The organism is Streptomyces sp. NPDC054757 (assembly GCF_053612185.1).
The window spans coordinates 1-40665 of the sequence record NZ_JBSHBW010000049.1 but is presented as its reverse complement, the minus strand read 5'-3'; the positions used below and the strand labels follow the sequence as shown (position 1 = coordinate 40665).

Genomic DNA, 40665 nt, shown 5'->3' with positions numbered 1-40665 from the left:
GACCTCCGCCCCCGCCCGGCGAGCCCCGCCCGTCACCGGCCCGGCCCCGGCGCCCAGCCGCTCGCGTACCGCACGCACCACCCCCGGCAGCACGTCCAGAAACCGGTCGACCTCCGCCTCCGTCACCCCGAGCGGCAGCGAGACGCGCACATTCCCCTCCGAGAGCACCCCCATCGCCCGCAGCACATGACTGGGCGTCAGCGTGCTGCTGGTGCAGGACGAACCGGACGACACGGAGAAACCGGCCAAATCCAGCTCGTGCAGCAGAGTCTCCCCATCGACATAGAGACAGGAGAACGTCACGAGATGCGGCAGCCGCCGCCCCGGATCGCCCACCACCTCGACATCCGTCACCCGTTCGCCCACCGAGGCCCTGATCCGGTCCACCAGCGCGCGCAGCCGTACCGACTCGGCGGCGGCCCCGGCCCGCACCGCCCGCAGCGATGCCGCGGCGGCCACGATCGCCGGTACGTTCTGGAACCCGGCGGCGCGCCCGGACTCCCGCTCGTCCGCCGGTCCTTGGGGGACGAACCTCACACCCTTCCGTACGGCGAGCAGCCCCACCCCGGCCGGCCCGCCCCACTTGTGGGCGCTGGCGGCAAGCAGCGACCAGTCACCGGCGACCGGCCCCCAGCCCAGCGACTGGGCCGCGTCCACCAGGAGCGGTACCCCGGCGGCCCGGCACGCGCCGGCGACCTCGGCGACCGGCTGCTCGGTGCCGGTCTCGTGGTTGGCGGACTGCAGACAGGCCAGCGCGGTCCCCGGGGTCAGCGCCGCCGCGTACACCCCGGGATCCACGGCGCCGGTCCGCCCGACCGCCACCTCGGTCACCGAACCGCCCGCCGCCTCGTGGGCCGCCGCCGAATGGAGCACCGAAGAGTGTTCGACCGCCGACACCACCAGGTGACCGCCGACACGCCGACGGCCGGAAAGTGCTCCGGCAATTCCGGAGTGGACCGCCCGAGTGCCCGAAGAGGTGAATACGAGCTCGTCCGGGCGGCACCCGACCGCCTCCGCCGCCGCCTCCCGGGCCGCGTCGAGCAGCAGCCGCGCCCGCCGGCCCTCCCGGTACAGCCGGGCCGGATCGGCCCAGCCCTCGTCGAGGGAGGCTTGCAGGGCCTGACGTGCGACGGGGTGCAGGGGTGCGGAGGACGCGGTATCGAAGTAGGACACGGCGCCACGCTAGCCGCCGGTCGCCGGGGGCCCGGCCCGCCCGGTCGGGGGAGGGAGCGTCAGATCCCTGCCGGAAGCCGGGATTCCACCCCTTCGGGGTGTCCGACGGCGCGTTGGGCACCCTCCCCGCGCGGCCCCAAATGGCCTCCAGTAGGGTTTGGTCCGCATAAACATCCAAACCCCTGCCCGAGCAGGACCGGCGACCGGCCTCGATGCGGCCGCAACCGGCCGCGCGGGCGAGACTCTCGGGAAGGCGCTACGTGAGTCCCAACGGCTCCGACCGCTCGTCGCGGCGCCCGATGCGGCGGAAGCTGCCGCAGGTGCTGACTGCGGGCCTGATCCTTGTGACCGCCACCGGTTGCTCGTACAAGGATTTCCCCCGCCTTGGTATGCCCACCCCGGTAACGGAAGAGGCACCTCGGATCCTCTCCCTCTGGCAGGGCTCGTGGGCGGCAGCGCTCGCCACGGGCGTGCTGGTGTGGGGGCTGATCATCTGGAGTGTCATCTTCCACCGGCGTAGCCGGACCAAGGTGGAGGTACCTGCTCAGACCCGGTACAACATGCCGATCGAGGCGTTGTACACCGTGGTCCCTCTCATCATCGTCTCGGTGCTCTTCTACTTCACCGCACGCGATGAGTCGAAGCTCCTCAGCCTCTCGGCGAAGCCCGCCCACACGATCAACGTGGTCGGCTTCCAGTGGAGCTGGGGCTTCAACTACGTGGAGGACGTGGACGGCAACCCCTCCACGGGCAACGCGGCGAAGACCACAGAGCTGTCCGATATCCCGGACCGCTTCACCAAGCAGTTCCCCAAGGGAGCCGAAGGCGTCTACGACGTCGGCACGCCGGCCTCCCGGAACCCGCAGACCGGCAACCCGGGGCCGACCCTCTGGCTGCCCAAGGGCGAGAAGGTCCGCTTCGTTCTCACTTCGCGCGACGTCATCCACGACTTCTGGGTGGTGCCGTTCCTCATGAAGATGGACGTTGTCCCGGGCCACACCAACTCCTTCGAGGTGACCCCCAACCAGGAGGGCACCTTCCTGGGCAAGTGCGCTGAGCTGTGCGGCGTAGACCACTCCCGGATGCTCTTCAACGTGAAGGTCGTCTCCCCGGAGCGCTACAAGCAGCACCTCAAGGACCTGGCGGCCAAGCACCAGAACGGCTACATCCCCGCCGGGATCGCGCAGACTGGCCACGCCAAGAACGCGGAGACGAACAACCTGTGAGCATCCTCAACGAACCTCAGGGTGCCGCCGCAGCAGACGACTCCTACGAGAGCGAGCTGCCGGTACGGCGCAAAGAGCCGGGAAACATCGTCATCAAGTGGATGACCACCACTGACCACAAGACGATCGGCACGATGTATCTGGTCACATCGTTCGCCTTCTTCTGCATCGGCGGTGTGCTGGCGCTCGTCATGCGCGCCGAGCTGGCCCGTCCGGGTACGCAGATCGTGTCGAACGAGCAGTTCAACCAGGCGTTCACGATGCACGGCACGATCATGCTGCTGATGTTCGCGACGCCGCTCTTCGCCGGATTCGCGAACTGGATCATGCCGCTGCAGATCGGGGCGCCCGATGTGGCGTTCCCGCGGCTGAACATGTTCGCGTACTGGCTGTACCTCTTCGGCTCGCTCATCGCGGTCGGTGGCTTCATCACCCCGCAGGGCGCGGCCGACTTCGGCTGGTTCGCCTACTCCCCGCTGTCGGACGCCGTCCGGTCGCCGGGTGTCGGCGCCGACATGTGGATCATGGGTCTGGCCTTCTCGGGCTTCGGCACGATCCTCGGCTCGGTCAACTTCATCACCACGATCATCTGCATGCGCGCCCCCGGCATGACGATGTTCCGTATGCCGATCTTCGTGTGGAACGTCCTGCTGACCGGTGTACTGGTCCTGCTGGCCTTCCCGGTCCTCGCCGCCGCACTCTTCGCGCTGGAGGCGGACCGCAAGTTCGGCGCCCATGTATTCGATGCGTCAAATGGCGGCGCGCTCCTATGGCAACACCTCTTCTGGTTCTTCGGCCATCCAGAGGTGTACATCATCGCGCTGCCATTCTTCGGAATTATTTCCGAAGTGATTCCAGTGTTCTCCAGAAAGCCGATGTTCGGATACATCGGCCTGGTCGCGGCGACGATTTCCATCGCCGGTCTCTCCGTGACGGTGTGGGCGCACCACATGTACGTCACGGGCGGTGTGCTCCTGCCGTTCTTCTCCTTCATGACCTTCCTGATCGCGGTGCCGACCGGTGTGAAGTTCTTCAACTGGATCGGCACGATGTGGAAGGGGTCGCTGTCCTTCGAGACACCGATGCTCTGGGCCGTCGGCTTCCTGATCACCTTCACCTTCGGTGGTCTGACCGGCGTCATCCTGGCCTCGCCCCCGATGGACTTCCACGTCTCCGACTCGTACTTCGTCGTCGCGCACTTCCACTACGTCATCTTCGGCACCGTGGTCTTCGCGATGTTCTCCGGATTCCACTTCTGGTGGCCGAAGTTCACGGGCAAGATGCTGGACGAGCGGCTCGGCAAGATCACCTTCTGGACGCTGTTCGTGGGCTTCCACGGCACGTTCCTGGTGCAGCACTGGCTGGGTGTCGAGGGCATGCCGCGCCGTTACGCGGACTACCTCGCCGCCGACGGCTTCACCACGCTGAACACCATCTCGACCATCAGCTCCTTCCTGCTGGGCCTGTCGATCCTGCCGTTCTTCTACAACGTCTGGAAGACCGCCAAGTACGGCAAGAAGATCGAGGTCGACGACCCGTGGGGCTACGGCCGTTCGCTCGAATGGGCGACGTCGTGCCCGCCGCCGCGGCACAACTTCACGACCCTCCCGAGGATCCGTTCCGAATCCCCGGCGTTCGACCTGCACCACCCGGAGATCGCGGCGCTCGACCAGCTCGAGAACCACGGCTCCGGTGAGAAGGTCCTGTCCGGCGGCAAGGAGGCGGGCAAGTGAAGGTCCAAGGCAAGATGTTCATCTGGCTGGCCGTCTTCATCCTCGCCGTGGCGGTCGTCTACGGCGTGTGGTCGAAGGAGGCAGCCGGAACGACGGCCCTCTTCATGGCCTTCGGGCTGAGCATCATGATCGGCTTCTACCTGGCCTTCACGGCCAGGCGGATCGACGCCGGCGCGATGGACAACAAGGAGGCCGACGTCGCGGACGACGCCGGTGAGGTGGGCTTCTTCGCCCCGCACAGCTGGCAGCCGATCTCGCTGGCCGTCGGCGGCGCGCTCGCCTTCCTGGCCATCGCCATGGGCTGGTGGCTGCTGTACTTCTCGGCACCGCTCGTCGTGGTCGGCCTCTGGGGCTGGGTCTTCGAGTTCTACCGCGGAGAGAACCAGAACCAGTAGGGGCCACGCCCCCACAGCTGGACCGAACGGGGAGGCCCGGACGCCGATCAGGTGTCCGGGCCTCCTCATTTGCAGTCATCCGGCGTGCCGTTACCAGGTGATCTTCTTAACGTGTGCATATGAGCCATGCACCTCGAATCCGTACGGTCCTGAGCTGCACGCTGCTGGTCGTGTCCCTTGGGGCCGCGGCGACCGCGTGCGGCAGTTCCGGCAGCAACCCACTCTCCGCCTCGCCGTTCGACGCGGCCGGTTCGATCTCCTTCAACGGCCCCAAGAACAACGGCAAGGCCGACCCCGACAAGCCCCTCGAAGTCACCTCCAAGGATGACGACGGCCGCATCACCGATGTGACGGCCACCGACAGCACAGGACGCCAGCTGGCGGGCGAACTCTCCGCCGACGGCACCAGATGGCACAGCACCGCTCCGCTGGCCGCAGGGGCGCACTACACGGTCAGGGTCGCCACCGAGGACGACGACGGCGCCCCCGGCAACCGGTCGATGTCCTTCGACACCGCCCCCGCATCCCACCGGCTGAACGTCACCTTCGGCCCCAAGGCGGGCGAGTACGGAGTCGGCCAGCCCGTCACCGCCCAGCTCAGCGCGCCCGTCAAGGACAAGGCCGCCAGGGCCCAGGTCGAACGCGCCCTGAAGGTCGACTCGGTGCCCTCCGTCGAAGGCGCCTGGTACTGGGTGAACAGCAAGACGCTGCACTACCGCCCGAAGGAGTACTGGCCCGCGCACGCCGTCATCAACGTGCACAGCAACCTCAACGGCATAAAGGTGAGCGACAAGCTCTACGGCGGCGCGGCCAAGCCGCTCAAGCTGAAGACCGGGGACCGACTGGAGGCGATAACCGACGCCTCCGCCCACGAGATGACGGTCAAGCGCGACGGCCAGGTGATCAACACCATCCCGGTGACCACCGGCAAGCCGGGCTTCGAGACCCGCAACGGCGTCAAGGTCGTGCTGGGCAAGACGTACTTCGTCCGTATGACCAGCTCCAGCATCGGGATAGCCGCCGGCAGCTCCGACTCGTACGACCTGCCGGTCTACTACGCGACACAGGTCACACTCAGCGGTGAGTACGTGCACGCCGCACCCTGGTCCGAGGGGTCGCAGGGCTCCGCCAACACCAGCCACGGCTGCACCGGTATGAGCACCGGCAACGCCGAGTGGTTCTTCAACCACGTGCGCCAGGGCGACATAGTCAAGGTCGTCGGCAGCGACGGCAACATGATGACGCCGTTCGACAACGGCTACGGCGACTGGAACGTGTCCTGGGCCAAGTGGGCCAAGGGCAGCGCCCTGACGAACGGCAAGCAGAACACCGGGACACCCGCGCAGACGGCCCGGCTGAGGCCCGCCGCGCTCTGACCCGCCCGACGGCGCCGCCGTCTCCGCGGGGGAGGAGCCGGGTCCCCGGTCAGGACCCCGCGGAGACGGCGCCGGCCGAGAGCCGGTCGCGCACCAGGGCGGCCAGTGCGTCCGCGAACTCCACCGGCTCCACCGGCAGGGTCACCGCGGCGTCCGCACGGCTCCAGGTGGCCAGCCAGGCATCCTGCGGGCGGCCGATCAGCAGCAGCACGGGCGGGCAGTGGAAGACCTCGTCCTTGATCTGCCGGCACACACCCATGCCCCCGGCGGGGACCGACTCGCCGTCCAGTACGCAGACGTCGACCCCGCCCCTGTCCAGGGCGCCGAGGACCGCGTCGAGCGTCGCGCACTCCAGGTACTGCACCGGCGGCACGTCCGAGGCCGGCCTGCGGCCCGCCGCGAGCCGTACCTGCTCCCGGGTGTTCGCGTCGTCGCTGTAGACCAGGACCGTGGCGCTCGGCTGCATTGTTCCTCCGTGACGGCTGTGACGGCTGTGTCCTCGGGGCGGCGGGACCCCCGGAGGGCCCGCAGGGGCCCGTGGGGGCGGGACCCTGGCGCGGATGCTACTCCGTCCGACACCCCGTCAACACCGTTATGGCCTGCCTCGTGATGGGCCGTTCGGGCTGGACACGAGCCGCTGACACACCGAACGGCACCCCCCAGGGTGAGGGCGGGATAAGCGACCGACATAATGTCGGTCGTGGCGACAGCAACGACAGTAGAAACCGGGCACGCGCACCCGTCGGTCAATCGGCCGAACCTCACCAGCGTCGGAACCATCATCTGGTTGAGTTCCGAGCTGATGTTCTTCGCGGCCCTCTTCGCGATGTACTTCACCCTGCGATCGGTGACGGGTCCCGAGCACTGGAAGGATATGGCGTCCTCGCTGAACGTTCCTTTCTCGGCGACGAACACCACGATCCTTGTGCTCTCCTCTCTCACGTGCCAGCTCGGCGTCTTCGCCGCCGAGCGCGGCGACGTGAAGAAGTTGCGCTCGTGGTTCTCGATCACGTTCGTGATGGGTGCGATCTTCATCGGAGGCCAGATCTTCGAGTACACCAGCCTGGTGAAGGAGGACGGGCTTTCGCTCTCCTCCGACCCGTACGGCTCGGTGTTCTACCTGACCACCGGCTTCCACGGCTTGCATGTGACAGGCGGCCTGATCGCCTTCCTGTTCGTACTCGGCAGGACATACGCGGCCAAGAGATTCACGCACCAGCAGGCCACCGCAGCCATCGTCGTGTCCTATTACTGGCACTTCGTCGATGTCGTGTGGATCGGCCTCTTCGCGACGATCTACCTGATCAAGTAATCGGGCCCGACGCCCCACTCATCCAGCAAGCACCGACGCAGAAGATCCTGACACCGGGGTAATCCGTGAAAAAGCTCTCCGCACGACGACGCCACCCGTTGGCGGCGGTCGTCGTCCTACTCCTCGCGCTGGCGGCCACCGGGGGGCTGTACGCCGCGTTCGCTCCCGCGGGCAAGGCGCAGGCCGACGACACCTCCCAGTCCCTCGCCATCAGCGAGGGCAAGAAGCTGTTCTCCGTGGGCTGCGCAAGCTGCCACGGAATGGGCGGCCAGGGATCGTCCGACGGTCCCAGCCTGGTCGGCGTCGGCTCAGCCGCCGTGGACTTCCAGGTCGGCACCGGCCGGATGCCCGCCCAGCAGCCCGGCGCGCAGGTGCCGAAGAAGAAGGTCATCTACTCGCAGGGGCAGATCGACCAGCTCGCCGCGTACGTGGCGTCCCTCGGTGCCGGACCCATCGCGCCGACCTCGAAGCAGTACAGCGACAAGGGTGCCGACACCGCAGCCGGTGGCGACCTCTTCCGTACCAACTGCGCCCAGTGCCACAACTTCACCGGCGAGGGTGGTGCTCTGACGCACGGCAAGTTCGCCCCGAGCCTCGAAGGCGTGAGCCCCAAGCACATCTACGAGGCCATGCAGACCGGCCCGCAGTCGATGCCGAACTTCCCCGACACCACGATGCCGGAGAAGCAGAAGCAGAACATCATCGCGTACATCAAGACCGTCAACGGCGACAACTCCGCCAGCGAGGGCGGCCTCAAGCTGGGCGGCCTCGGTCCGGTCAGTGAGGGTCTGTTCGGCTGGATCTTCGGACTCGGTGCGCTGATCGCAGTTGCCATCTGGGTCGCGGCCCACACCGCTAAGGCCAAGAAGTCATGAGTAGCCAAGAGAATTCCGAAGAGAACCTGCCGAGCGAGCAGGAGACCGCCCACGGTGCGGTGAAGACCGCGGACGACCCGTTCGCGGACCCGGGACTGCCGGCCCACAAGCCGCGTATCCAGGACATCGACGAGCGGGCCGCCAAGCGTTCCGAGCGCGTGGTCGCCTTCCTGTTCACGCTGTCGATGCTGGCGACGATCGGGTTCATCGCGTCCTATGTGATCTTCCCCGTCGACAAGATCATTTTCGTCTTCCCGTTCGGGCACGTGAGCGCGCTCAACTTCGCCCTGGGGCTGACCCTGGGCGTGGCGCTCTTCACGATCGGCGCCGGCGCGGTCCACTGGGCCCGCACGCTGATGTCGGACGTCGAGATGCCGGCCGACCGCCACCCGATCGAGGCCCCGGCCGAGGTCAAGGCGCAGGTCCTGGCCGACTTCGCGGCAGGTGCCGCCGAGTCCGGCTTCGGCCGCCGCAAGCTGATCCGCACCACGCTGTTCGGCGCCATGGCCATGGTGCCGCTCGCCGGTGTGATGCTCCTGCGCGACCTGGGTCCGCTGCCGGAGAAGAAGCTCCGCAAGACGCTGTGGGCGCGCGGCAAGGTGCTCATCAACATGAACACCAACCAGCCGCTGCGTCCCGAGGACGTGGCCGTCGGTTCGCTGACGTTCGCGATGCCGCAGGGCCTCTCGGAGTCCGACGAGGACTTCCAGACGCAGATCGCCAAGGCCGCCCTGATGATCGTCCGTATCCAGCCGGACAACATCAAGGACAAGAAGGAACGCGAGTGGGCCCACGACGGCATCGTCGCGTTCTCCAAGATCTGCACCCACGTCGGCTGCCCGATCAGCCTGTACGAGCAGCAGACGCACCACGTGCTCTGCCCGTGCCACCAGTCCACCTTCGACCTGTCCGACGGCGCCCGCGTCATCTTCGGCCCGGCCGGCCACCCGCTTCCGCAGCTGCGGATCGGTGTGAACGGCGAGGGTAACCTCGAAGCGCTCGGCGACTTCGCAGAGCCCGTCGGTCCTGCCTTCTGGGAGCGCGGATGAGCACCGTGACGGATACACAGCGCAAGGCGCCCGCCGGCGAGCGGGTGGCCGACTGGGCGGATGGCCGGCTCGGCATCTACGGCCTGGCCAAGACCAACATGCGCAAGATCTTCCCGGACCACTGGTCCTTCATGCTCGGGGAGATCTGCCTCTACAGCTTCATCATCATCATCCTCACGGGTGTCTATCTGACGCTGTTCTTCCACCCGAGCATGAACGAGGTCGTCTACGACGGCCCGTACGTGCCGCTCCAGGGCATCCACATGTCCGAGGCGTACGCCTCGACGGTGAACATCAGCCTGGAGGTCCGCGGCGGTCTGCTCATCCGGCAGATCCACCACTGGGCGGCCCTGGTCTTCCTGGCCGGCATGCTGGTGCACATGATGCGCGTGTTCTTCACGGGCGCCTTCCGCAAGCCGCGCGAGATCAACTGGCTCTTCGGCTTCCTGCTGCTGGTGCTCGGGATGTTCACCGGCTTCACCGGCTACTCCCTCCCGGACGACCTGCTCTCCGGTACGGGTGTGCGGTTCATGGAGGGCGTCATGCTCTCCATCCCGATCGTCGGCTCGTACCTGTCGATGTTCCTGTACGGCGGTGAGTTCCCCGGCGGCGACTTCGTCTCCCGGTTCTACTCGGTCCACGTCCTGCTGCTGCCGGGCATCATGCTCGGTCTGCTGGTCGGCCACCTGATCCTGGTCTTCTATCACAAGCACACGCAGTTCGCGGGTCCCGGCAAGACCAACAAGAACGTCGTCGGCATGCCGCTGCTGCCGGTCTACATGGCCAAGGCCGGAGGCTTCTTCTTCCTGGTCTTCGGTGTCATCGCGGCCATGGCGGCGATCGCCTCGATCAACCCGATCTGGGAGATCGGCCCGTACCGCCCGGACCAGGTGTCGACCGGCGCCCAGCCCGACTGGTACATGGGATTCTCCGAAGGTCTCGTCCGCATCATGCCGGGCTGGGAGATCAACGCCTGGGGTCACACCCTCGTCCTGGGTGTGTTCATCCCGATCGTGGTCTTCCCGCTGGTCCTGGTCGGTATCGGCGTCTACCCGTTCATCGAGTCCTGGATCACCGGGGACAAGCGCGAGCACCACATCCTGGACCGCCCGCGCAACGCCCCGACGCGTACGGGTCTCGGCGTCGCCTGGATCACGCTCTACCTGATCCTGCTCGTCGGCGGCGGCAACGACCTCTGGGCCACGCACTTCGATCTGTCGATCAACGCGATCACCTGGTTCGTCCGGATCGGGATGTTCGTCGGACCGGTCATCGCGTTCATCGTCACCAAGCGCTGGTGCCTCGGCCTGCAGCGCCGTGACCGCGAGAAGGTGCTGCACGGGCGCGAGTCCGGTGTCATCAAGCGCCTGCCGCACGGTGAGTTCATCGAGGTCCACGAGCCGCTCGCCCCCGCGCAGCTGCACACCCTGACCGCGCACGAGCAGTACCAGCCGCTCGAAATCGGCCCCGAGGTCGACGAGAACGGTGTCGCGCGCAAGGTCTCCCGTCTGACCCGTGTCCGCGCCAAGCTCAGCAAGGGCTACTACGGCGAGCACAGCCAGATCGAGAAGCCCACCGCCGACGAGTACAAGGAGATCACCAGCGGCCACGGTCACCACTGATCACCTGACCGACTGAGAAGTCGCCACAGCGGGAGCCCCGTCCATTCGATGGACGGGGCTCTTCGCGCTCCCCGGAGCTGGATAAGCTGGGGCCTGTCGTCAAAGTGCCGCCTGCCGCGCGACGCCTGGCACGCACGCTCGCGGCGTTGCCGGAATGCCCTAGTAGCTCCGCTACGAGAACATTCCGGCGCCTTGCGATCGCACGCACCAGACGCCGCGCGGCCGCCCTTCGGGCAACGACGGCACTCTGACGACAGGCCCCAGGCCTTACCCCTGTTCGACGGTGGACCCCAGGAGTGGACCATGAGCGTTGTGACCCCGGTCGGCGGCGACAGCGTGGCGGCACCCTCCTGGCCGGGTGTCCTCGACTCCCTGCTCCGCGGCGTCGACCAGAGCGCGGACGCCACCGCCTGGGCGATGGACCGCATCATGAGCGGCGAGGCGACGGACGCGCAGATCGCCGGGTTCGCGGTCGCGCTGCGCGCCAAGGGCGAGACGGTCGCGGAGATCAGCGGTCTGGTCCGGGCGATGTACGCGCACGCCAGGCTCATCGACGTGCCGGGTCCCAGTGTGGACATCGTCGGCACCGGCGGTGACGGCGCCAACACCGTGAACATCTCGACCATGTCCTCCATCGTCGTGGCGGGCACCGGCGCCAAGGTCGTCAAGCACGGCAACCGGGCGGCCTCGTCCCAGAGCGGGGCATCCGACGTCCTGGAGAAGCTGGGCGTCAATCTCCAGCTGACCCCGGAGCGGGTGGTCGAGGTCGCGGCTGAGGCGGGCATCACCTACTGCTTCGCGGTGAAGTTCCACCCCGCACTGCGCTATGTGGCCGCGGCCCGCAAGGAGTTGGGCATCCGCACCACCTTCAACTTCCTCGGGCCGCTCACCAACCCGGCGAAGGTCAGGGCGCAGGCGACCGGTGTCTCCGACGCCCGGATGGCGCCCATCGTCGCGGGCGTGCTGGCCGAGCGCGGTTCGTCGGCGCTGGTCTTCCGCGGGGACGACGGTCTCGACGAGCTGACCACCACCGCCACGTCCAGGGTCTGGACCGTGGCGGACGGCGCGGTGCGCGAGGAGGCGTTCGACCCGCGCGAGGTGGGCATCGGTCTGGTCCCGGTGGAGGCGCTGCGCGGCGGCGACTCGTCGTACAACGCGGATGTGGCGCGCAGGCTGCTGGCCGGTGAGGCCGGTCCGGTACGGGACGCCGTCCTGCTCAACTCGGCGGCGGCGCTGGTCGCGCTGGACCCGGGGCCCGGATCGCTCAACGAGCGGATCGCCGATGGCATCGCGCGGGCCGCCGAGTCCGTCGACTCGGGAGCGGCGGCCCGCGCCCTTGAGCGCTGGGTCGTCGCCAGCAACGCCTGACCCCGTACGGGCAACCGGGGCGCGGTCGCACAGCATCCGGCCGGCCGGCGGTCTCATGCTGTGGACTGCGCCTTGGCGCGTCCGGCGACGTATGGCAGGATTCTCTCCAGGTCATGAGTGACAGCGACTACGGCCCCAGCCCGCTGTCCGGCAACCCTCCGTCCGTGGCGGGGTGCCCTGGGTGAAGACCAGGCCGTGGGCAGCGAAGTCCTCGGCAAGCGCGGATCCCTCGACAGGGATCCTGGTCGTCGAGGGAGTTCTTCCGTGGTTCAGCGAATGCGATAGGGCAGTAGGCCCCTTCTCCGCACCCTTTCTCCGCACTGTTGCGTGTGGCACGCACAGTGCATTCGCCTGCCCTTTTCCGGGAGTTCGTCATGTCTGTCCCCAGCGCTGCCGTCAACCCTTCGGTTTGTCAGGATTCCTCCGAGAACCTCCCGGTGCTCGGCAGGGACGTCCTGGTCCCGCTCGTCACCGGCGGTGAGGTCAGCTACGCGGCGCTGGACTACGCGGCGAGCGCCCCGGCCCTCCAGCGTGTCTGGGACGACGTGGCGGCGTACGCCCCGTACTACGGCAGCGTGCACCGCGGCGCCGGGTATCTCTCGCAGCTCTCCACGGACCTCTTCGAGAACAGCCGGACGACCGTCGCCGAGTTCCTCGGCTGCCGCGAGGACGACCAGGTCGTCTTCACCCGTTCGACCACCGACTCGCTGAATCTGCTCGCCGCGGTGATCCCCGAGGGCTGCGAGGTCTTCGTCTTCGAGACCGAGCACCACGCCTCGCTGCTGCCCTGGCGCGACGCCGAGGTGACCTACCTCAACGCCCCGCGCACCCCGCAGCAGGCCGTCGAGACCCTGGACCGCGCGCTGGCCGCCCGTACGGCACCGCAGGCGCCCGCCCTGGTCTGCGTCACGGGCGCGTCCAACGTCACCGGTGAGCTGTGGCCGGTAAGGGAGCTGGCCGCCGCCGCCCACGCCCACGGCGCCCGTATCGTGCTGGACGCGGCGCAGCTCGCACCGCACCACCCCGTGGACATCGCGGAGCTCGACGTCGACTGGGTCGCCTTCTCCGGCCACAAGCTGTACGCCCCGTTCGGCTCCGGGGTCCTCGCCGGCCGCTCCGACTGGCTGCTCGCGGCCGAGCCGTACCTCGCGGGCGGCGGCGCCTCCCGCAGTGTGGCCCGGCGCGCCGACGGCGGTGTCGATGTCGAGTGGCACACCACGGCCGCCCGCCACGAGGCCGGATCGCCCAATGTCATCGGCGTCCACTCCATCGCCTCCGCCTGCCGGGCGCTCACCGAAGCGGGCTTCCCGTCGCTGGTGGAGCGCGAGCAGACGCTGGTCGCCAAGGTCCTCGAAGGGCTCGGCGAAGTGGAGGCGGTCAAGGTGCTCTCGCTCTTCGGCGACGACGCCCCGCGGGTCGGTGTCATCTCGTTCGTGGTGGAGGGCTGGAACAGCTCGCACTTCGCCGCCGCGCTCTCCGCCGAGTACGGCATCGGGGTCCGTGACGGTCTCTTCTGCGCCCACCCGCTCGTACGGACCCTGCTCGGCAGCGACCCGCAGGACCAGGGGGAGTGCGGGGCCCCGGAGGGCGAGCCGGGGGAGCGCTCGCTCAACGCGGTACGGGTGAGCTTCGGCGCCGGTACGCCCGACGAGCACGTGGAGCGCTTCGTGAACGCGGTGAAGGAACTGGTGCGCGATGGTGCCCGCTGGAACTACCGCACCGAGGACGGCCGCTGCGTGCCGGCCGTCTGAGCACGCCGGAGCGGACACGTACGACGGCCGCCCGGTGCTGCGGGACCCGAGGGCCCCGCAGCACCGGGCGGTTGGTCCGGACCGGCCCTATGCGTCCAGGCCGATGGCGAAGGCCGCTTCCAGGTCGTGCTGCGAGTAGGTACGGAACGCCACATGCGTGTCCGTGGCCTCTACGCCGGGGATCTTGCTGATCCGGCCGGGGATGATGTCCGCGAGGTCGTCGTGGCGGGCCACCCGGACCAGGGCGATCAGGTCGTACGTCCCGGTGACGGAGTAGACCTCGCTGATGTTCTCCAGCGAGGCGAGCGACTCGGCGATCTCGGGGATCCGGTCCACGCTGGTCTTGATGAGCACGATCGCGGTGATCACGGCTTGCTTTCTCCCTCGGTGGCCGTCGCTGGGAGTTTCACTCTAGTCGTACGCCAGTACCGCACCGCCGCGTAGCCGAAGCCGAGCGTGAACCCCACCAGATGGGCGGTGTACGCGACTCCGGGGCCGGTGCCGGTCTGCTGGCCTGCCGCCAGCCACTGCAGGACGAACCAGAAGACCAGCACGATCCAGGCGGGGAAACGCAGCGGCAGGAACAGCAGGAACGGGAAGATGCTCGTCACCCGGGCCCGGGGGAAGAGGCTCAGGAAGGCGCCGAGCACCGCCGAGATCGCCCCGGACGCGCCCACCAGGGTCTGGTCGGAGCCGCTGTGGGTGAGGGCGTACGCCCCCAGGGCCGCATAGCCGCTCACCACGTAGAAGACGGCGAAGTGCAGACGGCCCATGCGCTCCTCGGCCATCGCGCCGAAGACATAGAGGAACAGCATGTTCCCCAGCAGATGCAGCCAGTTCGCATGGATGAAGAGCGCGGTGAGCGGGGTGAGCAGCGCGCCCGGGGCGCCGCTCATCAGTTCGGTGGGGACGACGCCCCAGTGTTCGAAATAGGCGCTCTGGGCGGCGAGCAGGTTGTCGCCGGTCCCGTACGCCGGGTCGATCCCCGAGACCGGGCTCATCAGGAAGACCAGGCAGCAGAGGCCGATCAGGCCGTATGTCACGACCGGACCGCCCAGCGGGCCCCCGCGCCGTCCGGGCGCCTTCCGGCCGGGTGCATTCCGCCACGTGAACATCCACCGAGCATGGCCCAACCGGACGCAAACGGGCAGATCGCCTCGCCGGGCTCTCCGCGGTCGGCAGGTCCGCCCCCGGGGTATGCCGTAGGCCGTAGGGTTGCGGGGAGTACATCCGCAGTTCGATGGCGCACCGCGACCGAGGCAGTACGAACGAAGAGGACGCACGTATGACGACGGTTCCCATGCCGACCGCCGACACCCGGTGGCGCTGCACGCTCTGCGGCAATCTCACCCGGTTCGACGTGACGCGCTCGTCGAAGGTTGTCGAGTACATACATCTCGACCTGGCCGGTGAGCCCAAGGTGGAGGAGCGCGAGGTGGTCAGTGAGACCATCGAGTCGGTGCGCTGCCGCTGGTGCAACGCGGTGGACCAGATCGAGCTGGTGGACAGGCCGGGCGGCGGCTCCTGAGGGAGCCCCCTGAAGAGCGACAGTGGGGTGACGGATGGTGGACGCTGAAGGCGGTACGGAGCCGGCCGACGCGGCCGGCGACGCCGCGGAGGCGCTCGACCGTCCGCTGCCCGAAGCGGTACGGAGACGTGTCGTCGCGCTCGTCTCCGACGCCTTCGGTGGGCTGACCGTGCCCGAACTCCCGGCGCAGCTGCGGCAGTACGCCCGTTTCACTCCCAGCAGACGGGCCAAGTTCGCGGGTAACGCGATGGCCGCGGCCCTGGAGGGCGACGCGGTGTTCCGCGGGCGCATCGGAGACCGGCTGAAGGAGTCCCAGCCCGAACTGACCGGGGCGCTCGAAGCGGGCTCGCCGCCCGCCGCCGCCGACCCGGTGGATGTGGCGGCGGCGGCCTACGTACTGCGTCCGGCCGGCTGGGTGAAGCTGGTGGCCGCCGCGGGCGAGGAGGCCCAGCGGGTGGTCGCCGAGCGCGCCGACGAGGCGGGCCGGCACGAGCTGGAGCGGATGCGCGCGGAGCTGGCCGAGGCACGGGCGCAGACCAGGAGCGAGAACGAGCGGCTGCGTACGGAGTTGGAGGCGGCCCGCAAGGATGCTGAATCGCTTCAGCGCAAGCTGCGCAGCGCGCAGAGCGATGTGAAGCGCGGCGAGGCCGCGCTGCGCCGCTCCGGCTCCGAGATCGAAGCGGTCAGGTCCGACTCGGCGGCCCGGGTCGCCGCAGCCGAGAGCGAGTCGCGCCGGCTGAAGGCGCGGCTCGGTGAGGCCGAGGCGGCGGTCGAGGCCGGCCGCCGCGCCGTGCGCGAGGGGCGCTCGGTCGAGGACATGCGGCTGCGGCTGCTCCTCGACACGGTGCTCGACGCCGCCCAGGGGCTGCGGCGCGAACTGGCCCTGCCGCCGGTGACCTCGCGCCCCGCCGACTCCGTGGACGCGGTCGAGCCCGGCAGGCTCTCGCCCAAGGACGTCGCGGCCAGGGCGCTCTCCGACACCGACCCGGCCCTCCTCGACCAGCTGCTCTCACTGCCGCAGGCCCATCTGGTGGTGGACGGCTACAACGTCACCAAGACCGGCTATCCGCAACTGCCCCTGGAGAAGCAGCGGCTGCGGCTGCTCGGCGGTCTCTCGATGCTCGCCGCGCAGACCGGCGCCGAGATGACCTGTGTCTTCGACGGGGCCGAGCTGGCGGCGCCGGTGCTGCTGGCGCCGCCGCGTGGCGTACGGGTGCTGTTCAGCAAGCCCGGGGTGACGGCGGACGAGGTGATCCGCCAACTGGTCAGGGCGGAGCCGTCCGGGCGTCCCGTGGTGGTCGTGTCGGCCGACCGCGAGGTCGCCGACGGTGTGGCGAGAGCGGGCGCGAGACCTGTCGCGTCCGTCTTGTTGCTGAAGAGGCTTTCGCGTGCCGTGTAACTGCTGTGCACAATGCCCGAGTTCGTGACGCACGTTTTTCACCACAGCGTCAAGTGACCGTTACTGCCTGTGCGGTGTCTGTAAAATATGCATACAGTGACCGAGATTTTTGGCAACAGGATTTGAACTGATCACAAGAAGGTCACTAGGGTCGGGCCTCGAACCTTCGCGCGGTTGATCACTCATCCGGGGTGTCAGCGAAGGAACCGCCGATGCCTTCACGGTTTTGCTACGTGTTCGGCGGCTCTGAGGATGAAGGAGCTCGCCTCCGTGGCGTCCCACCGTCGACCCAAGCAGCCGAGCCGTACTCGGGTGACCGTGCTCACCGCGACCGCTGCAGCAGCCGTGGCCCTGACCGCTCAGGCCGCACACGCAGACCCGAAGCCGTCCAAGAGTGAGGTCAAGGCGAAGGTCGACAAGCTCTACGAGGACGTGGACGCGGTCAGCCAGAAGTACGACGGCGCCAAGGACCAGCAGGACAAGCTGAAGAAGCAGGTCGACGACCTGCAGGACAGCGTCGCCCGCGGCCAGGAGGACCTCAACAAGCTGCGGGGCCAGCTCGGTTCCATGGCGAGCGCCCAGTACCGCTCGGGTGGCATCGACCCCTCGGTCCAGCTCTTCCTCTCGTCCGACCCGGACACCTTCCTCGACAAGGCCACCGCGCAGGACCAGCTGAGCGGCCAGCAGGCCGACGCGGTCAAGAAGATCCAGGCCAAGCAGCGCACCCTCGCCCAGCAGCGTGCCGAGGCGCAGGACAAGCTCAAGGACCTGGCGTCGACGCGTACCGAACTCGGCAAGAAGAAGCAGGAGGTCCAGGACAAGCTGGCCTCCGCGCGCAAGCTGCTCTCCAGCCTGACCGCTGCCGAGCGCGCCTCGATAGCCGATGAGAACTCGCGCGCCAACCGGGCCAGCGACCGTGCGGACCTCGGCGACGCCGTACCGGCCTCCGCCCGTGGCGCCGCCGCCCTCAACGCGGCGAAGACGCAGCTCGGCAAGCCGTATGTGTACGGCGCCACCGGCCCCGCCTCGTTCGACTGCTCCGGGCTGACGTCCTGGGCGTACGCGCAGGCCGGCGTCACGATCCCGCGCACCTCGCAGGCCCAGGCCAACGCCGGACAGCGGATCTACTCGCAGAGCGCCCTCAAGCCCGGCGACCTGGTGCTCTTCTACGGCGACATGCACCACATCGGCATCTACGCGGGCAACGGCCAGGTGCTGCACGCACCGCACACCGGCGCGGTCGTCCGGTACGAGGCGATGGGCAACATGCCGTTCCAGTTCGGCGTCCGCATCTGATCCGGCCTCGGCGCCCGTTCCGTACGGCGCCGTCCACACCGCCCATTCGGGCGAATTACGGTGCCGTGAGCTGACTCCCCGCCCCGTCGGTGACCTTGTGATCTCCGGCGGGGCGTCACTCTGTGTGCACGGCGGGGTCTTTGGTCACAGCGTGGTCACACGGCTACTGTCCGGCGTGCGGTTCCCGGAGATCGGTCCGCCCATCGGGGCGGCAGGGACCGCACGCAGCGGAAGGAGTGCGGCTCCTGTGGTGTCCCATCGCCGTGTCACCCAGTCCGGCCTCGCCCAGGGCGCCCGGATCACTGTGCTGTCCGCCGCGCTGGCGACAGGAGCGGCAGGACTCGGGGCCGCACCGGCCGGCGCCGAACCGCACGAGTCGGCGGCGGCCACCAAAAGCAGGGTCGACGGGCTCTACGCCCAGGCCGAGCGGGCCACCCAGCAGTACGACAAGGCCGACGAGCAGACCGAGCGGCTGCGCCGCCAGGTCGCCGACGCGCAGGACGGGGTGGCCCGTGGCCAGGAGCGGCTCAACCGGATGCGCGGCGCGCTGGGCGCGCTGGCCGGCGCGCAGTACCGCGCGGGGGCCATCGACCCCTCGCTCGCCCTGCTGCTCTCATCCGACCCCGACTCGTACCTCGACAAGGCCGCCGCGCTGGCCCAGCTCGGCGAGGTCCAGGCGGGCGAGCTGCACCGCATCCAGCAGGCCCAGCGCGAGCTGACGCAGCGGCGCGCCGACGCGACCCGCCGGCTCGCCGAACTCCGGCACAGCCGCACCGAGGTCGCCCGCCACAAGCGCACCGTCGAGGGCAAGCTCGCCCGAGCCCGCCGGCTGCTCGACACCCTGCCCACCAAGCAGCGCGCCTCGTACGACCAGGTCTCGCGCTCGGACCGGGGCGCCCTGCCCGCGCTCGGCGCGCTGCCGGTGTCCGGCCGGACGGGGGCCGCCGTGGCCGCGGCCCGCAGCGCGCTCGGCAGGCCCTACGCGTGGGGCGCCAACGGGCCCTCCAGCTTCGACTGTTCGGGGCTGATGCAGTGGGCGTACGCACACGCCGGCGTCTCCCTGCCGCGCACCTCGCAGGAGCAGCGGTTCGCGGGCCGGCAGATCCCGCTCTCCCAGGCCAGGCCGGGGGACCTCGTGGTGTACCGCAGCGACGCCAGCCATGTCGCGATGTACATGGGCAACGGCCAGGTCCTGCACGCTCCTTACCCGGGGGCCAGGGTCCGCTACGACCCGGTCGGCATGATGCCCGTCTCGTCGGTGACCCGGGTCTGACCGGTGCGGGGCGCCGTCCGGCCCCGCCTGCCCCGGCACGTACGATCGGCGGCGTGACGGCGCGGGGGAGCGGGGCGGTACGGAAGCGGGCCGCGGGGTGCGCGCTCGCTCTCTGCCTGCTGCTTCCCGGGTGCGCCACGCCTTCGGAGCCCGCCGGGCAGGACGCGGCGGAGCGCGGCATCCGCAGCACGCTGGACCGCCGGGCCGCTGCCGTCACCGGCCACCACGAGAGCGGATATCTCTCCGTCGTCGACCCGCGGGCGAAGGGGCTGCGGACGGCGCAGCGCGCGGAGTTCCGCAACCTCGCCGCGGTACCGCTGAGTTCCTGGCAGTACCGGCTCGACGACGTGCGGCTGACGGGCGTCCACGCCACCGCGCAGGTCGAGCTGCGGTACCGGATCACCGGTTACGACAGCGCCCCGGTGGCGGACCGGCGCACGCTCGGTCTGGTGCGCCGGGACGGCCGCTGGTACCTGGACGAGGACAGGCCCGCCCCCGGCACCGGACAGCAGCTCTGGCAGCAGGGCCGGGTGCGCACCGCACGCGGCAGACACAGCCTGGTGCTCGGCGTCGGCGGGGACGCCGGGGCGCTCCGCCGGGTGGCCGCCGTCGCGGACCAGGCGGTGCCGGCCGTGGACCGGGCGTGGCACCGGAAGTGGGCGGGGCGGGTGGTGGTGCTCGTGCCGTCGTCGCTGGACGCGATGGGCGCGCTGCTGGGCTCGCCCGCCGCCACCTACCGGGGCATCGCGGCGGTCACCACCGGCGAGGCGGGCGGCGCCGGGGCCGCGCCGGCCGACCGTGTCATCGTCAACCCCGAGGCGTACGCCCAACTGGGCGGGCTGGGCCGCCAGGTGGTCATCACCCATGAGACCACCCATGTCGCCACCCGTACCGCGACCTCCGCCGCCACCCCGCTCTGGCTCTCCGAGGGTTTCGCCGACTGGGTCGCCTACCGGGGCACCGGCAGCAGCCCCCAGGAGGCGGCGCCGGAGCTCCAGCGGGCGGTGCGCTCGGGGTCGCTGCCCGCGACCCTGCCCACCGACGCGGACTTCGGTTTCAGCGACAGCGCCGACCGGCTCGCGCGTGCCTACGAGGGCGGCTGGCTGGCCTGCCGGCTGATCGCGGAGCACTGGGGCGAGCAGAAGCTGACGGACTTCTACCGGGCGGTCGGGGCGCACGGGCAGCGCGACGGCGCGGTCGAGCAGGCCATGAACGAGGTGCTCGGTACGGACCCGGACGCCTTCACCGCGCGGTGGCGCGAGTACCTCAGGGCGCAGCTGGGCTGAGCGGCTCCCGGCCCGCGTCGGTGTCCCCGGGCCGGGCGACGGCCCCGTCCACCGCCCGCTGCCCGCGCGGCGGGACCGTACGCCGCCACAGCGCACGGGCCGCGATCACCGAGGCCGCGACCAGCAGACCGTTCCGTACGAAGATCAGCGCGACTCCGGCCGCGTCCCCGGCGATCACATGGCCGAACCAGAGCGGGAACTCCAGCGACGTCACGCCGGTGGCGACCACCACCAGCACGACGGGGACCGCCATCACGCTGGTACGGAACAAAAGGCAGACGGCGCCGAGGCCGACCAGCCACACCATGTACTGGGGGCTGATCACCCGGCTCGTCGTGGTGAAGAGCAGCACCGCGGTGAACGCCGCGTCGCCCGTCGTGGCCGGCGGGTACTCCCTGGCCCGCAGCCGCCACAGCAGCAGCCAGCCGAAGGCCAGGACGCTCAGCCCCAGGGCGACGGCGCTCACCACGTGGACGTACGGACCGATGAACTCCAGCGAGCCGTAGTTCATCATCACCTGCCCCTGCCAGCCGAACTGCCGTGCCACCTGGAAGAACAGACCGCCCAGCGATTCGAGCTCCGTACCCCGCTCACGCTGGAAGGTGAGGAAGGAGAAGGCGCCGGGCACCGCCGTACCGGCGATGAGCAGCAGGGCCGCGGCCGTCGCGGCGAAAGCCGTCCAGGACCGGCGCGTGGCCGGGCCGCGCGCCGCGCCCGCGAGCAGCAGCGCGGGCCAGACCTTGAGCAGGGCGCCGAGCGCGGCCAGCGCCCCCATGGTGCGCGGCCTGCGGGACCCGGCCAGCAGCGCGGCCACCGCGACCGCGGTCACCATCAGGTCGTACCTGGCGTACGCGGTCGGACCGAGCAGCGGCAGGCCCACCACCCACACCCAGACACCGGCCCGGCGCTTGCCCGGCCGGCGCGCCGTGTACAGCAGCAGGCCGAGCACCACCGCGTCGGCGAGGAAGGTCAGTACGAAGAAGGCCGAGGCATAGCCGAGGAACGGCAGGGCGGCGGGGGAGAGGATCGCGAGGGCCGCACCGGGCGGGTACTGCCAGGTCACGTCGGAGAGCGGGAACGTGCCGCTCCGCAGCACCTCGTACCAGCCGTGGTAGGTCACGGACACGTCATCGGTGACATGGGTTCCCGGTGTGACCAGCACCTTGAACACAGAGAGCAGCAGCAGCGCTCTGGTCGCGGCCCAGACCGCGACGGGGAGTGCCGCGCCCCGTAAGCTCCGCACAACAGTGTGATCCATGGTGACGGCCGGGGCCGCGGTCTGTTCCGACACCGGCGGATGTTATCGTGCGGCCCCTCGCGGAGCGGTGAGGCGAGGCCGTTGGGTACTGTCTGCGGCGATGCACAAGACGCTGATCGTGACCAATGACTTCCCGCCGCGCCCCGGTGGCATCCAGGCGTTCCTGCACAACATGGCCCTGCGCCTGGATCCCGAACGGGTCGTCGTCTACGCCTCCACCTGGAAGCGCGGCGCCGAGGGGGCCGCGGCCACCGCGGCCTTCGACGCGGAGCAGCCGTTCACGGTCGTACGCGACCGGACCACGATGCTGCTGCCGACCCCGCGGGTCACGGCGCGGGCGAGCGGACTGCTGCGCGAACACGGCTGTACGTCGGTGTGGTTCGGAGCGGCCGCCCCGCTCGGGCTGATGGCTCCCTCGCTGCGTGCGGCAGGCGCGGAACGCCTCGTCGCCACCACGCACGGCCACGAGGCGGGCTGGGCACAGCTGCCGGGGCCGCGGCAGCTGCTGCGGCGGATCGGCGAGGGCACGGACACCCTCACCTACCTCGGCGAGTACACCCGCTCCCGGATCGCCGCCGCGCTCACCCCGGCCGCCGCGGGCCGTATGGTGCAACTGCCGCCGGGCGTGGACGAGAAGACGTTTCATCCGGGTTCGGGCGGAGCGGCGGTCCGCGCGCGGCTCGGGCTGACGGACCGGCCGGTGGTCGTCTGTGTCTCGCGGCTCGTACCGCGCAAGGGGCAGGACACACTGATCCGGGCGATGCCCCGGATCCTGCGGGAGGTGCCGGACGCGGTCCTGCTCATCGTGGGCGGCGGACCGTACGCCCGGGACCTGGAGAAGCTGGCGGAACGGACCGGTGTCGCGGACTCGGTGCGCTTCACGGGCCCGGTGCCCTGGGCCGGACTGCCCGCGCACTACGGGGCGGGCGACGTCTTCGCCATGCCGTGCAGGACCCGCAGGGGCGGGCTCGACGTCGAGGGGCTCGGCATCGTCTATCTGGAGGCGTCGGCGACCGGGCTGCCGGTGGTGGCCGGCGACTCGGGCGGCGCGCCCGACGCGGTGCTCGACGGGGAGACCGGCTGGGTGGTGCGGGGCGGTACGGCCGGGGACGCGGCGGACCGGATCGTCACCCTGCTCCAGGACCCGGGGCTGCGGCGGCGGATGGGCCGGCGCGGCCGGGCCTGGGTCGAGGAGAAGTGGCGCTGGGACCTGCTGGCCGAAAAACTCAGGGAACTGCTCTAGGGAACTGCTCTGACGAGGCAGGCGGGGCAGGACGGGGCGCGGGCCCGGGCGGCGTTGCGGCCTGGCCCCGTAGGCCCTCCTCAGCCCCGGTAGATCGCTTCGATCTCGTCGGCGAAATCCTTCGCCACCACGGCGCGCTTGAGCTTCAGCGACGGCGTGATGTGCCCCGCCTCCTCGGTGAACTGCGCGGGCAGCACCCGGAACTTGCGTACGGATTCGGCCTTGGAGACCGCCGCGTTGCCGTCGTTCACCGCCCGCTGGATCTCGGCCAGCAGGTCCGGGTCCTCGCACAGCGACAGCGGCGTGGACCCCGCCGGTTTGCCGCTCTCCTCGGCCCACCGCGCCAGGAACTCCTCGTCCAGGGTCACCAGCGCACCGATGAACGGCCGTCCGTCGCCGACCACCATGCACTCGGCGACCAGGGCGTGCGACCGGATGCGGTCCTCGATCACGGCGGGGGCGACGTTCTTGCCGCCCGCGGTGACGATGATCTCCTTCTTGCGGCCGGTGATCGCGAGGTAGCCGTCCTCGTCGAGCGTGCCGATGTCACCGGTGTGGAACCAGCCGTCGGCCAGTGCGTCGGCCGTCGCCGTCTCGTTGTTCCAGTAGCCGTTGAACAGGTGCTCGCCGTGCAGCAGCACCTCGCCGTCGTCCGCGATCCGTACCACCGAACCGGGCAGCGGCTGGCCGACCGTACCGATCTTCTGCCGGTCCCACGGGTTGAAGGCGGTCGCCGCACAGGACTCGGTGAGGCCGTACCCCTCAAGGACGGTGAAGCCGATGCCCCGGTAGAAGTGGCCGAGCCGCTCGCCCAGCGGTGCGCCGCCGGAGATCGCGTACTCGCCGCGCCCGCCGAGTACCGCGCGCAGCTTGCTGAAGACCAGCCGGTCGAAGAGCTTGTGCTTGATCCGCAGCCCGGCGGACGGGCCCTGCGGGGTGCCCAGCGCGCGGCTGTAGGCGATGGCGGTGCCGGCCGCCCTGTCGAAGATCTTTCCCTTGCCGTCGGCCTGCGCCTTCGCGCGCGCCGAGTTGTAGACCTTCTCGAAGACGCGGGGGACGCCGAGGATCAACGTCGGCCGGAAGGAGGCCAGTTCATCCGTGAGGTGCTTGATGTCCGGTACGCAGCCGATCTTGATCGGCGCCATCACGGAGGAGACCTCGACCAGCCGGCCGAAGACATGCGCCGCGGGCAGGAAGAGCAGCACCGAGCACTCGCCGGTACGGAAGAGCGGTTTCAGCCGTTCAACGATGTTGCCGCACTCGGCGAAGAAGCTGCGGTGGGTCAGCACACAGCCCTTCGGGCGGCCGGTGGTCCCCGAGGTGTAGACGATGGTGGCCGGATCGTTGGCCCGCGCCCGGGAGCTGCGCTCGGTCACGGTCTCGTCCGTGACCTCGGCACCGCTCGCCCGGAGCTCGTCGACGGCGCCCCTGTCGATCTGCCAGACGTGCCGGAGTGACGGCAGCGCATGCCGTACGGCCTCGACGGTCGCGGCGTGCGCGTCGCTCTCCACGAGCACCGCGACCGCCCCGGAGTCGCCGAGTATCCACTGCACCTGCTCGGCCGAGCTGGTCTCGTACACCGGCACGGTGATCGCGCCCGCGCTCCAGATCGCGAAGTCCAGCTGGACCCACTCGTACCGGGTCCGCGACATCAGGGCGACCCGGTCCCCGGGCCGCACACCCGCGGCGATCAGGCCCTTGGCGGCGTCGTGCACCTCGGTGAGGAACCGGGCGGCCGTGACATCGGTCCAGACACCGGCCACCTTGCGGCCCATGACCGCGACATCGGGGTGCTGAGCGGCGTTGCGGCGGACCAGATCCGTCAGATTGCCGTCCGATGGGACCTCGTACAGGGCCGGAAGGCTGAACTCACGCAAGACTGCTGCTCCTCTGGTCGACATCACTGTCGCCACGACTGGACCTGACCGCCCGGACGTTACCCATGGGTAAGCGGTTCCCGATAGGGGGTTCCGGACAGATGTTCCATGCGTCACACGACACCACCGTGCTTCGCGCAGAGTAGTCCACGCCTGTCGGCGGGCGGCGGTATTCGCAGGTCCGGCCCCCTCTGTTCAGGCCGGGTCCAGGAGTCCTAGGCTGATCACCATGCGCGTGCATGTGGTCAGTGACGTCCATGGCAACACCAGCGGTCTCGCGAGGGCGGGTGACGGTGCCGACGCGCTGATCTGCCTCGGCGACCTCGTCCTCTTCCTGGACTACGCCGACCACTCACGCGGCATCTTCCCCGACCTCTTCGGTGTCGAGAACGCCGACCGCATCGTGGAGCTGCGCACCGCCCGCCGCTTCGACGAGGCGCGCGACCTCGGCCGCGCGCTCTGGAGCGGGGTGGACCGGGACAGCGCGATCGAGACGGCGGTACGCAGCCAGTACGCCGACATGTTCGCGGCCTTCCCCACCCCGACGTACGCGACCTACGGCAATGTCGACGTCCCGCCCCTCTGGCACGAGTACGCACGCCCCGGCACCACCGTGCTGGACGGCGAGCGCGTCGAGATCGGCGGCCGTGTCTTCGGCTTCGTGGGCGGCGGCCTCAGAACCCCGATGCGTACGCCCTACGAGGTCAGCGACGAGGAGTACGCGGCCAAGATCGAGGCACTCGGGGATGTCGACGTGCTCTGTACGCACATCCCGCCCGAGGTCCCCGAGCTGGTCTACGACACGGTGGCCCGGCGCTTCGAGCGGGGCAGCCGTGCGCTGCTCGCGGCCATCCTGCGGATCCGCCCCAAGTACGCCCTCTTCGGCCATGTGCACCAGCCCCTTTCCCGCCGGGTCCGCGTCGGGCGGACCGAGTGCGTGAACGTCGGCCACTTCGCCTCGACCTCGCGGCCCTGGGTCATGGAGTGGTAGCGGTCGGCGGCCCGGTGCGCACGCGATAGCCTTCACCAGCGCATGCACACCGGATTCCGCACTGGAGGAGCCACGGCGATGGCTGAACACACCAGCTCAAGCATCACGATCGAGGCCGCACCGGCCGACGTCATGGGCGTGATCGCCGACTTCGCCCGCTACCCGGAGTGGACCGGCGAGGTGAAGGAGGCCGAGGTGCTCTCCACCGACGCCGAGGGCCGCGCCGAGCAGGTCAGGCTGGTGCTCGACGCCGGCGCGATCAAGGACGATCACACCCTCGCGTACACCTGGACGGGCGCCGACGAGGTCAGCTGGACCCTGGTCAAGTCGCAGATGCTCCGCGCTCTCGACGGCACCTACCTCCTCGCCCCGGCCGGCGACGCCACCGAGGTCACCTACCGGCTGACCGTCGACGTCAAGATCCCGATGCTGGGGATGATCAAGCGCAAGGCCGAGAAGGTCATCATCGACCGTGCCCTGGCCGGTCTGAAGAAGCGGGTCGAGTCCGGCGCCGCAGCACAGTCCGAGGGCTGACACCCGATGCGTACGGTCCTCGTCACCGGCCTCGGCGGCGCGGGCCGCACCACCGTCGCCGCGGCCACCGCACTGGCGGCCGCCCGCGAAGGCGAACGGGTCCTGCTGCTCTCCGCCGACCCGGACCCGGGCGAGAGCCTCTCCCTCGCCCGCGACGCGGGCGTGCGGGCCGAGCGGATCGACTCGGGCGCCCACTTCCGCAGCGAACTGCTGACCCTCCAGGAACGCGGCACCGCGGCCCTGGAACTGCTCGGCGCGTCCAGGCTCGACGAGGAGGAACTCACCGAGCTGCCGGGCGCCGCGCAGTTCGCCCTGCTGCACGCGCTGCGCACCGCCGACAGCGACGCCTGGGACCTGGCCGTCGTCGATCTGCCGCCCGTGCAGGAGGCCCTGGCCGTCCTCGCCCTCCCCGAGCAGCTCCGCCGCTATCTGCGCCGGCTGCTGCCGCCCGAGCGGCAGGCCGCCCGCGCGCTGCGCCCGATGCTGGCGCAGCTCGCCGGGGTCCCGATGCCCGCCCAGTGGCTCTACGAGACGACCGCCCGCTGGGAGCGCGAACTGGCCGCGGTGCAGGCCAGGATCGACGACCCGGGAACGGTCGTACGGCTGGTGGCGGAGCCGGGGCCCGCCGCGACCCGGGCGCTGCGCACCGCCCGTACCGGGATCGCGCTGCACCGCCACGCCCTGGACCTGGTCGTCGCGAACCGGCTGGTGCCCGGCGGCTCCGGGGAGCCCTGGCTCGCCGCGCTCGCGGCCGAGCAGCAGGAGCACCTCAAGGAGCTGTCCGCCTGTTTCGGCGGCATCGATGTGGCGGAACTTCCCCATCTGGGCCGGGCACCCCGCACCGCCGGTGAGCTGTTCCCGCTGGAGCTCCCGGCCACTCCCCGCACCGCGGCCCCGCAGTGGCACATCGAGGACCGGCTCGCCGACGACGGTGTCCTGGTCTGGCAGCTGCCGCTGCCCGGCGCGGTCAAGGCGGAGCTCGGCCTGATCAGGCGCGGCGACGAACTGCTGCTCACCGCAGGGCCGTTCCGCAGGACCGTCACCCTGCCTTCGGTGCTGCGCCGCTGCACGGTGGAGGGCGCGGGGCTCACGGACGGGGTCCTGGGCATCAGATTCGTACCGGACCCGGCGCTGTGGCCCCGGGAGCAGCGGCCGGACCGGTGACGGAGCAGCCGGTGCCGTGTCCGGGCCGGTGGCGGAGGAGCCGGTGGCCGGGCCGCTGAACGCAGTCGGGCCGTTCGGGTAACGTCGTAAGTACGGCCCGAAGTACCCCGTCACCCCGTCGCAGGAGTCCGTCATGAGCGAAGCCCCCGAGCAGCCGGCCACCGATTCGGACGCCTGGGAGAGGGCCTGCGCGGAGGACCTCGCCGCTGAGAAGGCCCGCCGTCGCGCCCAGTACGGGAGCGCCGAGGGATCGGCAGCCGAGGAATTCCGGAAGCTCTTCGACGCGGTCGCCGACAAGGTCACCGAACTCCAGTCGTCGCTGCCGGGAATGGCGGCCCAGGGCGCTGTCCAGCAGTTCCTCAGCCAGGCGAAGTCCGTGGTCGAGCCGGTCGTCGAGCGCAACCCCGATGTCTTCGACCACCTGGCGGCCGCCGGTGGAGAACTCCTCGCCGCCTACCGCTCGGCGGTCGAGAAGCAGGAGCAGCGCTGGACCGCGGGCCGGGAGACGGCCGCAGGACGGGACGCGGACAAGGGGGCCGGCGGCAAGGGCGACGGCGACGACGGCACCGGCCCGGCGGAACGCATCGACCTGGACTGATCACCCCGGCCCGGCCCCCCTCGGGTACGGTTGCCCCTCAGCGGGGCTCGACCGAAAACTGAGGGACACATGGGACTCACCATCGGCGTCGACATCGGCGGCACGAAGATCGCGGCCGGAGTGGTCGACGAAGAGGGCACCATTCTCGATGTGCACAAGGTGCCCACCCCGCCGACCGCCGAAGGCATCGTCGACGCGATCTGCGCGGCAGTCTCCGAGGCCGGCAAGGGGCACGAGATCGAGGCGGTCGGCATCGGCGCGGCCGGTTACGTGGACGACAAGCGGGCGACCGTCCTCTTCGCGCCGAACATCAACTGGCGGCACGAGCCGCTCAAGGACAAGGTCGAGCAGCGCGTCGGCCTGCCCGTGGTCGTGGAGAACGACGCCAACGCGGCCGCCTGGGGCGAGTACAAGTTCGGTGCGGGGCAGGGGCACGAGGACGTCATCTGCATCACGCTCGGCACCGGCCTCGGCGGCGGCATCATCATCGGCAACAAGCTGCGGCGCGGACGGTTCGGTGTGGCCGCCGAGTTCGGCCACATCCGGGTCGTGCCGGACGGTCTGCTGTGCGGCTGCGGCAGCCAGGGCTGCTGGGAGCAGTACGCGTCGGGACGCGCCCTCGTCCGGTACGCGAACCAGCGCGCCAACGCCACCCCGGAGAACGCGCAGGTGCTGCTCGGTCTCGGTGACGGCACCCCGGCCGGAATCCAGGGCAAGCACATCAGCGAGGCCGCCCGTCAGGGCGACCCGGTGGCCATCGACTCGTTCCGTGAGCTGGCCCGCTGGGCCGGGGCGGGCCTGGCCGACCTGGCCTCGCTCTTCGACCCGTCGGCGTTCATCGTCGGCGGTGGTGTGTCGGACGAGGGCGAGCTGGTCCTCGACCCGATCCGCAAGTCGTTCCGGCGCTGGCTGATCGGCGGTGCCTGGCGGCCGCACGCCCAGGTGCTCGCGGCCCAACTGGGCGGCGAGGCAGGGCTGGTGGGCGCCGCGGACCTGGCCCGCCAGGGCTGATCCGCCCCGCGCGACCCGTGCCTGCCGTCCCCCAGGGGTGCGGCAGGCACCGCTCACCGGCAGCCGTCGTAGGGTGTCGCCCATGGCGATCACTACGCTGCCCGAATCCCGTACGGAGAGCGGCTCGGCCGTTGTCCGGGTGCTCAGTTACAACATCCGCTCGATGCGCGACGACCGCGCGGCGCTGGTCCGGGTGATCCGTGCCTGCGACCCCGATCTCGTCCTCATCCAGGAGGCCCCGCGCTTCTTCCGCTGGCGCAAGGCCGCGGCCCGGCTCGCGTCCGCCACCGACCTGGTGACACTCGGGGGCGGTGCCACCGCGGCCGGACCCCTGCTGCTCTGCTCGCTGCGCGCCACTGTCGAGCGCGCCGACGATGTACTCCTGCCGCGTACTCCGGGGCTGCACCAGCGCGGTCTCGCGACCGCCGTGGTCCGTATCGGGGGCGCGCGGCTCGGCGTGCTCAGCTGCCATCTGAGCCTGCACCCCGCAGAGCGCCACACCCAGGCGGGGCTGGTGCTCGACCGGCTCGGCTCGATGGGTGTGGAGCACGCGGTCGTCGCGGGGGACCTCAACGACCGCCCGGACGGCCGGAGTTTCCGGCGGCTGGCGGCCGGGCTCCAGGACTGCCGTGCGGTGAAGCCCTGGGGCGGTGAGCACACCTACCCGGCGACGGACCCGGACCGGCGGATCGACGCGGTGTTCGCGACGCCCGGGGTCGAGGTGCTGGGGTGCGGGGTGCCGCAGGACATCCCCCGGGCGGATCTCCGGGCGGCCTCCGACCACCTCCCGGTGCTCGCGGCGCTCCGGGTACGGACCGGTCGGGCGGCCGGGGCCTGAGAAGCCCCTGGCCGGACGTGAGCCGGCCGGTCAAGGGCCGACCTGGCCGCCCCTAGACCACGGCGCCCCGCCCGGGATCGTCCTCGTCGTCGTCCCCCGGGCCCATCCGGACCACCAGGACAGCGAAGCCGCCGAGGAACCCGCCGATACCGAGCGTGGTGAGCCACCATGTCATGTCCCAGCCCAGCACCACGGCGAGGATCAGCAGCACCGGTCCGCCCACCACGGCCAGCCAGGCGAACTTGGCCGTGACCTCCGCCTCGGGAAGCTCCGGGTCGGGCTGGATGAAGTGGCCCTCGTCGGAAGCGTCGAGGTCGTCGTCGGACGGCTCCGGCAGGCTGTGGTCGCGGGGCCCGCCGATGCCGGGGGCGAACACGACCGAACTGCCCAGCGGCCGGCCGGATCCGCTCGCCGGGGCAGGAGGCTCCGCATCCGCGTCCGGCTTTGCGGCCTCCGGTTCCCCGGCCCCGGGCTCCCCGGCCGTGTCGGCGTTGACCCCCTCCTCCAGCAGGGCGAGGTCCTCGACCGACTTGAAGGGCTTGGTGCCCACGGGGTCCGCGGGCTCCTCGCCGTACCCCGCGACGATCGCCGCCCACACCGCTTCCTCGTCGATGGGCTGCGGTTCGCGCTCCGCCTCGTTCTCAGCCACCGGTGGTGCTCCCCTTCATCCCGACGCTCGGAGCGAGGCGGCCGACGAACGCAAGGCTCTTCTCGAAAATCCGCTCCGCATCATGGTCCAACGTCGCCACGTGGTAGCTCTGTTCCAGCAGGACCTCCTCGACATCCGTCGACGAGACCCGGCTGAGGATGCGGGCCGAGTCGGCGGGCCGCACCACATGGTCCTCGGAGCTGTGCAGCAGCAGCAACGGCTGGGTGACCTGCGGCAGTTCACGGTCCACCAGCCGGCAGAGACGCCGCAGCGAGTGGGCGCAGTGCAGCGGCACCCGGTCGTACCCCACCTCGGTGGAGCCGTCCAGGGCGATGTCGCTGGCGATCCCCTTCGTCGTACGCACCAGATGCCGGGCGACCGGAAGCGCGTACGGCATCAGGCCGTGCACCTTGTTCAGCGGATTGACCAGGACGAGACCGCTCACCGCGTGGCCGTGCTTGGCGGCCAGCCGCAGGGCCAGCGCACCGCCCATCGAGAGGCCGAAGACGAAGACCCGCTCGCACCGGTCGAGCAGGGCGCGCAGCTCCCGGTCCACCTCCGCGTACCAGTCCTGCCAGCCGGTGATCTGCATGTCCTGCCAGCGGGTGCCGTGCCCGGGGAGCAGCGGCAGCGAGACGGTCAGGCCCCGCCCGGCCAGATACTCCGCCCAGGGGCGCAGCGACTGCGGCGATCCGGTGAATCCATGACAGAGGAGGACGCCGGTCTCCCCGCCTTCGTGGCGGTAGGGATCGGCTCCGGGAAGCACCGGCACCGGGGTCTCCTGTTCGTCAGGTCTGATTCGTCAGGTCCAAGAGGTGTACTTCACCGTACGCGACCGGACCGACACCGACCAGGGCCGTCACCCGGGGAGCGCGGACGGATGGCCGGGAGCGTACGCCCGGCGCGGGATAGGGTCGGTGCGACCGTCACAGGAAGGCATCCCAGTTGATCTACGGCGCAATGAAGTTCGCCATCGGGGGTTCGCTGAAGGTCGCCTTCAGGCCCTGGGTGGAAGGACTGGAGAACATCCCCGCCGAGGGGCCCGCCATCCTCGCGAGCAACCATCTGTCCTTCTCGGACTCCTTCTTCCTGCCCGCCGTCATGGACCGCAAGGTCACCTTCATCGCCAAGGCCGAGTACTTCACGTCGCCCGGCGTGAAGGGAAAGCTCACCGCCGCCTTCTTCAAGGGCGTCGGCCAGCTGCCGGTCGACCGGTCGGGCAGCCGGGGCGCGGGCGAGGCCGCGGTCAGGAGCGGTGTGGAGGTGCTGGCCAGGGGCGAGCTCTTCGGGATCTACCCGGAGGGCACCCGGTCACCGGACGGCAGGCTCTACCGGGGCAAGCCCGGCGGTCTCGCCCGGGTGGCGCTGGCGTCCGGTGCGCCCGTCATCCCGGTCGCGATGATCGACACGGAGAAGATCCAGCCGCCGGGACAGGTGGTGCCCAAGCTGATGCGGCCGGGTATCAGGATCGGGAAGCCGCTCGACTTCAGCCGCTACCACGGCATGGAGAACGACCGGTTCATCCTGCGCTCGGTGACCGACGAGGTCATGTACGAGATCATGAAGCTCTCCGGCCAGGAGTACGTCGATATCTACGCGACCGCCGCCAAGCGCCGGATCGCGGAGGAGGAGAAGGCCCGGAAGGCCGACGCGGCCGGGGCCGCGGGGAAGAGCGAGGGAACGGACGGGGCCGGCGGCTAGGGTCTGTCCGGCCCACGGAGATCGGCCGGACAGACCCCGGCCGCACCCGTCCACCACGGGGGCGCGGCCCCCGGTCACCAGGGGGTGTGATGGCGAAGGACCGGCGCGAGCGCGTCGTGCGGATGTCCGTCGAGCTGCCGCTGTGGCGGGCGCTGACCGCGTACCGCGTACTGACGATGGTCTACGCGATCCTGCTGTTCGCCTTCGCGTACCGGGAGTTCCACCGCCAGTGGGTGGCCGTCGGCTACTTCGCGGTGCTGACCGTCTGGACCCTCGCCACCCTCCCCAGGGTGGCCAGTGCGGCCCGCTGCACCAAGCGCTTCCTCGGCGCCGATCTCACCGTGGCGCTCGCCGGCATCCTGCTGACACCCGTGGCCGACTCGCACGCCCGGGTCGTCGGGGGCGCCACGACGATGCCGTCCATCTGGACCGCGGGCTCCGTGCTGGCCTTCGCCATCAAGGGCGGCTGGCGCTGGGCGGCCTTCGCCTCGTCGCTGGTGGCCGTCGCCAATGTCACCGAACGCGGTGAGCCCAGCGGGGACACCGTCCACAACGTGGTCCTGGTCTGGATCGCCTCCATCGCCATCGGCTACATCGTCGAGGTGGCCCGTGCGTCCGAGCGCACCCTCGCCCGTGCGCTGGAGATCGAGGCGGCCACCCGTGAGCGGGAGCGGCTTGCCCGTGACATCCACGACAGCGTGCTCCAGGTCCTGGCCATGGTGCAGCGGCGCGGCGCCGAGCTGGGCGGGGAGTCGGCCGAACTCGGCAGGATGGCGGGGGAGCAGGAGGTGGCGCTGCGCACCCTGGTCTCCAGCGGTCTCGTGCCGCCCGCCAGGGACCCCGCGGGCAGGCAGCCCGCCGCGGCCGGGGCGGACGATCCCGCCCGGGGCGCGGGGGATCCGGACGGGCGGCGGACCGGGGCCCCGGACGACCTCTGCGATCTGCGGGCGCTCCTCGCGCCGCACGCCGGATCACGGGTGAGCTTCGCGGAACCGGGCGCTCCGGTCCTCCTCGGACCGGTGGCGGCGAAGGAGCTGGCCGCCGCTGTCAGTGCCGCCCTGGACAATGTCCGCAGACACGCGGGCAGCGGAGCCCGCGCGTGGATCCTGGTGGAGGACGAGCCGGACGGGGTGATCGTGACGGTACGGGACGACGGCCCCGGCATCCCGGAGGGGAGGCTCGCGGTCGCCGAGGGGGAGGGGCGCCTCGGTGTCGCCCTCTCCATCCGCGGGCGGCTGCGGGATCTGGGCGGCAGCGCCGAGCTGATCTCGGTGCCCGGCCAGGGCACCGAGGTGGAACTGAGAGTTCCGAGACGGAGAGTTCCGAGGAGGGCCCCGGAGAACACCCGGGGCGGTACACGGGGGGACGGACGGACATGAGCGGGCGGAACGGCATGAGTGAGCAGCGGACGGTCAGGGTGATGGTGGTCGACGACCACCCGATGTGGCGGGACGCGGTGGCCCGGGACCTGACGGCTGCCGGGTTCGAGGTCGTCGCCACGGCGGGCGACGGCCCGCAGGCGGTGCGCAGGGCCGGAGCCGTCGCCCCCGACGTTCTGGTGCTCGACCTCAATCTGCCGGGCATGCCGGGCGTCCAGGTCTGCAAGGAGCTGGTCGGGGCGGACCCCGGGCTCCGTGTCCTGGTGCTCTCGGCCAGCGGGGAGCACGCCGATGTGCTGGAGGCGGTCAAGTCCGGCGCCACCGGCTATCTGCTGAAGTCCGCCAGCACCCAGGAGCTGACGGACGCCGTCCGCAGCACCGCCGACGGCGACCCGGTCTTCACGCCGGGACTGGCCGGCCTGGTGCTCGGCGAGTACCGCAGGCTCGCGTCCGACCCGGCGCCCGCGGCCTCCGACGAGCCGAAGGCGCCGCAGCTCACCGAGCGGGAGACCGAGGTGCTGCGGCTCGTCGCGAAGGGCCTGAGCTACAAGCAGATCGCCGAACGCCTGGTCATCTCGCACCGCACCGTGCAGAACCACGTACAGAACACCCTCGGCAAGCTCCAGCTGCACAACCGGGTGGAGCTCGTGCGGTACGCCATAGAGCGCGGCCTCGACGACGCGTAGAGCAACTGCGTACAACCGGGCGGGAATTGACCTTCCGCCCTATCCCTTTGTGACCTGGGTCACCGTAGCGTGGAAGGCGCTGGGTCCTCCACGGCGAGGTGTCCTCTGTGCGAGGTGTCCTCCACGGCGAGGTGTCTTCCACTGCGAAGGGACGTGGTTCCATGCGGGTCGGAATACTGACCGGGGGCGGCGACTGCCCCGGGCTCAACGCGGTCATCCGGGCTGCCGTCCGCAAGGGCGTGCAGGAGTACGGCTTCGTGTTCACCGGATTCAAGGACGGCTGGCGCGGTCCCCTGGAGGGGGTCACCGTCCCGCTCGGCATCCCGGAGGTGCGCGGCATCCTGCCACGCGGCGGCACCGTCCTCGGTTCGTCGCGCACCAATCCGTTCAGCGCGGACGACGGCGTCCGCCGGGTACGGGAGACCCTCGCCGGGTGCGGGGTCGACGCACTGATCGTGATCGGCGGCGAGGACACCCTGGGCGTGGCGGGCCGCCTCTGGGAGGAGCACGGGGTGCCCTGTGTCGGCGTACCGAAAACCATCGACAACGACCTCTCGGCCACCGACTACACCTTCGGCTTCGATACGGCGGTGGGGATCGCCACCGAGGCCATCGACCGCCTCCACACCACCGCCGAATCGCATATGCGCGTCCTGGTGGTCGAGGTGATGGGGCGGCACGCCGGGTGGATCGCGCTGCACTCCGGGCTGGCCGGCGGGGCCAATGTCATCCTCATCCCCGAGCAGCGCTTCGACATCGACCAGGTCTGCTCCTGGGTGACCTCCCGCTTCCGCGCCTCGTACGCCCCGATCGTGGTCGTCGCCGAAGGGGCGATGCCGAAGGGCGGTGACGCGGTGCTCAAGGACGGCACCCTGGACTCGTTCGGCCACACCCGGCTCTCCGGGGTCGGCGAATGGCTCGCCGCCGAGATCGAGAAGCGGACCGGCAACGAGGCCCGCACCACCGTACTCGGCCATGTCCAGCGCGGCGGCACCCCGAGCGCCTTCGACCGCTGGCTGGCCACCCGCTTCGGTCTGCACGCGATCGACGCCGTGCGCGACGGGGACTTCGGCACGATGGTCGCCCTCAGCGGGACGGACATCGTACGGGTGCCGATCGCGGCGGCGACCTCGCGGCTCAAGACGGTCGACCCCGCGCTCTACCAGGAGGCCGGGGTCTTCTTCGGCTGAGGCTTCCGCTCCGGCTGTGGCGTCCGATCCGGCTGAGCGGACCCGTGCTCCGCGCCGTATATTCGCCCTATTCGTACCGGACGTCCTGTACCCGCCGCATACGGGAGGAACCATGGAAGTCCTCGCATTCGGCGTGCAGGCCGATGAGCGTCCGCTGATCGAGGCGGCCTTCGCCGGGCGCTGCGACGTCCGCTGTGTCGATGTCTTCCTCAGCGAGGACACCGTCCCGATCGCGGCCGGACACCGGGCCATCAGCACCAGCGTCAACGCGGACCTCGGCCCCGGCGTCCTGCGGAGCCTGGCGGCGGGCGGCACCCGGCTGATCGCCCAGCGGTCCACCGGCTTCAACAACATCGATCTCGACGTCGCCCACGACCTGGGCCTGACCGTGGCCCGGGTCTCGTCCTACTCGCCGTACTCGGTGGCCGAGTTCGCCTGGACCCTCGCGATGGCGCTCAACCGCCGTGTCGTCCGGGCCGCCGGGCGCACCCGTGACTTCGACTTCCGGCTGGACGGGCTGATGGGCCGCGATCTGCGCGGGCGGACGGCGGGTGTGCTCGGTACCGGCAGGATCGGCGAGGCGTTCACCCGGATCGCCCACGGATTCGGCATGGACCTGCTCGGCTGGGACGTCACGGAGAACCCCGTCTGCACGGAGCTGGGCATGCGGTACGTGACCAAGGACGAGCTGCTCGCCACGGCGGACGTGATCACGCTGCACGTCCCGCTGCTCCCGGCGACGCACCACATCATCGGCGCCGCCGAACTCCGCTCCATGAAGGACGACGCCCTCCTCATCAACTCCAGCCGGGGCGGCCTGGTCGACACCCGGGCCCTGGTCGACGAGTTGCGGCTCGGCCGCTTCACCGGGGTGGGGCTCGACGTCTACGAGGCGGAGGCGGGACTCTTCTTCCTCGACAAGTCGCTGGATGTGGTCGACGACGACACCCTGGCCCGTCTCGTCACCTTCCCGAACGTGCTGGTGACGTCGCACCAGGCGTACTACACCCGGGAAGCGGTCGGGCAGATCATCGCCGCGACCGTGCGCAACGTGGAGGACTTCGTGGCCGGGCGCCGCAACGAGAACACGCTGGTGCCGCTCGCCGGACGCTGACCGGGGCGCCGGGCCGGAGCCCCGCCCCACCGGGGGCCAGCCCCACCGCGGCCGGAGCCCGCCCCACCGCGGCCGGAGCCCGCCCCACCGCGGCCGGAGCCCGCCCCACCGCGGCCGGAGCCACGCCCCACCGGGCAGCCCCGCCCGGCCCGCCGCGAGCCCCGCCGCCCCTCGCCGGGCCCGGTCCCGGCCGTCTACACCAGCACCCCGGCCAGCAGCTCGGCCACCACCCGCACCCCGTTCTTCGTGAGCACCGACTCGGGGTGGAACTGCACCCCGGCGAACCCCTCCCCGCGCAGCGCGTGCACCTCCCCGCCGGCCGGCTCACGGCTCACCTCGATCCGGCGCGCCGCCAGCCCGGTCGCAGCCGCCTCGTCGCACCGCGCCGTGAACGAGTTGTAGAACCCGACCGTCTCCTCGCGCCCGAAGAAGTCGATACGCTCCTGGGCGCCCTGGTGGGGGATCGCCTTGCGGACGATCTCCAGGCCCAGCTCGGCGGCGAGCAGCTCATGGCCGAGGCACACCCCGAGCAGTCCGTGCCGGTGGCCGCGGAGCAGCTCGGCGGTGAGGCCGCGCAGAAACCGCATCTTCGGGTCGGTCCGGTCCGCCGGATCGCCGGGCCCCGGGCCGAGCACCACCGGGCCCCGGTGCCCCAGGGCGCGCTCGCGCAGACCGGGCTCGTCGTACCGCCGTACCGTCACGTCGAGCCCCGACGAGCGCAGCAGATGCGCCAGCATCGAGGTGAACGTGTCCTCCGCGTCCACCACCAGCGCATGGCCCGCGACGGCGGCCCTTGCCTCCTGCATCCGCAGCCAGAACGGCGCGAGGTCGGCCCGCCGTGACTCCAGCGCCGCCCGCACCCGGGGGTCGTCGGCGAGCCGCGGCCCCGCACCGGCCCCCCGGGGCCGCCCCTCCCGCACCCCCAGCGCCGTCAGCACCCCCGCCGCCTTGGCGTGCGTCTCCGCGACCTCGCTCGCCGGGTCCGAGTGGCGTACGAGCGTGGCGCCCACCGACACTCGCAGCACGCCCCCGGCCGAGATGTCGGCCGTACGGATCAGGATCGGCGAGTCCAGCGTCTGCGCCCCGCCCGCGTCCCGTCCGACGAGCGCGAGCGCGCCCGCGTAATAGCCGCGCCCGTCCGGCTCGTACCGCTCGATCACCCGGCAGGCGTTCTGCACCGGCGAACCGGTGACGGTCGCCGCGAACATCGTCTCCTTCAGCACCTCCCGCACATCCAGCGAGCTGCGGCCGCGCAACTCGTACTCGGTGTGCGCGAGATGGGCCATCTCCTTCAGCCGCGGACCGACGACGACCCCGCCCATGTCACCGACGGTGCACATCATCTTCAGCTCCTCGTCCACCACCATGGAGAGCTCGTCGGTCTCCTTGCGGTCGCCCAGGAACTCCAGCAGCGCCTCGGTGTCCGGCCCCTCCGGCGGGTAGCGGAAGGTCCCGCTGATCGGATTCATCACGACCGTCCCGCCGGACATCCGGACATGCACCTCGGGGCTGGCACCGACCAGGGTGCGCTCCCCGGTGTGCACCACGAAGGTCCAGTACGCGCCCCGCTCGCCGTCCAGCAGCCGCCGGAAGAGGGCGAGCGCGTCCGCCCGGCCGAAGCCCGGGACGGATCCGGTGTACGTACGCCGGACCACGAAGTTCGCCCCCTCGCCCCGGCCGATCTCGTCCGCGACGACCCGTCCGACGATCTCGCGGTAGGCGTCGTCGCCGATGTCGAAGCAGCCGTCCTCCACCCGTACGTCATGGGCGGGCAGCTGGTCGAGCACGGTGTCGAGCGGCAGCTCGTACGTCTCGTCGGCGACCAGGACCGCCAGCGGTGTCCCGTCGTCGCGCACGTCGAAACCGCGCTCCCGGATCTGCCGGAACGGCACCAGGGCCAGCACCGGGCCGCCGTCCGCCGGGATGTCCGCGAGCCGCTCCACCTCGTGGACCTCGCCGGTCAGCAGCTCGATGGTGTCGTGGTCACGTCCTGGCGTGCGCCTGCGGAGCAGGGCGAAGGGGCGGTGGTCGTCCAGCAGCTCGCTGATGAGCATCGGGGTGGTTCCTTCCGGGTGCCCCGCGGCGCGGGGAGGGGATACGGAGAGGAACGGCCGGTGAAACACGGAAGGCCGCCCCTCGGGCGGCCTTCGCTTCGTCTGTGCGCGCGATGTCAGTGGGCCGCCGGATGAGCGGTCCACCACCAGTTTCGAGTCGTCGTCGCGAACATGGTGGGGACTGTAGCGCATCGGCGGCGGCATCCCGGGATCCCGGCTGTCTCATCCACCGGGCACCACCAGAACCGGTGACGGCGACCCCGTACTGTTGGCGGTGTGACCGTGAACGCTGAAACCCAAGCCCCCGCCGCAGAGGCGGCCTGGCGAGACCTTCCCGCGGTGCAGCAGCCCGAGTACCCCGACGCCGGGGCGCTGCGCGATGTGATCGCGGACCTCACGTCGTATCCGCCGCTCGTCTTCGCCGGCGAGTGCGACCAGCTGCGCGAGCGGCTGGGAGCCGTGGCCAGGGGCGAGGCGTTCCTGCTTCAGGGCGGCGACTGCGCCGAGGCCTTCGACGCCGTGTCCGCCGAGCACATCAGGGCGAAGCTCAAGACGCTGCTGCAGATGAGCGCCGTGCTCACCTACGCGGCATCGGTGCCCGTGGTGAAGGTCGGCCGGATCGCGGGCCAGTACTCCAAGCCGCGCTCCAAGGGGACCGAGACCCGCGACGGCGTGACCCTGCCGACCTACCGCGGCGACTCGGTCAACGGCTTCGACTTCAACGAGAAGTCCCGGGTCCCCGACCCGCAGCGGCTCAAGCAGATGTACCACGCGTCCGCCTCGACGCTGAACCTGGTCCGCGCCTTCACCACCGGCGGCTACGCGGACCTGCGCCAGGTGCACGCCTGGAACCAGGACTTCGTGAAGTCCTCGCCGTCCGGGCAGCGTTACGAGCAGCTCGCCCGCGAGATCGACAGCGCGCTGAACTTCATGAAGGCGTGCGGCACCGACCCTGCGGAGTTCCGCGCGGTCGAGTTCTACGCCTCGCACGAGGCGCTGCTCCTGGACTACGAGTCGGCCCTGACCCGTACGGACTCCCGGACCGGCAAGCTCTACGACACCTCGGGCCACATGGTCTGGGTCGGCGAGCGCACCCGGCAGCTGGACCACGCGCACATCGAGTTCGTCTCGCAGATCCGCAACCCGGTCGGTGTGAAGCTCGGCCCGACGACCACCCCGGAGGAGGCGCTCAGCTACATCGAGCGTCTCGACCCGGACCGCGAGCCCGGCCGGCTGACCTTCATCGTCAGGATGGGCGCGGACAAGGTCCGTGACCGCCTGCCGAACCTGGTCGAGAAGGTCACCGCGTCCGGCGCCCAGGTCGTCTGGGTGACGGACCCGATGCACGGCAACACCTTCGAGGCGGCCTCCGGCCACAAGACCCGCCGCTTCGACGATGTGCTCGACGAGGTCAAGGGCTTCTTCGAGGTCCACAAGAGCCTGGGCACCCACCCCGGCGGCATCCATGTCGAGCTGACCGGTGACGACGTCACCGAGTGCGTGGGCGGCGGCGACGAGATCTTCGTCGACGATCTGCACCAGCGCTACGAGACGGCCTGCGACCCGCGGCTCAACCGCAGCCAGTCGCTCGACCTGGCGTTCCTGGTCGCGGAGATGTACCGGGCGCAGTAGACGAGAGCCCCTGCCCGCCGCACCGCGGTGCGGCGGCCGGCAGAGCACAGAGGGCCGTGGGGTGCGGATCACCGCGATCCGCAC

At 70.6% G+C, this 40665-nt stretch carries 38 protein-coding genes and 1 riboswitch; of the genes, 28 read left to right on the top strand and 10 right to left on the bottom strand.

What is annotated here, in order from left to right:
- A partial coding sequence (locus ACWGKJ_RS33815) for a cysteine desulfurase family protein (RefSeq protein WP_385032815.1) occupies positions 1–1173 on the bottom strand: 1173 nt, incomplete at its 3' end.
- Between the two features lie 260 nt (positions 1174–1433).
- On the opposite strand from ACWGKJ_RS33815, the gene ctaC reads away from it, so the two are divergent.
- The 4 genes from ctaC to ACWGKJ_RS33795 all read left to right on the top strand — a co-directional run bounded on the left by ctaC (position 1434) and on the right by ACWGKJ_RS33795 (position 5903).
- Entirely contained in the window at positions 1434–2399 is a 966-nt protein-coding gene (ctaC, locus tag ACWGKJ_RS33810; protein WP_385032812.1) for an aa3-type cytochrome oxidase subunit II, read from the top strand.
- The gene (ctaD, locus tag ACWGKJ_RS33805) at positions 2396–4132 is read left to right on the top strand and encodes an aa3-type cytochrome oxidase subunit I (protein WP_385032809.1); all 1737 of its coding nucleotides are present in this window, start codon (positions 2396–2398) and stop codon (positions 4130–4132) included. The genes ctaC and ctaD overlap by 4 nt, the downstream gene beginning before the upstream one ends.
- Positions 4129–4527, top strand: a complete 399-nt coding sequence (locus ACWGKJ_RS33800; RefSeq protein WP_266857821.1) for a cytochrome c oxidase subunit 4 — start codon at positions 4129–4131, stop codon at positions 4525–4527. Before ctaD ends, ACWGKJ_RS33800 begins: the two co-directional genes overlap by 4 nt.
- A gap of 119 nt (positions 4528–4646) precedes the next feature.
- Positions 4647–5903, top strand: coding sequence for a L,D-transpeptidase (locus tag ACWGKJ_RS33795; protein ID WP_385032805.1), 1257 nt, complete (start codon positions 4647–4649; stop codon positions 5901–5903).
- 49 nt (positions 5904–5952) lie between these two features.
- Here ACWGKJ_RS33795 and ACWGKJ_RS33790 read toward each other — a convergent pair whose 3' ends face one another.
- A complete protein-coding gene (locus ACWGKJ_RS33790; RefSeq protein ID WP_385032801.1) occupies positions 5953–6369 on the bottom strand; it encodes a response regulator transcription factor in 417 nt (138 codons plus the stop codon).
- Between the two features lie 225 nt (positions 6370–6594).
- On the opposite strand from ACWGKJ_RS33790, the gene ctaE reads away from it, so the two are divergent.
- The 6 genes from ctaE to ACWGKJ_RS33760 all read left to right on the top strand — a co-directional run bounded on the left by ctaE (position 6595) and on the right by ACWGKJ_RS33760 (position 13880).
- Positions 6595–7215 carry an aa3-type cytochrome oxidase subunit III gene (gene ctaE / locus ACWGKJ_RS33785; protein WP_164264241.1) on the top strand — a complete coding sequence of 207 codons (621 nt, stop codon included), beginning with the start codon at positions 6595–6597 and terminating at the stop codon, positions 7213–7215.
- 65 nt (positions 7216–7280) lie between these two features.
- Entirely contained in the window at positions 7281–8090 is an 810-nt protein-coding gene (gene qcrC, locus ACWGKJ_RS33780; RefSeq protein WP_385032797.1) for a cytochrome bc1 complex diheme cytochrome c subunit, read from the top strand.
- The gene (gene qcrA / locus ACWGKJ_RS33775) at positions 8087–9139 is read left to right on the top strand and encodes a cytochrome bc1 complex Rieske iron-sulfur subunit (RefSeq protein ID WP_385032794.1); all 1053 of its coding nucleotides are present in this window, start codon (positions 8087–8089) and stop codon (positions 9137–9139) included. Before qcrC ends, qcrA begins: the two co-directional genes overlap by 4 nt.
- Positions 9136–10761: a cytochrome bc1 complex cytochrome b subunit gene (gene qcrB, locus ACWGKJ_RS33770; RefSeq protein ID WP_385032791.1), complete on the top strand. Its 1626-nt coding sequence runs from the start codon at positions 9136–9138 to the stop codon at positions 10759–10761. Before qcrA ends, qcrB begins: the two co-directional genes overlap by 4 nt.
- A 303-nt stretch (positions 10762–11064) precedes the next feature.
- Positions 11065–12129, top strand: a complete 1065-nt coding sequence (gene trpD / locus ACWGKJ_RS33765; RefSeq protein WP_385032788.1) for an anthranilate phosphoribosyltransferase — start codon at positions 11065–11067, stop codon at positions 12127–12129.
- Positions 12130–12238: 109 nt separating this feature from the next.
- Positions 12239–12356, top strand: a riboswitch (SAM riboswitch).
- 147 nt (positions 12357–12503) lie between these two features.
- Positions 12504–13880, top strand: a complete 1377-nt coding sequence (locus tag ACWGKJ_RS33760) for an aminotransferase class V-fold PLP-dependent enzyme (RefSeq protein ID WP_385032785.1) — start codon at positions 12504–12506, stop codon at positions 13878–13880.
- A gap of 87 nt (positions 13881–13967) precedes the next feature.
- Here the strand turns inward: ACWGKJ_RS33760 and ACWGKJ_RS33755 are convergent, their stop codons facing one another.
- Positions 13968–14249 carry an Lrp/AsnC family transcriptional regulator gene (locus ACWGKJ_RS33755; protein ID WP_385031358.1) on the bottom strand — a complete coding sequence of 94 codons (282 nt, stop codon included), beginning with the start codon at positions 14247–14249 and terminating at the stop codon, positions 13968–13970.
- Positions 14246–14995, bottom strand: coding sequence for a rhomboid family intramembrane serine protease (locus ACWGKJ_RS33750; RefSeq protein WP_385031361.1), 750 nt, complete (start codon positions 14993–14995; stop codon positions 14246–14248). The genes ACWGKJ_RS33755 and ACWGKJ_RS33750 overlap by 4 nt, the downstream gene beginning before the upstream one ends.
- Before the next feature lie 170 nt (positions 14996–15165).
- Here ACWGKJ_RS33750 and ACWGKJ_RS33745 point away from each other — a divergent pair, with 170 nt between their 5' ends.
- The 5 genes from ACWGKJ_RS33745 to ACWGKJ_RS33725 all read left to right on the top strand — a co-directional run bounded on the left by ACWGKJ_RS33745 (position 15166) and on the right by ACWGKJ_RS33725 (position 20662).
- Complete coding sequence (locus tag ACWGKJ_RS33745) at positions 15166–15408, top strand: hypothetical protein (RefSeq protein WP_164264249.1); 243 nt, start codon at positions 15166–15168, stop codon at positions 15406–15408.
- A 34-nt stretch (positions 15409–15442) separates the two neighbouring features.
- Entirely contained in the window at positions 15443–16807 is a 1365-nt protein-coding gene (locus ACWGKJ_RS33740) for an NYN domain-containing protein (protein ID WP_385031364.1), read from the top strand.
- A 270-nt stretch (positions 16808–17077) separates the two neighbouring features.
- Positions 17078–18103, top strand: coding sequence for a C40 family peptidase (locus tag ACWGKJ_RS33735; RefSeq protein WP_385031367.1), 1026 nt, complete (start codon positions 17078–17080; stop codon positions 18101–18103).
- A 247-nt stretch (positions 18104–18350) separates the two neighbouring features.
- Positions 18351–19376 (top strand): C40 family peptidase, encoded by a 1026-nt coding sequence (locus ACWGKJ_RS33730; protein WP_385031370.1) that lies wholly within the window; start codon positions 18351–18353, stop codon positions 19374–19376.
- Between the two features lie 53 nt (positions 19377–19429).
- A complete protein-coding gene (locus tag ACWGKJ_RS33725) occupies positions 19430–20662 on the top strand; it encodes a hypothetical protein (RefSeq protein ID WP_385031372.1) in 1233 nt (410 codons plus the stop codon).
- On the opposite strand, the gene ACWGKJ_RS33720 is transcribed toward ACWGKJ_RS33725, so the two are convergent.
- Entirely contained in the window at positions 20643–21920 is a 1278-nt protein-coding gene (locus tag ACWGKJ_RS33720) for a glycosyltransferase 87 family protein (protein ID WP_385031424.1), read from the bottom strand. The two genes, ACWGKJ_RS33725 and ACWGKJ_RS33720, sit on opposite strands and share 20 nt — an antisense overlap.
- Positions 21921–22020: 100 nt before the next feature.
- Between ACWGKJ_RS33720 and ACWGKJ_RS33715 the strand changes: the two genes are divergently transcribed.
- A complete protein-coding gene (locus ACWGKJ_RS33715; RefSeq protein ID WP_385031375.1) occupies positions 22021–23163 on the top strand; it encodes a glycosyltransferase family 4 protein in 1143 nt (380 codons plus the stop codon).
- A gap of 80 nt (positions 23164–23243) precedes the next feature.
- Here the strand turns inward: ACWGKJ_RS33715 and ACWGKJ_RS33710 are convergent, their stop codons facing one another.
- Entirely contained in the window at positions 23244–25040 is a 1797-nt protein-coding gene (locus tag ACWGKJ_RS33710; protein ID WP_385031378.1) for an AMP-dependent synthetase/ligase, read from the bottom strand.
- A gap of 229 nt (positions 25041–25269) precedes the next feature.
- Between ACWGKJ_RS33710 and ACWGKJ_RS33705 the strand changes: the two genes are divergently transcribed.
- From ACWGKJ_RS33705 to ACWGKJ_RS33680, 6 genes are all read left to right on the top strand, one after another.
- Positions 25270–26031 (top strand): metallophosphoesterase family protein, encoded by a 762-nt coding sequence (locus tag ACWGKJ_RS33705; RefSeq protein WP_385031381.1) that lies wholly within the window; start codon positions 25270–25272, stop codon positions 26029–26031.
- 78 nt (positions 26032–26109) lie between these two features.
- Positions 26110–26565 (top strand): SRPBCC family protein, encoded by a 456-nt coding sequence (locus tag ACWGKJ_RS33700; RefSeq protein ID WP_266857848.1) that lies wholly within the window; start codon positions 26110–26112, stop codon positions 26563–26565.
- Positions 26566–26571: 6 nt separating this feature from the next.
- On the top strand, positions 26572–27729 hold the full coding sequence (locus ACWGKJ_RS33695; protein WP_385031385.1) for an ArsA family ATPase: 1158 nt from the start codon (positions 26572–26574) through the stop codon (positions 27727–27729).
- A 133-nt stretch (positions 27730–27862) separates the two neighbouring features.
- Entirely contained in the window at positions 27863–28327 is a 465-nt protein-coding gene (locus ACWGKJ_RS33690; RefSeq protein ID WP_385031388.1) for a DUF5304 domain-containing protein, read from the top strand.
- Positions 28328–28396: 69 nt separating this feature from the next.
- Complete coding sequence (locus ACWGKJ_RS33685; protein ID WP_385031391.1) at positions 28397–29338, top strand: ROK family glucokinase; 942 nt, start codon at positions 28397–28399, stop codon at positions 29336–29338.
- An 82-nt stretch (positions 29339–29420) separates the two neighbouring features.
- A complete protein-coding gene (locus tag ACWGKJ_RS33680) occupies positions 29421–30176 on the top strand; it encodes an endonuclease/exonuclease/phosphatase family protein (RefSeq protein WP_385031394.1) in 756 nt (251 codons plus the stop codon).
- Between the two features lie 52 nt (positions 30177–30228).
- On the opposite strand, the gene ACWGKJ_RS33675 is transcribed toward ACWGKJ_RS33680, so the two are convergent.
- Both ACWGKJ_RS33675 and ACWGKJ_RS33670 read right to left on the bottom strand, forming a co-directional pair.
- Complete coding sequence (locus tag ACWGKJ_RS33675; protein ID WP_385031397.1) at positions 30229–30825, bottom strand: hypothetical protein; 597 nt, start codon at positions 30823–30825, stop codon at positions 30229–30231.
- On the bottom strand, positions 30818–31597 hold the full coding sequence (locus ACWGKJ_RS33670) for an alpha/beta hydrolase (RefSeq protein ID WP_385031400.1): 780 nt from the start codon (positions 31595–31597) through the stop codon (positions 30818–30820). Before ACWGKJ_RS33670 ends, ACWGKJ_RS33675 begins: the two co-directional genes overlap by 8 nt.
- Positions 31598–31770: 173 nt before the next feature.
- On the opposite strand from ACWGKJ_RS33670, the gene ACWGKJ_RS33665 reads away from it, so the two are divergent.
- The 5 genes from ACWGKJ_RS33665 to ACWGKJ_RS33645 all read left to right on the top strand — a co-directional run bounded on the left by ACWGKJ_RS33665 (position 31771) and on the right by ACWGKJ_RS33645 (position 36895).
- Positions 31771–32526 (top strand): lysophospholipid acyltransferase family protein, encoded by a 756-nt coding sequence (locus ACWGKJ_RS33665; protein WP_385031403.1) that lies wholly within the window; start codon positions 31771–31773, stop codon positions 32524–32526.
- Between the two features lie 89 nt (positions 32527–32615).
- Positions 32616–33905: a MacS family sensor histidine kinase gene (macS, locus tag ACWGKJ_RS33660; protein ID WP_453315895.1), complete on the top strand. Its 1290-nt coding sequence runs from the start codon at positions 32616–32618 to the stop codon at positions 33903–33905.
- A gap of 14 nt (positions 33906–33919) precedes the next feature.
- Positions 33920–34591 (top strand): response regulator, encoded by a 672-nt coding sequence (locus ACWGKJ_RS33655; RefSeq protein ID WP_385031409.1) that lies wholly within the window; start codon positions 33920–33922, stop codon positions 34589–34591.
- Positions 34592–34752: 161 nt separating this feature from the next.
- Positions 34753–35781 (top strand): 6-phosphofructokinase, encoded by a 1029-nt coding sequence (locus ACWGKJ_RS33650; RefSeq protein ID WP_385031412.1) that lies wholly within the window; start codon positions 34753–34755, stop codon positions 35779–35781.
- Between the two features lie 112 nt (positions 35782–35893).
- On the top strand, positions 35894–36895 hold the full coding sequence (locus tag ACWGKJ_RS33645; protein ID WP_385031415.1) for a 2-hydroxyacid dehydrogenase: 1002 nt from the start codon (positions 35894–35896) through the stop codon (positions 36893–36895).
- 194 nt (positions 36896–37089) lie between these two features.
- On the opposite strand, the gene ACWGKJ_RS33640 is transcribed toward ACWGKJ_RS33645, so the two are convergent.
- Complete coding sequence (locus tag ACWGKJ_RS33640) at positions 37090–38949, bottom strand: anthranilate synthase family protein (protein WP_385031418.1); 1860 nt, start codon at positions 38947–38949, stop codon at positions 37090–37092.
- Between the two features lie 116 nt (positions 38950–39065).
- A complete protein-coding gene (locus ACWGKJ_RS33635) occupies positions 39066–39122 on the bottom strand; it encodes a trp operon leader peptide (RefSeq protein ID WP_353961846.1) in 57 nt (18 codons plus the stop codon).
- Positions 39123–39225: 103 nt separating this feature from the next.
- Between ACWGKJ_RS33635 and ACWGKJ_RS33630 the strand changes: the two genes are divergently transcribed.
- Entirely contained in the window at positions 39226–40581 is a 1356-nt protein-coding gene (locus tag ACWGKJ_RS33630; protein WP_385031421.1) for a class II 3-deoxy-7-phosphoheptulonate synthase, read from the top strand.
- Positions 40582–40665 lie beyond the last annotated feature (84 nt).

What these genes read in the sequence shown, in the direction of transcription:
- ACWGKJ_RS33795 (WP_385032805.1), top strand. Translation starts at nt 4,647, where the DNA reads ATGAGCCATGCACCTCGAATCCGTACGGTCCTGAGCTGCACGCTGCTG.
- ACWGKJ_RS33700 (WP_266857848.1), top strand. Translation starts at nt 26,110, where the DNA reads ATGGCTGAACACACCAGCTCAAGCATCACGATCGAGGCCGCACCGGCC.
- qcrB (WP_385032791.1), top strand. Translation starts at nt 9,136, where the DNA reads ATGAGCACCGTGACGGATACACAGCGCAAGGCGCCCGCCGGCGAGCGG.
- ACWGKJ_RS33695 (WP_385031385.1), top strand. Translation starts at nt 26,572, where the DNA reads ATGCGTACGGTCCTCGTCACCGGCCTCGGCGGCGCGGGCCGCACCACC.
- ACWGKJ_RS33705 (WP_385031381.1), top strand. Translation starts at nt 25,270, where the DNA reads ATGCGCGTGCATGTGGTCAGTGACGTCCATGGCAACACCAGCGGTCTC.
- ACWGKJ_RS33680 (WP_385031394.1), top strand. Translation starts at nt 29,421, where the DNA reads ATGGCGATCACTACGCTGCCCGAATCCCGTACGGAGAGCGGCTCGGCC.
- ctaE (WP_164264241.1), top strand. Translation starts at nt 6,595, where the DNA reads ATGTCGGTCGTGGCGACAGCAACGACAGTAGAAACCGGGCACGCGCAC.
- ACWGKJ_RS33740 (WP_385031364.1), top strand. Translation starts at nt 15,443, where the DNA reads ATGGTGGACGCTGAAGGCGGTACGGAGCCGGCCGACGCGGCCGGCGAC.
- trpD (WP_385032788.1), top strand. Translation starts at nt 11,065, where the DNA reads ATGAGCGTTGTGACCCCGGTCGGCGGCGACAGCGTGGCGGCACCCTCC.
- ACWGKJ_RS33650 (WP_385031412.1), top strand. Translation starts at nt 34,753, where the DNA reads ATGCGGGTCGGAATACTGACCGGGGGCGGCGACTGCCCCGGGCTCAAC.
- ACWGKJ_RS33750 (WP_385031361.1), bottom strand. Translation starts at nt 14,995, where the DNA reads ATGTTCACGTGGCGGAATGCACCCGGCCGGAAGGCGCCCGGACGGCGC.
- ACWGKJ_RS33745 (WP_164264249.1), top strand. Translation starts at nt 15,166, where the DNA reads ATGACGACGGTTCCCATGCCGACCGCCGACACCCGGTGGCGCTGCACG.
- ACWGKJ_RS33645 (WP_385031415.1), top strand. Translation starts at nt 35,894, where the DNA reads ATGGAAGTCCTCGCATTCGGCGTGCAGGCCGATGAGCGTCCGCTGATC.
- ACWGKJ_RS33760 (WP_385032785.1), top strand. Translation starts at nt 12,504, where the DNA reads ATGTCTGTCCCCAGCGCTGCCGTCAACCCTTCGGTTTGTCAGGATTCC.
- ACWGKJ_RS33640 (WP_385031418.1), bottom strand. Translation starts at nt 38,949, where the DNA reads ATGCTCATCAGCGAGCTGCTGGACGACCACCGCCCCTTCGCCCTGCTC.
- ACWGKJ_RS33690 (WP_385031388.1), top strand. Translation starts at nt 27,863, where the DNA reads ATGAGCGAAGCCCCCGAGCAGCCGGCCACCGATTCGGACGCCTGGGAG.
- ACWGKJ_RS33685 (WP_385031391.1), top strand. Translation starts at nt 28,397, where the DNA reads ATGGGACTCACCATCGGCGTCGACATCGGCGGCACGAAGATCGCGGCC.
- ACWGKJ_RS33720 (WP_385031424.1), bottom strand. Translation starts at nt 21,920, where the DNA reads ATGGATCACACTGTTGTGCGGAGCTTACGGGGCGCGGCACTCCCCGTC.
- ACWGKJ_RS33655 (WP_385031409.1), top strand. Translation starts at nt 33,920, where the DNA reads ATGAGTGAGCAGCGGACGGTCAGGGTGATGGTGGTCGACGACCACCCG.
- qcrA (WP_385032794.1), top strand. Translation starts at nt 8,087, where the DNA reads ATGAGTAGCCAAGAGAATTCCGAAGAGAACCTGCCGAGCGAGCAGGAG.
- ACWGKJ_RS33715 (WP_385031375.1), top strand. Translation starts at nt 22,021, where the DNA reads ATGCACAAGACGCTGATCGTGACCAATGACTTCCCGCCGCGCCCCGGT.
- ACWGKJ_RS33790 (WP_385032801.1), bottom strand. Translation starts at nt 6,369, where the DNA reads ATGCAGCCGAGCGCCACGGTCCTGGTCTACAGCGACGACGCGAACACC.
- macS (WP_453315895.1), top strand. Translation starts at nt 32,616, where the DNA reads ATGGCGAAGGACCGGCGCGAGCGCGTCGTGCGGATGTCCGTCGAGCTG.